The organism is Pseudomonas sp. NPDC077408 (assembly GCF_050269105.1).
GTDB lineage: Bacteria > Pseudomonadota > Gammaproteobacteria > Pseudomonadales > Pseudomonadaceae > Stutzerimonas.
In genome coordinates this window covers 1-56,769 of sequence record NZ_JBNNHS010000002.1, presented here as the reverse complement: position 1 = coordinate 56,769, position 56,769 = coordinate 1, and the positions used below count along the sequence as shown (strand labels likewise).

Below are 56,769 nucleotides of genomic sequence, written 5' to 3'. Positions count from 1 at the left end.
GCATATCTCTATCAGCTATCCCTTCCGGTTTACCGTTTATCTCCGTTTCGGTTGCTAAATTCCCGTCACATAAGGGTTTTTCCCGTCAGGCGTACCTTGACGGTGGGGCTGCTGCATTTCTATAGTGCGCACAAGTGGTAGAAAGTGGAACGAAGTGGGTATTTATGGGCATGGAAAGCTAAATCAGGGGAAGCGCAACCGTGTTTCGCGGAGCAAACGCCATCAGTCTCGATGCCAAAGGCCGGCTAGCCATGCCCAGCCGGTATCGTGACGAGCTCGTTTCGCGTTGCGAGGGGCAGTTGATCATCACCATTGATGCCGTCGACCGTTGTCTCGGAATTTACCCATTGCCGGAGTGGGAGCAGATCGAAGCCAAGTTGCGCGAGCTGCCCTCTCTTAGAGAAGAAAGTCGCCGGCTGCAGCGCTTGCTCATCGGTAATGCGGTCGATCTTGAGATGGATGGTAATGGTCGCGTCCTGGTGCCACCGCGTTTGCGCGAATACGCCGGTCTGGACAAGCGGGCCATGCTGGTCGGTCAGCTGAACAAGTTCAGCTTGTGGAACGAGGACGACTGGAACGCGCAAGCAGATGCGGACCTGGCGGCCATCAAACAACCCGGTGCTTTGCCGGAAGAATTGCGTGATCTAATCCTGTGAGCCAGACCAGCAGCTATAACCATGTGACCGTTTTGCTCGACGAGGCCGTCGCGGCACTCGCCGTGCGCCCGGATGGCCGCTATCTGGACGGGACCTTTGGGCGCGGCGGGCATAGCCGTCTGCTGTTGCGGCAGCTTGGGCCTGATGGCTGTTTGCTAGGATTCGATAAAGACCCGCTAGCAATCGCTACGGGGCAAGCACTGGCGGCCGAGGATGGCCGCTTTGTCGTTGTGCAGAGAAGTTTTGCCGAGCTTGGCGCAGAGCTCGCGCAGCGCGGCTGGACTGGCACATTGAGCGGTGTGTTGCTAGATCTTGGCGTGTCTTCGCCGCAGCTGGACGACCCCGAGCGCGGTTTCAGCTTTCTGCATGATGGCCCATTGGACATGCGCATGGACCCGAGTCGGGGGGTCAGCGCCGCTCAGTGGATCGCAACGGCCAACGAAGACGATATCGCCCGAGTGTTCAGGGAGTACGGTGAGGAGCGCTTTGCCAAGCGCATGGCCCGCGCCGTGGTACAGCGTCGGGCTGTGCAGCCTTTCGAGCGTACGGCGGATCTCGCCCAAGTGTTGACGGTGGCCAATCCCGCTTGGGAGAAAGGCAAGAACCCAGCGACACGCGCCTTTCAGGGACTGCGCATTTTTATCAATAACGAGCTTGGCGACCTGGAAGCTGGGCTTGAAGCCGCTCTTGAAGCGCTGGACGTCGGCGGCCGGCTGGTCGTTATCAGCTTTCACTCGCTGGAAGACCGCATCGTCAAACAGTTCATGCGCCGGCATGCGAAAGGCGAGGCCGATACCTTGCCGCGCGACCTCCCGATCATCCCTGAAAAATTCGTGCCGCGCCTGAAGCTGCTGGGCAAACCGCAATACGCGTCCGCCGAAGAGGTCAAGGCGAACCCCCGTTCGCGCAGTGCAGTGATGCGTGTGGCGGAGAAGTTGCGGTGAATCAGCTGCGCCGCGCCATGCCCCACGGCAGCCTGCTGATGCTGGTGTTGTTTATTGCCGTGCTGATGTCGGCGATTGCTGTCGCCTATAGCGCGCACTGGAACCGCCAGTTGCTCAACGAGCTGTACGGCGAACTCAGTGTGCGTGACAAGGCGCAGGCTGAATGGGGCCGCCTGATACTTGAGCAGAGCACTTGGACTGCTCACAGCCGCATCGAGACCTTGGCTTCCGAGCAGTTGAAGATGCACATTCCTGAAGCGGACGCTGTCAGGTTGGTGGCGCCATGAAACTCCAGGGCGCGCTCTATCCATGGCGTTTTCGCATCGTGCTCGCTCTGCTGACATTGATGGTAGGGGCCATTGCATGGCGGATTGTCGACTTGCAAGTGCTGGATCAGGGGTTTCTAAAAGGGCAGGGAGATGCGCGCAGCGTGCGGCATATTCCAATCCCAGCACACCGTGGCCTCATGACTGATCGTCATGGAGAGCCCCTGGCGGTGAGTACTCCGGTCACCACGCTTTGGGCGAACCCGCGCGAAATGCAAAGTGCACAGGCCCGCTGGCCCGAACTGGCTGAGGCGCTGGGGCAGGACCCTGCTGGGCTGCATCAGCGCCTCAAGGATCAGGCCGAGCGAGAATTCATGTACTTGGTGCGCGGCCTGACACCTGAGCAGGGGCAGCGAGTTCTGGATATGGAGATACCGGGCGTTTACGCGCAAGAAGAGTTTCGCCGTTTCTACCCCGCTGGCGAAGTGGCCGCTCATGTGGTTGGTTTTACTGATATCGACGACCACGGTCGTGAAGGCATGGAACTGGCCTATAACGAGTGGTTGGCCGGTGTTCCAGGCAAGCGACAGGTGCTCAAGGACCGTCGTGGCCGTTTGATCAAAGATGTTCAGGTCGTAAAGAATGCCAAGGCCGGCAAGGCGCTTGCGCTGTCCCTTGATCTGCGCCTGCAGTATCTGGCGCATCGCGAGCTGCGTAACGCTTTGCTGGAGTTCGGCGCAAAAGCCGGCAGCTTGGTCGTGCTCGACGTGAAAACGGGCGAAGTGTTGGCCATGGTCAATCAGCCGACCTATAACCCGAACAATCGCCGGAATCTGCAGCCAGCGGCGATGCGTAACCGAGCAATGACGGACCTGTTTGAACCGGGTTCGACGATGAAACCCATCTCCATGAGCGCGGCCCTTGAAACGGGCCGGTGGAAGCCCAGCGACCTGGTTGAGGTTTGGCCAGGTTCGCTGCGCATCGGTCGCTACACGATCCGCGACGTGTCCAGAACCGAAGGCCGTGAGCTTAGCCTGACGGGCATCCTCATTAATTCTTCCAACGTCGGTATGAGCAAGGTTGCTTTTGATATCGGCGGCGCTGCGATTCATGAGGTCATGCGCAAGATCGGTTTTGGACAAGACACCGGTTTGGGCTTCCCTGGCGAGCGAGTCGGCAATCTTCCAACACATCGTGAATGGCGCCAGGCCGAAACTGCCACGCTTTCATATGGTTATGGCCTGTCGGTAACCGCTGTGCAATTGGCTCACGCCTATGGCGCGCTAGCCAACGATGGCCGCTTGGTGCCGATGTCATTGACCAGGGTCGATCACAAGCCGGAAGGCGTAGAGGTGGTGTCGCCGGAGGTCGCGAAAACGCTCCAAGGCATGCTGCAGGAGGTCATCGAGGCCCCGCGTGGCGTGTTCCGCGCCCAAGTGCCGGGTTATCACGTAGCTGGCAAGAGCGGTACCGCGCGCAAAGCTTCGACCGACAGTCGGGGTTATCAGGAAAATGCCTACCGTTCGATGTTTGCGGGTTTCGGGCCCATGAGTGATCCGCGTATTGCCATCGCAGTGGTCATCGATGAGCCCAGCAAGAGCGGCTATTACGGGGGACTGGTTTCGGCCCCGGTGTTCAGTCGTGTGATGTCCGGCGCGCTGCGCCTGATGAATGTTGCTCCTGACAACTTACCGCCCGAAGACGTCAAAACCGCCGACGCTGACAAGAGCAAGGGAGGGCGTATCTGATGCCGATGCCGCTGAATCAGTTACTGCCTCAAGCTGCCAGCGATACCCTCATTCGAGAGCTGACGCTGGACAGCCGCAAGGTCCGTCCGGGCGATTTGTTTCTGGCTGTGCCCGGATACCAGCAAGACGGCCGCGTGCACATTGCAGATGCGATTGCCCACGGCGCAGCTGCTATCGCTTACGAAGCCGAAGGTGCTGCGAAAATGACTGCGGCAAGCGCCGAGTTGGTGCCGGTTCGCAACCTGGCGGGGCAGCTATCGGCAATCGCAGGGCGATTCTATGGCGAGCCAAGCCGCAGCCTGCACCTGGTCGGCGTTACCGGGACCAATGGCAAGACCAGCGTGACCTACCTGATTGCCCAAGCTCTGGACCGCTTGGGTGAGCGTTGCGGGATCATCGGCACCCTCGGTACCGGCTTTCACGGAGAGTTGGTCCTCGGTCAGCACACCACGCCTGATGCGATCGGCGTACAGGCCAACCTGGCGAGCCTGAGGAAACAGGGCGCGCGCGCCGTTGCGATGGAGGTGTCCTCGCATGGCCTGGCGCAGGGACGTGTTGCCGCCCTGGCGTTCGATGTGGCTGTGTTTACCAATCTTTCACGAGATCATCTTGATTATCACGGCTCCATGGAGGCCTACGGTGAGGTCAAGGCGCGGTTGTTCACCATGCCCGGGCTCAGCTGTCGGGTGATTAATCTGGACGACACCCTGGGCCGTTCGCTCGCGGCACAGCACGCTGATTCACGACTGATCACGTACAGTCTTGAAGATGCGTCGGCTTATCTGTACTGCCCCGAAGCGCGGCTAGACGATAGCGGAATCCACGCACGCTTGGTGACGCCCCAGGGTGAACGTTCGCTGCGTAGCCCTCTGCTCGGTCGGTTTAACGTCAGCAATGTGCTCGCTGCAGTAGGCGCTTTGCTGGGAATGGATTATTCGCTAGACGAAATTCTCGTGGCGCTGCGGGAAGTAGACGGCCCTGCCGGTCGAATGCAGCGGCTAGGTGGCGGTGATCGCCCGTTGGTCGTGGTCGATTATGCCCATACGCCCGATGCGCTGGAAAAGGTGCTTGGCGCCCTACGCCCGCATACCCGCGGTAAGTTGTTGTGTCTGTTCGGCTGCGGTGGCGACCGCGACCGTGGCAAGCGCACGCTGATGGCTCAGGTAGCCGAGCGTTTGGCAGACCACGTCACGGTCACCGATGACAACCCGCGTAATGAAGATCCGTTACAGATCCTCGATGAGATTCGTGCAGGTTTCAGCGCACCCGAACAAGCCCTATTTGTGCCGGGGCGCGCCTCAGCCATTGCCCACTGTATTGAAAGCAGCGGTATTGACGACGTGGTGCTGCTGGCCGGCAAGGGGCATGAGGACTACCAGGAAATAAAAGGCGAGCGCCTGCCATTCTCCGATCTCGAACAGGCCTCGACGGCCCTGGCTGCCTGGAGGGGCTCTCATGCTTGAAGCCAAGCGTCTTAGTGCTCTGGTCGAGCCGTTGTCAGCCAAGTTGATCAATGCCGATGCAGCGTTTAGCTCTGTCAGCACCGACAGCCGCGCGATCGAGCCTGGACAGCTTTTCATTGCGCTCACCGGGCCTCGCTTCGACGGCCATACCTACCTTGCAGAAGTTGCGGCCAAGGGCGCCGTCGCCGCGCTGGTTGAGCGCCATGTACCAGAGGTTTCGTTGCCTCAGCTTGTTGTTGCCGATAGCCGTATCGCTCTAGGCCAGCTGGGCGCATTGAACCGCAACGCGTTCAACGGCCCGGTCGCGGCCATTACCGGCTCCAGTGGCAAGACCAGCGTCAAGGAACTGCTTGCCAGCATCCTACGCGCTGCCTATGGCGACGATGCGGTTCTCGCCACCCGCGGCAATCTAAATAACGATCTGGGCGCACCGCTCACGCTCCTGGAATTGGGCGCACAGCACAAGGCTGCGGTGATTGAGCTAGGCGCTTCACGTGTCGGCGAAATTGCCTATACCGTCAGCCTGACTCGGCCAGATGTCAGCTTGATTACCAACGCGGGCACGGCTCATGTTGGCGAGTTTGGTGGTCCGGAGAAAATCGTCGAGGCCAAGGGCGAGATTCTCGATGGCCTCGGCCCAAATGGCGTTGCCGTGCTCAATCGAGACGACCGCGCCTTTTCAGTTTGGGAACGCCGAATAGCAGGCAAGCACGTCGTGAGCTTTGCGTTAACGAGTCCGCTGGCCGACATCCACCCCGCTTCGATTGCCTACGACCTTCGCGGCTGCCCCAATTTCGTACTGACTGGACCGGCTGGGTCGGTGCGCGTCCAGCTGAATTTGCTCGGACGCCACAGCGTAGCCAATGCCTTGGCCGCAGCCGCGGCCGCCAGTGCGATGGGCGTTTCGCAGGAACACATCGTCGCCGGGCTCGAGAGTCTGCAGCCAGTGAAAGGGCGAGGCGTGGCGCAGATGCTGACTAATGGCGTTCGCCTCATAGACGACACCTACAACGCCAATCCGGCATCCGTCTGCGCAGCTATTGACGTGCTGGCGGGGTTTACCGGACGCACAGTACTGGTACTGGGTGACATGGGTGAGCTGGGCTCGTGGGCCGAGCAGGGCCACCGAGAAGTCGGCTGTTATGCCGTAGGCAAAGTGGACACCTTATTTGCGGTCGGGCCGCTAATGAAGTACGCCGTCGATGCCTTCGGCCATGGCGCACGCCATTTCTCCGATCAGCAGAGCCTGATCGAGTCTTTGCGACTGGAGCAAGGCAATGCGACCACCATTTTGATCAAGGGATCACGGAGCGCTGCGATGGACAAAGTCGTCGCAGCGCTTTCCGCTTCCGGCATGGAGAAACATTAATGCTGCTGCTACTCGCTGAGTACCTGCAACAGTTCCACACGGGCTTCGCGGTCTTTCAATACCTATCCCTGCGTGGAATTCTTGGCGTACTGACCGCGCTGGTCCTGTCGCTGTGGTTGGGACCCTGGCTGATCCGTACGCTTCAGCTGCGCCAAATCGGCCAGGCGGTACGCACTGATGGGCCACAAACGCATCTGTCGAAATCCGGCACGCCAACCATGGGCGGGGCACTGATCCTCAGCGCGATCGCCATTAGCACATTGCTCTGGGCCGATCTGTCTAATCGCTATGTTTGGGTAGTGCTGGCTGTGACCTTGTTGTTTGGCGCGATAGGTTGGGTTGACGACTACCGCAAGGTGATCGAGAAGAATTCTCGCGGTCTCCCGAGTCGCTGGAAATACTTCTGGCAGTCGGTTTTCGGTGTCGGCGCTGCGATCTTCCTTTATATGACCGCACAGACCCCGGTCGAAACCACCTTGATACTGCCGCTGCTGAAAAACATCGAGATCCCGCTGGGGATCGGCTTCATCGTGCTGACCTATTTCGTCATCGTCGGCTCAAGCAATGCGGTAAACCTCACCGATGGGCTGGACGGCCTGGCGATCATGCCGACGGTGATGGTTGGTGGTGGTCTGGGCATCTTCTGCTACCTGTCGGGCAACGTGAATTTCGCCGATTACCTACTGATTCCATACATCCCGGGAGCCGGTGAGCTGATTGTGTTCTGTGGTGCGCTGATCGGCGCCGGGCTCGGCTTTCTCTGGTTCAACACCTATCCAGCGCAGGTGTTCATGGGCGATGTGGGCGCCCTCGCGCTTGGCGCGGCCTTGGGCACCATTGCCGTGATCGTCCGGCAGGAGGTGGTGCTGTTCATCATGGGCGGGGTCTTCGTGATGGAAACCCTGTCGGTGATGATCCAGGTCGCCTCGTTCAAGCTGACCGGTAAGCGCGTGTTCCGCATGGCGCCGATTCATCACCATTTCGAGCTCAAGGGCTGGCCAGAGCCCCGAGTGATCGTGCGCTTCTGGATCATCACGGTGATCCTGGTGCTGGTCGGTCTCGCCACGCTGAAATTGAGGTAATAAAGAGTGCTCATCGCTTCCGATCAGTTCCGCATCGTTGTAGGCCTCGGCAAGAGCGGCATGTCCTTGGTTCGCCATCTGGCCAGCCGTGGTGTGCCGTTTGCCGTCGCTGATACGCGTGCGAACCCACCGGAGCTTGCCACTCTGCAAGCGCAGTATCCCAATGTCGAGGTTCGTTGTGGCGAGCTCGATCCGCAGTTCCTCAGCCGCGCCAGCGAGCTGTTGGTCAGTCCGGGCCTGCCGATCAGCACGCCGGCGTTGCAGGCCGCCGCGGCCAACGGGGTGAAGCTGTCCGGTGACATCGAACTGTTCGCGCGCGAAGCCAAGGCGCCAATCGTGGCTATCACCGGATCGAACGCGAAAAGCACGGTGACCAGCCTGGTTGGCGAAATGGCTATTGCGGCCGGTCGCAAGGTGGCTGTGGGAGGGAACCTGGGTACGCCAGCTCTGGATCTGCTCAATGACGATGTCGAGCTCTACGTGTTGGAACTGTCGAGCTTCCAGTTGGAAACCACCGACCAGCTAAATGCCGAGGTCGCAACCTGCCTGAATATCAGCGAAGACCACATGGATCGCTATGACGGGCTGCCGGCCTACCACCAGGCCAAGCATCGTATATTCCGTGGTGCACGTCAGGTTGTGATCAACCGTGATGATCGCCTCAGTCGGCCGTTGATTGCAGATGATCTACCCACCTGGTCCTTCGGACTCGGCAAGCCTGATTTCAAGGGCTTCGGGTTGTTCGAAGAAAATGGCGAAAAGTATCTCGCCTTCCAGTTCGATGCCCTGATGCCGGCCAACCAATTGAAGATGCGTGGGGCTCATAACCAGTCCAATGCGCTGGCGGCCTTGGCTCTCGGCCACGCTGTCGGCCTCCCGTTCGAGCCGATGCTCACGACCCTGCGAAACTTCGGCGGGCTGGCCCATCGCTGCCAATGGGTCGGAAAACGCAAAGGCGTTACTTACTACGACGACTCGAAGGCGACTAACGTCGGAGCTGCTCTGGCCGCAATCGATGGGCTGGGTAGCGACATCACGGGTGAGTTGGTGCTCATCGCCGGTGGCGATGGCAAGGGTGCCGATTTTTCGGCCTTGCACAGTCCGGTCTCGCATCAATGCCGTGCGGTCGTTTTGCTGGGGCGCGATGCGCAGCTGCTCGCGGCTGCGCTTGAAGGGGCTGCACCCATCCACCGCGTCCAGACACTCCATGACGCTGTAGAGCTGGCCGCCAAGCTGGCCCAGCCCGGCGATGCGGTCCTACTGTCGCCAGCCTGTGCCAGCCTCGACATGTTCGAGAATTTCGAAGATCGCGGACGTCAGTTCGCCGCCGCGGTGGGGGCGCTCAGCTGATGCTCGCATTCATGCGTAGTGCGCCTTCGCCCCTGTTCAGCCGTCGCGGACTGGACCTCGACTTCCCTATGCTCGCAGGCTGCCTGGCTTTGTTGGGCCTTGGCTTGGTCATGATCACTTCCGCGTCCTCCGAAGTCGCGGCGGTGAATGCCGGCAATCCCATGTATTACATGATCCGCCATCTGGTGTACGTCCTGCTCGGACTTGGCGCCGCAGCCCTGGTTCTGTTGGTGCCCCTCTCAGCTTGGCAGCGGTTGGACTGGATGCTGCTGATCGGTGCATTTGTGCTGTTGATTCTGGTGTTGATTCCAGGCATCGGTCGCGAGGTGAACGGTTCCATGCGCTGGATCGGTTTCGGCGCATTCAACGTACAGCCGTCGGAATTGGCCAAGCTGTTCGTCGTGGTTTACCTGGCCGGTTATCTGGTGCGCCGCCAACAAGAGGTGCGCGAAAGCCTATGGGGCTTTCTCAAGCCGTTTCTGGTTTTGCTTCCCATGGCCATGCTGCTTCTGCTTGAGCCGGATTTTGGTGCAACCGTGGTGATGATGGGCGCGGCGGTTGCCATGCTGTTCCTCGGGGGCGTCGGCCTGGTTCGATTCAGCCTGCTGGTTATGCTCGCAGTCGGCGCGGTGTTCGTTCTGGTACAGACGCAGGAGTACCGACTGCAGCGGTTGATTACCTTCACCGACCCCTGGGCCGATCAGTACGGTGCGGGCTACCAGCTGACGCAGGCCTTGATCGCATTTGGGCGTGGTGAATGGCTGGGTGTTGGTCTTGGCAACAGCGTGCAGAAGCAGTTCTATCTGCCTGAGGCGCATACCGATTTCGTCTTTTCCGTGCTTGCCGAAGAGCTGGGCATGGTGGGCGCGCTGCTGACCATCCTGCTGTTCGCTTTCGTTGGTGTTCGCGCCTTGTACATCGGGCTTGCGGCCGAGCGGGCGCGGCAGTTCTTCGCTGCTTATATCGCCTGGGGCGTTGCGTTCCTCTGGCTCGGTCAGTTCCTGATCAACGTTGGCGTGAATATCGGGCTGTTGCCGACCAAAGGTCTGACCTTGCCGTTCCTGAGTTATGGCGGCAGCTCGCTGGTGGTGACCTGCGCCAGCATGGCCTTGCTGCTGCGCATTGAGTGGGAAAGCCGCACGGTGCTGGGCAGCGAAGATGCCGAGTTCAGCGAAGAGGATTTTGCCGAGGCGCCTGCACCCCAGAGCAAGGGGGCCGCGTATGGGCGGTAATGTTTTGATCATGGCGGGCGGAACCGGGGGGCATGTATTCCCGGCGTTGGCCTGCGCTCACGAGTTCCAGAGCCGTGGCTATAGCGTGCACTGGCTTGGCACGCCGCGAGGCATCGAAAACGAAGTGGTTCCTGCTGCTGGACTGCCGCTACACCTGATTCAGGTAAGCGGATTGCGTGGCAAGGGACTGGGATCTCTGCTCAAGGCGCCGTTCCAACTGCTGCGCTCGCTTGGTCAGGCGCGGCGCGTGATCCGTGAACTCCGACCGGTTTGTGTGCTTGGGCTTGGTGGCTACGTGACCGGCCCGGGTGGGTTGGCCGCTAGGTTGGCAGGGGTCCCCTTGGTGATCCACGAGCAGAACGCTGTCGCCGGAACTGCCAATCGCAGTCTGGTGCCGTTTGCGCAGCGCGTCTGCGAGGCGTTTCCGAATACATTCAGCGCAAGCTCGAAGCGCCGCACTACTGGTAATCCCGTGCGCAATGAGCTGTTTCTCGAGACGCCGAGACAGACGTTGCTTGGCCGCCGCCCACGGCTGCTGGTCCTAGGCGGCAGCCTGGGTGCTGAACCGCTGAACAAGCTTTTGCCGGAGGCGCTCGCCCAGTTGCCTAGCAAGCTGCGTCCTGAGGTCTTCCATCAGGCGGGCAAGCAGCACGCTGAGATTACTCAGGAGCGCTATGTCGCGGCAGGCGTCGACGCTGAGGTCGCCCCGTTCATAAAAGATATGGCGCGGGCTTATGCCTGGGCCGACCTGGTGATCTGCCGCTCCGGCGCGCTGACGGTGTGCGAGCTGGCAGCTGCCGGGCTGCCTTCGTTTCTGGTGCCACTGCCCCACGCGATCGACGACCACCAGACCCGTAACGCCGAATATCTGGCGAAGGAAGGCGCCGCCGTTCTTCTTCCCCAAGCAAAAACCGATGCTGCCGCACTGGCCGCGCAGTTGACCGAGGTAATGATGCAGCCGGAAAAACTCAAGGCCATGGGAGCCACGGCACGTCGCCTGGCTCGGCCGGACGCCACCCGAACCGTCGTCGATATCTGTCTGGAGGTGGCGCATGGCTAAGTCCCCAGCTGCGGTCAAAGCCGAAGTACGGCGCATGCGCCGCATCCGCCGGATTCACTTCGTCGGAGTGGGTGGCGTTGGCATGTGCGGCATCGCCGAAGTGCTGCTGAACCTCGGTTACGACGTTTCCGGTTCGGATCTCAAAACCTCGGCGAGCACCGAGCGCCTGCAGAATTTCGGCGCGCACATTTTCATCGGCCACCAGGCTGGGAACGTCGCTGGGGCTGATGTACTGGTGGTTTCCAGCGCGGTCAACGCTTCCAATCCGGAAGTGGCCTTTGCGCTCGAGCAGCGAATACCAGTCGTGCCGCGTGCCGAGATGCTCGCCGAGCTGATGCGCTATCGCCATGGCATTGCCGTAGCAGGTACCCATGGCAAGACCACTACAACCAGCTTGCTGGCTTCTGTGTTTGCTGCGGGTGGGCTGGATCCAACCTTTGTGATCGGCGGCCGCCTGACCGCGGCTGGCACCAATGCCCAGCTGGGTTCCAGCCGGTATCTGATTGCCGAGGCCGACGAAAGCGACGCCAGTTTCCTGCATTTGCAGCCGATGGTCGCTGTCGTCACCAACATCGATGCCGACCACATGAGCACCTATGGCGGTGACTTCGGCAAGCTAAAGAAGACGTTCGTCGAATTCTTGCACAACCTTCCGTTCTACGGGCTGGCGGTGCTGTGTGTCGACGACCCGGTAGTGCGCGAAATCATTCCACAGGTGGGACGCCCTATCACTACGTACGGCATGCATGAAGATGCTGATGTCAGGGCGATAAATGTTCGTCAGGAAGGGATGCGCACCTATTTCACGGTGCTGCGGGACGGCTTCGACGCGCTCGATGTGTCGGTCAACATGCCCGGCAACCATAATGTGCTCAACGCCCTGGCAACTATCGCGATTGCCACTGACGAGGGCATCGACGACGAGGCGATCGTCCAGGGCTTGTCTCAGTTTGGTGGTGTCGGCCGGCGTTTCCAGGTTTATGGTGAGTTACCAGTCGAAGACGGCAGTGTGATGCTCGTCGACGATTACGGCCATCACCCGCGTGAAGTGGCCGCCGTGATCCAGGCCGTCCGGGGCGGATGGCCCGAGCGTCGCTTGGTCATGGTCTATCAGCCGCACCGCTTCAGCCGGACGCGTGATCTCTACGACGACTTCGTGCAGGTGCTAAACGACGCGAACGTGTTGCTCGTGATGGAGGTGTATCCAGCCGGCGAGGAACCTATTCCTGGCGCCGACAGCCGCCATCTTTGCCACAGCATCCGCCAGCGCGGCCAACTCGACCCGATCTACATCGAGCGCGGTGTCGACTTGGCTCCGTTGGTCAAACCACTGCTGCGTCCGGGCGACATTTTGCTTTGTCAGGGCGCCGGCGACATAGGCGGGTTGGCCCCGCAACTCATCAACAGTCCCCTGTTTGCTGGCGCTGCAAGCGCCACGAGGAAGAGCGAATGACGGCCCTGCAATCGACCCGTGACCCCCGAACGTTCGGCCGGGTCGCCGTGCTCTACGGTGGCAAGAGTGCCGAGCGCGAGGTGTCGCTGAAGTCTGGAGCGGCAGTGCTCGCTGCTCTGCAATCGGCCGGTGTCGACGCGTTCGGCATCGACGTTGACGATAATTTGTTGGTTCGGCTGAGCAGCGAACGCATTGATCGCGCCTTTATCGTGCTGCATGGGCGTGGCGGTGAAGACGGCAGCATGCAAGGCTTGCTCGAGTGCGCCGGAATTCCTTATACCGGGAGCGGCATCCTTGCATCGGCCCTGGCCATGGACAAGCTGCGCACTAAGCAGGTGTGGCAGAGCCTAGGTCTGCCGACCCCGCGGCATGCCGTGCTGGCCAGCGAGGCCGATTGTCGGGCCGCGGCCGAGAGTCTGGGTTTTCCGCTGATCGTCAAACCGGCGCATGAGGGCTCGAGCATCGGCATGGCGAAGGTCGGCGGTGTCGCTGAACTTATCGCTGCCTGGCGCGGCGCGAGTGCATACGACTCGCAGGTGCTGGTCGAGCAATGGATCCAGGGGCCGGAGTTCACTATCGCCACTCTGCGCGGCACGGTGCTCCCACCGATTGGTCTGGGTACGCCGCACACCTTCTACGACTACGACGCGAAGTATGTCGCCAATGACACCCAGTACCGGATCCCTTGCGGCCTGGATGCGGCCAAAGAACAGGAGCTGAAGGACTTGTCCGCTCGCGCCTGCGAAGCAGTGGGTATCCAGGGCTGGGCGCGTGTCGATGTGATGCAGGATGACACGGGGGCTTTCTGGCTACTGGAAGTCAATACCGTACCGGGCATGACCGATCACAGCCTGGTGCCGATGGCTGCGCGGGCCGCAGGGTTGGATTTCCAGCAGCTGGTACTTGCAATTCTGGACGCCAGCCTGGCGACGGAGAACTGATCGATGATCACCACGCTGCGTCACTCTCAACCCGTCACCGGCCGCACCTCGCGCAAGCCGGTACAGCGGGGTGCGAGCCGCCTGGTGCAGCGCGAGCCGCTTTCGGCGCGCTTGCCGCGGCCGAGCCTGGGTTCGCTCAAGCGTGCACTGTGGCCGGTATTGCTTGTGGGGCTGGCTGTGGGGCTTTACCAGTTGGGTGACTATCTCGCGCCCTATGCCGATCGGCCGATTGCCAAGGTAAGCGTTCGGGGCGAACTGACCTACGTCGATCAGCAAGCGGTGCAGGCGCGCATGGCGCCGTTTGTCGAAGCCAGTTTCTTTAAGGTTGATCTCGACGCTTTGCGTCGCGACCTTGAACAGATGCCGTGGATAGCCCATGTCGAAGCGCGCCGAATCTGGCCAGACGAGGTCATGGTGCGTCTTGACGAGCAGTTGCCCATTGCTCGCTGGGGCGACGAATCGCTGTTGAACAATAACGGTCAGGCCTTCGCCCCGGACAACTTGGCTCGGTATGAACACTTGCCGCAGTTGTATGGTCCGAAGCGGGCCCAGCAGCGGGTGATGCAGCAGTACCAGGTGCTCAGCCAGATGCTGCGGCCACTCGGTTTCTCCATTGCTCGTCTGGAGCTGCGAGCACGAGGCAGCTGGTTTGTGACGACCGGGCAGGGCGTCGAGCTGCTACTGGGAAGGGATCAGATAATCGAAAAAATGCGGCGCTTCACTGCCATCTACCAGCAAGAGCTGGCGCAGGAGAGCGACAAAATTGCGCGGATCGACCTTCGCTACGCCAATGGCCTCGCCGTTGCGTGGCGGGAGCCGAGCCCGACCACGACGGACGAATCCGTCGTAGCGAAGAATTGAGGAATGAAACACATGTCTAGCGTGCAAAGCGGCAAGATGATCGTCGGTCTCGACATCGGCACTTCCAAGGTGGTGGCGCTGGTCGGCGAAGTGACGCCGGATGGCGAACTCGAGATCGTCGGGATCGGGACCCATCCGTCGCGTGGATTGAAAAAAGGCGTGGTGGTCAATATCGAGTCCACCGTTCAGTCGATCCAGCGCGCAGTTGAAGAAGCTCAGCTGATGGCGGGCTGCCGCATCCATTCTGCGTTCGTCGGCCTGGCTGGCAACCATATCCGCAGCCTCAACTCGCATGGCATCGTTGCCATCCGTGATCGTGAAGTCAGCGCCGCAGACCTCGAACGTGTGCTCGACGCTGCACAGGCTGTGGCGATCCCGGCCGATCAAAGGGTTCTGCACACGCTGCCACAGGATTACGTGATCGATAACCAGGAAGGCGTGCGCGAACCACTGGGCATGTCCGGGGTTCGCCTGGAAGCCAAGGTTCATGTGGTCACCTGTGCGGTCAATGCAGCGCAGAACATCGAAAAGTGCGTACGCCGTTGTGGTCTAGAGGTTGACGACATCATCTTGGAACAGCTCGCCTCGGCCCATGCCGTGCTGACCGATGACGAGAAAGAGCTGGGCGTCTGCCTGGTGGATATCGGTGGCGGGACCACCGACATTTGCATATTCACCGAAGGCGCTATCCGGCACACCGCTGTCATTCCGATCGCAGGTGACCAAGTCACCAACGACATCGCCATGGCGCTGCGCACTCCGACTCAGTATGCGGAGGAGATCAAGATCCGCTACGCCTGCGCACTGGCGAAGTTGGCTGGGCCCGGCGAGACCATCAAGGTACCGAGCGTCGGCGAGCGGCCGCCGCGGGAACTCTCACGTCAGGCTCTGGCCGAAGTCGTGGAGCCGCGCTATGACGAACTCTTCACTTTGATTCAGGCCGAGCTGCGTCGAAGCGGCTACGAGGATCTGGTTCCGGCAGGGATCGTTCTCACAGGCGGTACAGCCAAGATGGAAGGTGCCGTCGAACTCGCAGAAGAAATCTTCCACATGCCGGTGCGCCTAGGCGTACCCCATAGCGTCAAAGGACTCGCGGACGTGGTCCGCAATCCCATCTATTCAACGGGTGTGGGCCTGTTGCTTTACGGAATGCGCAAGCAGACCGACGGCGCATCCATGTCCGGTCTCGGCAATTCCGCCGAAGAACCCAAAACATCTGTCGTGGACCGGCTCAAGAGCTGGATCCAGGGCAATTTCTGAGCAGTGCGGCTGTACCTAAAACTAGAAAGCTGGAAGGAGAGAGGGAAATGTTCGAACTCGTAGATCATACCCCGCAAAGTGCAGTGATTAAGGTCATTGGCGTAGGCGGAGGCGGCGGCAACGCCGTCAATCACATGGTGCGCAACAACGTTGAAGGTGTGGAATTCATCTGCGCCAACACCGATGCTCAGGCGCTGAAGAAAATCGAAGCCCGGACCGTACTGCAGTTGGGTTCGGCCATTACCAAGGGGCTGGGCGCCGGTACCAATCCTGATATCGGTCGTCAGGCCGCGATGGATGACCGCGAGCGCATTGCCGAGGTGCTGCAGGGCGCCGACATGGTATTCATCACCACCGGCATGGGCGGCGGTACCGGCACCGGCGCCGCGCCGGTCATCGCTTCGGTGGCCAAGGAAATGGGCATTCTCACCGTTGCAGTCGTGACCCGTCCGTTCCCGTTCGAAGGGCGTCGACGCATGCAGGTCGCCGACGAAGGCATTCGTCAGCTGTCCGAATGCGTCGACTCGCTGATCACCATCCCCAACGAAAAGCTGCTGACCATCCTCGGCAAGGATGCGAGCCTGCTGTCCGCCTTCGCCAAGGCTGACGATGTACTGACCGGTGCCGTGCGCGGCATTTCCGACATCATGCAGCGCCCCGGCCTGATGAACGTGGACTTCGCTGACGTTAAAACAGTCATGGGCGAGATGGGTATGGCCATGATGGGGACTGGTTGTGCCACCGGCCCGAACCGCGCTCGCGAGGCCACCGAGGCCGCGATCCGCAACCCACTGCTAGAAGACGTCAACCTGCAGGGCGCGCGGGGCATTCTGGTTAACATTACCGCTGGTCTGGATCTTTCGCTGGGCGAGTACGCTGCGGTGGGTGAGATCATCGAGGCGTTCGCCTCCGACGAAGCGACCGTCAAGGTCGGTGCCGTGATCGACCCCGATATGCTTGACGAACTGCACGTGACGGTTGTGGCCACTGGTCTCGGACCGCGCAATGAGAAGCCGGTCAAGGTTGTAGATAATACCCTGCAGACTGCAGCCGTCGCGCCCCAGGCCGCTCCAGTCGCGCGTCAGGATCAGGCCGCGGTGAATTATCGTGACCTGGACCGACCAACCGTGATGCGTAATCAGGCCCACGCAGCGGCTACCGCGGCGAAGATGAATCCTCAGGAGGACTTGGATTACCTGGACATCCCGGCGTTCTTGCGTCGTCAGGCTGATTGATTGGATGTATCAGGACTATCGGGGTGATTGGTATTCAGCAAAGTTGGGTTCTGCTATGATCGCCACCTTTGTTGGAAACCATTCGCAACAGCGCACTAGCGAAAACGAGCCATGATCAGACAACGCACCTTGAAGAACATCATTCGCGCCACTGGCGTCGGCCTGCACTCGGGGGAGAAGGTTTACCTGACCCTGAAGCCGGCTCCCGTGGATACCGGAATCGTGTTCTGCCGCACCGATCTCAACCCGCCTGTGCAGATTGCCGCACGGGCCGAGAACGTAGGCGAGACGACCATGTCGACTACGCTGGTCAGCGGTGACGTCAAAGTCGATACGGTGGAGCATTTGCTTTCAGCGATGGCTGGGCTGGGCATCGACAATGCCTATGTTGAGCTTTCCGCTTCGGAAGTGCCGATCATGGACGGTAGCGCTGGGCCCTTCGTATTCCTGATTCAATCGGCCGGACTGCAGGAGCAGGACGCGCCCAAGAAGTTCATCCGCATCATCCGCGAGGTTTCGGTGGAAGATGGCGACAAGCACGCCACATTCCTGCCATTCGAAGGCTTCAAGGTGAGTTTCGAGATCGATTTCGACCATCCGGTTTTCCGAGGCCGAACTCAGACCGCCAGCGTGGATTTCTCCAGTACTTCCTTTGTCAAGGAGGTCAGTCGCGCGCGCACGTTCGGTTTCATGCGCGACATTGAGTTCCTTCGCTCGCACAATCTCGCCCTAGGCGGAAGCGTCGAAAACGCCATCGTGGTCGATGAAGACCATGTGCTTAATGAAGACGGCCTGCGGTATGAGGACGAATTCGTGAAACACAAGATTCTCGATGCAATTGGTGATCTTTACTTACTGGGCACCAGCCTGATCGGCGAATTCCGCGGCTTTAAATCCGGACATGCCTTGAACAACCGTTTGCTGCGCACTCTGATGGAACAAAAGGATGCGTGGGAAATGGTGACGTTCGAAGAGTCCCAGACCGCACCGATCTCCTACATGCGTCCGGCAGCAGCCGGCTGAGCTGTACTCTCTTTCCTTTTTTTGAGGCCACCTTTTGGGTGGCCTTTTTTTGGGGGGGCAGCGAAAGGTGCGTACGGTTCGGTCAGTTCAAACCATCTAGCAGACCGGCCATGTCATCGGCGTGCTCTTCTTCCTGAGCAAGGATGTCCTCGAAGATGCGCCGCGTAGTTGGGTCTTTATCTCCGATGTATTGGACGATCTCGCGGTAGCTGTCGATCGCGATGCGCTCCGCCACTAGGTTCTCGAACACCATGTCACGCAGGCCGTTTCCCTCAGCATATTGCGCATGGGCGCGCTCGGTGAGACCGTCCGGGTTGAAGTCCGGGGCACCACCGAGCTGAACGATGCGTTCGGCCAGACGGTCGGCGTGCTCTTGTTCTTCATTGGCGTGCTCGAGAAACTCGTCAGCGGCGGCGCTCGATTTCAAGCCTGTGGCCATATAGTAATGGCGCTTATAGCGCAGGTAGCAGACCAGTTCGGTCGCCAGCGCCTCGTTGAGCAGGTTGATCACCGTATCGCGATCGGCCGAGTAGCTTTCGGTCACCGCGCCGTTTTCGACATGCTGGCGTGCGCGTTCGCGCAAAGTCTGTTTATCGCTCAATTGCACGTAACTCATCACGGTCTCCTGGGTCTGTGGCGCGCGATATGCGCAGCCGGGTAGCCGTCGCGCCTGTCGGCGTCTCGCTGGGCCCTAAGCTGTGATAGGCAGGGATGCGGAAAGTTTAGCCGCGTCCGTCACTGGGGCGTTCCGGCTTGACCGGCTCTTCAACAGGAATTGGCTCGCCGGGTTCTTTGCGTTCAGGCTCGGGAATCGGGCTTGGTGTTCCGTCGTCCCGAGGGTCGGGTTTCTGCATTCTATCTGCCATCAACTGAGCGCCTTTATCAGCTCGTCCTTGCGCATCTTCGAACGACCGTGCACATCACGCTCCTGCGCTTTATGCATCAGTTCGTCGCGGGTGAGATCAGTAAGGGATGTGCTACCTGAGCGGTCGCTACGTGCCGAGCCCTTGTTGGGTGAATCGCCGGAGCGAGCCTCTGCAGCTCGATGTGCAGAATCCTTGCGGTCGGCTCGCTTGGCTGTCTCGCTTTTCTCTTGCCCCGAACCGCCCTTGCGTTCGCCCCCACCGGATTGTTTGTTGACAGTGGCCCAAGCTCGCGCTTCTGCTTCTTTAGCTGGTACGCCGCGCTCTTCATAGCTGTCTTCGATATGTTCGGCTTTACGTTGTTGTTTATCGGTGTATTTCGATTTTTCGCCTCTAGGCATAACGGCGTCCTCCTGTTGGGATGGCGATGTGGACCTACTGGCAGTGGCGTCTGGCGATTTGCCGCAGTATCTATCCTGTTTGGTCCGCGGTGCCGGCCTCAAGTTTCACTCGTGTTAGCATTGCCGGCTGGCACAACCGGCCCGCCGACGGCACGGATGACATGCTTCTCACGCCCCGAGGCGCCGCATTAGGTCAGCGCGAGCACAATAATTCTTGCTACGCCTCGATCGAGCGGAACAAAACGCATTTATGCTGGCCTGAACCAAGCGCGGGCCGCGCTATCTCGGTAGCTGCAGACTGATGCGTGTATCGAGTTTGTTACGAATCCATGCCTGCCGTTCACGCAGGCCTTGAACGAGGCGCTAACCAGATGCGAATTCTAGTATGCGGAGCCGGTGGCCAGGTCGGTCACGAATTGATAAACCGTGCCAGCGGGTACGGTCTCGAAGCGCTCGGCATGACTCGCGACAATCTTGACATCACGGATGCGGGGCAGGTGGCTGATCTGGTTAGCCGGCTCAAGCCGGGGCTTATCATCAATGCGGCGGCTTACACGCATGTCGACAATGCCGAGACGCACAGTGAGAGGGCCTATAGCGTAAACCGCGACGGTGCAGAACGGCTGGCGCAAGCGGCTCGTCAAGCCTCCATTCCTCTGCTGCACATATCCACGGATTATGTGTTTTCCGGAAACGCTCGAGCGCCTTATGGAGAGGAAGATGAAGTCGCGCCAACAGGTGTTTATGGTGCTAGCAAGCTAGCGGGCGAAGCGGCCATTCAAGCCGTGCTGGACGAGCATCTTATTTTGCGAACCAGCTGGGTCTATGGGGTGCATGGCCACAATTTCGTGAAAACCATGCTACGCCTTGGCTGCCAGCGCGACGCCCTATCGGTAGTTGCCGATCAGTATGGCTGCCCCACTCAGGCGGGTAGCATTGCCGACGCGTTGCTGGAACTGGCGCAGCGTTATGCCCAGAACGGCGTTTTGGCGTGGGGTCTCTACCATTACAGTGGGCGTTCCCCGTGTACCTGGTTCGATTTCGCCCTGGAAGTTTTCCGTCAGGCGGAAGCCAAGGGCATGCTTGCTGCCCGTCCCAAGGTATCGCCTATTAGCACCGCTCAATACCCCACTCCTGCGCGCCGGCCGGCTTGGTCGGTACTCGATTGCTCGAAGTTCGAGACGACCTTTGGCATCGAGACCCACGACTGGCATGACGACCTGTCCATTGTGCTCGATGCGCTGGCCGAGGCGGCAGCTGTTGCAGCCGCAGGTGCCGCGCAGCACACCCAAGCCTGAGCACCCAAGCGCGGCGATGTCTACGCTAGGGTGCATCGGCCTAGGCCTGATGTGGTGATCTGACGCGAGACTCGGGTATTCTGCGCGGTCTTTTGCGGGGCGACATGAAGTCGCAACGATTGCTGGAGAAGCCGCGTGGTGGTGTTTCAGGCAATATTGCCAATCTTTGGCTTGATCATGCTCGGCTACCTGTTGGGGTGGCGTGGCTGGCTGGCGGGGGAGGCGGCAGCTGGGCTCGCCAATATAACCTTCAAATTGTTCATGCCGGCAGTCTTGTTCACCGGCATTGCCCGTGCGCAGCTTAGCGACGGGATGTCAGTGACACTGTTATTGGCCTATTTCGGGCCGGTACTTACCGTTTTCATGCTGGTATCGCTGATTGCCCACCGTCTGCTCGGGCGAGCGTCGCCCCTCGGCTTGACCGCGGCCTACTCGAATAACGTATTGGTTGGGATCCCCCTGGTGACCACGTTGCTCGGGCCGGCGAGCCTCGTGTACGTTTTTGCCATTCTGGTGTTTCACAGCCTGGTCCTGTTCTCGCTACAGAGCTTTTACAACGCGTTCGGCTCGGGGCAAAAGGTCAATGCCGCGGCGTTGCTGAAGAATTTGGCCAACCCACTCATTGTTGGCCTGTTGCTCGGTGCGTTGTTGAATATATCCAGCTTGGACCTGCCGCTGCCGATCTGGCGTGTCGCTGATTGGCTCGCCCAGGCTGCATTGCCTTGTGCGCTGATGGTGCTGGGCATCAGCCTGTCACGTTATCGGTTGCGGCCTAGCGCCACGGCTCTCGGACTGGCGCTGGTGAAGCTAGCTCTGTTTCCGCTGCTGGTCTGGTATGTCGGCCGATGGTTGCCGGGCCTTAGTCATGACGCCTTGAGCGTGTTGGTATTGCTGGCTGCGTGCCCGAGCGGTGTCAACGTGCTGGCCTTCGTGGTCAATCAGGAAGACACCCGCGCAGTTAGCTCGACGGTGTTTCTCTCGACCCTCTTGGCGGTGATCAGTCTGCCGCTGTGGATGCTGCTACTGTCGACCTGACCGCCTTGGTCAGGTTTGCTTATCGGTACGCGCATGGTTGGCGACGATGTCTTCCAGGCGCAGCCCGGTCAGGCCGTGGATGGTCTTCCAGAGGTAGTAGAAGATCGCCATCATCATCACCATGCTCGGGATTGCAATCATCGGATAGCTGAGCAAGGTCATACGGCCGAGTTCTGCGTTGAATGCCTCGCTACCGGCGGGGCTATTGACGATCCATTTGGCTAGTACGTAGTTCATGAACGACGAAAAGAAGAAGGTGGCACTGAGAAAATAGGTCGCGCGCAGCAGTCGCGTCTCGAAGTGAGCGGTTTGTCCGTTGCGCTCAAGTTGCTCATGGACCTTATCTACGTTCAGCACCTTGGGGTTGTAGAGCAAGGTGCGAATCAACGGAAAGCGTGTGCGGGTGGAGGCCAGTACGGCGACACCAATGATGCCGGGGATTGCCGCTTCCTTTATCGCCAGCCATTTCGGATCGAGCTGCAGCAAGCCGATGCCGCCGGTAAGCAGCACGCTGACCAGGCCCAGTAGGGCTATCCAATTGAATTTGCGGTATTTCACCAGCTCGAACAACCCCCAGCCGAGCGGGAAGGCCAGCGCCAGCAACAGTGCGCCATCCGCGCCGAGGCGGTCTTCGCCGCTGAGTTTCATCAGGATCAGCGATGGGATGACGATGCTGATTGCCAGGTCCATTAAAGGGCGCGGCTTATGCGCGGCCGGTTGCTCGGAGCTGGGTCGGTTGGTGCGGGTATTGGTCATTTGATTCGCTTTCGGCTCGTAAGAGGGCGAATGATCGCGCGGCAAGGCGCGCATAGCCATAGGGCAATGGTGTTGTTTCGTGACGCGCTCAGCGCCTCGCAGGGCCGGTGCGTCGCCGCAGCGACCACTGTCCCGCTTCAAACAGCGCGACTACCAGAATTGCCAGGGCAAGCGGCAGAAGCAGGTAAAAACCCCTGAATACGATTAGCGCGGCTAGCACATCGGCCGTAGGCAGCTCTGGCATGGCGGCCAGGAAGGTCACTTCGAGCACCCCGAGTCCACCGGGTGCGTGTGACAACAACGCCAGCGAAAATGAGGCAAGGAATACGCCGAGCACCACCAGATAGCCGGGATTGCCTGCCTCGGGCAGGGCAAAATAGATGATTGCCGCGGCACACGCGAGCTCCAGCGGCGCGGCAATCAGCTGTCTCCCAACAATAGGCAGGCGCGGGTAGGTGATTCGCCATTTGCCCAGCTGCATTGGCGGGAAATGTCGCCAGGCGCCGATCACGTAAAGCCCGATAAGGCATAGCAGCGAAGCGCCTATTGCAATCGATAGCCATCGCTCGGCATCGACGAGCCTGTTGAGCAATTCAGGTCTGCAGATCAACACGACGCCGCTGGCCAACAGCGTACCAAGGATAAAGGTCAACGAGCAGAACACGATCAGTACGCCGATTTCGTGAGGCGTCAGTCCTTTGCTGCGGTACGCACGGTAACGCACGACTGCACCTGAAAACACGGACGCGCCAACATTATGAGCGAGGGCGTAGGTGGTGAACGAGCAGAGCGTGATGAACCACCATGAGATGTGCTTACCCAGGTGGGCTATGGCGATTCGGTCGTACCAGGCCAGTGCAAAGTAGGCCCCCAGCGTTGCCAGTCCGGCCAGCGTCCAATTACGGGCGCTGATCGCGGCGAGGCTGTCGGTCAGTTCGGCCAGTGAAAGATTGCGAATTTCCTGATAGAGCAGATAACCGGACAGCACTACCGCCGTGATGCCCACAAGGGTCCAGGCGACATCGCTCCTCTTCATCATTGCGTGGGCTCCTTGGCGACGGCTCATGCCTCGAAGCGAAGGTTCGGACAATGGGTAATGCTACGTCGCTGAATAATTCGGCCGGTCTTTTATCGGCAGCGGACCGGGCGTTTTGTTCACTGTTGGACGAAAGGTACCTAACAGGGGCACCCCTGTACGGCGGTGGAGTCCATCGTGGAGCAACTACAAAGGAGTGCTCATGCCAGATATTCCCCGCGTTTCCCAGGCAGAAAGCTCGCTTTCGTTACTTGGCGAAGGCTATTCATTTATCCCCAGTCGCTGCCACAGGCTTGGAACAGATATTTTCCAGGTTCGGCTGCTTATGCAGAACACTATCTGCATGAGTGGCAAAGAAGCGGCGACGCTGTTCTATGACGAGCGGCTTTTCCAGCGTCAGCACGCAGCGCCGCGCATGTTGCAGAAGACGCTGTTCGGTGAGGGTGGTGTGCAGGGCTTGGATGAGAAAGCCCACCGGCATCGAAAGGCATTGTTCATGTCGCTGCTATCCGACGAGGCCGTGGTAGAGCTGGTCCGTTTGAGCGAGGCCTATTGGCAAGCGGCCATCGAGACGTGGCAACACCGTGATCGCCTGGTTCTGATGACTGAGGTACAGACGATCCTTACCCGTACCGTATGCGAGTGGGCTGGCGTGCCGCTCGCTGAAGACGAAGTGACTCAACGTCGTGACCAGTTGGCCGCCATGATTGACGGCGCGGGCGGCATTGGGGCCCGTCATTGGCATGCCCGACGATCCCGCAAAGAAGCCGAGACCTGGATGGTCGAGCTGATCAGGCAATGGCGAGCTGGCGCGATGAAGGTCGATAAGGACCGGCCCTTGGCGGTTATCGCTCGGCATCGTGATACGGATGGTGCGTTGCTGAACGAGCGAGTGGCTGCGGTCGAAATGCTTAATCTGTTGCGCCCCACCGTCGCGGTAGCACGTTTTGTAATCCTTGCCGCTGTGGAACTGCTGGCGCACCCCCAGTGGCGGCAGCGCCTGCAGCAAGAGGATTCGGCGTTAGAGCCTTTCGCTCAGGAAGTTCGCCGGTTGCATGCCTTCTTCCCGTTTACAGCCGCTCGGGTGCGAAAGGATTTTGAATGGAGGGGCTATTTCTTTCCGAAGGGCACGCGGGTGCTGCTGGATCTCTACGGTACCAATCGCGATGCCAGACTCTGGGAGGAGCCCGAAGCGTTTCGGCCCGAACGTTTTTCGACCTGGGATGGAGGTGCCTTTAACTTCATTACTCAAGGCGGCGGCGACGCTGCGACGGGCCATCGTTGTCCGGGGGAACCACTGGCGATTGCTTTGCTGGTGAACGCCCTGCGGATGCTGACCCGACGCATGAGCTATGCGGTGCCGGCCCAAGACCTGGAGATCAAAGCGTCTCGGATGCCTGCCCAACCTGAAAGCCTGCTGATCATCAGTGATGTCAGGTATGTACCGCCAACCCGCTAGGCATGACCAAAGCCTAGCGATCCGCTGTGGCTGCTCGGGACCGGGCCCAGTGCTCGATCAGCTCGCGTAGCTGGGACATTTCGACAGGTTTGGCCATGTGCCCATCCATCCCGGCTTCGCGGGCGCGCTCTCGGTGCTCGCTGAGAATATGCGCAGTCAGCGCCACCACCGGCGTCCGCGGCCTGGCCTCGGAGGTTTCCCAGGCCCGTAGTTGTGCGGTTGCCTCGAAGCCGTCCATCACCGGCATCTCACAGTCCATGAGCACCAGGTCGTAGGGGTGCGTTTTGATCAGTGCAAGCGCCTCTGCTCCATTGCTGGCGGTATCCGGTTTGAGGTTGAGCTTGCTCAGCATGCCTCGGATGACTTTGGTGGATATGCTGTTGTCTTCTGCGACCAAGATGCGGAAATCGTCAGGCACCGTAAGCGGTGCGTTGGCTTGGGTCGCCGAGGACTGCGTAATCGCGTTGGTGCGGCGCGCCAGCTCGTCCGCTAAGGTGGTTTTCAGCGTGTAGCCGGCGACGGGTTTGGCCAGGATGCGTTTGATGCCAGCGTTGCGTGCGATGATCTTACTCGGCGCGCTGCTCATGCCGGTCAGCATAATCAACAGGATGTCGTGGTTAAGGCTGAAGTCTTCCTTGATTCTGCTCGCCAGCTGCATGCCCGTCATACCGGGCATGTCCTGATCAAGCAAAACCACGTCGAAATACTCGCGTAGGTGCGCCTTGGTGCGCAGTAACGCCAAGGCCTCTTTGCCTGAGGCAACCGCACTGACCTCCATGCCCCAGCTGCTGCACTGCTGGCCGAGCACCTTTCGGCAAGTATCGTTGTCGTCCACCACCAGCAGCCGGGCGCCTTTAAGCTGATTATCCAGATCGCTAGCGGGCTCGGCGATCTCGGCCGCTAGTGGCAAGCTCATCCACAGCGTGTTGCCGGCAACGCCGCCGGTCTGAATGCCGAACTCGCCATCCATCAGGTGTATCAGCTGCCGGGCGATGATCAAGCCGAGGCGGCCGCCATGGCGCGTCGCGGCGAGAAAGTCGCGGCTATCCAACGCAGCGTTGAGCAGGGCATCCCGCTCCTGTGTTTCCAGCGGTCGTCCACTGTCCTGTACGGTGATGCGCAGGCGGGGCTGGCCCTCGCGGTCATCCACCGCTGCGGTCAGTAGCACCTCGCCTTCTTCGGTTTGCTTGAAGGCGTTCTCGAGCAGATTCAACAATGCCTGGCGCAAGCGAGTCGGGTCGCCAGCAACCACATGCGGCATCTGAGGCTGGACAAAGCTGATCAGCTCGACTCGCTGCTGTTCGGCCTTGGCGCGGAAAATGCTGAGGCAATCTTCGATAAGAGCGTTGAGATCAAACTGCACGTCGTCCAGCTCGATCTGTCCAGACTCCAGCTTGGAAATGTCCAGAATCTCGTTGATCAAATTGAGCAACTCGTTACCGGAGCTGTGAATGGTTTGAACGTAGTCACGTTGTTTGGCTGATAGCGAGGTGCTGAGTAGCAGTTCACTCATGCCAAGCACACCGTTCATTGGAGTACGAATCTCGTGGCTGATCTTTGCCAAGAAGTCCGCTTTGGTCCGCAATTCGGCGCTATTAACGGCTTCGGCAGTATGTTGATTGCGGCTGTCCGACTGAATTTGTCGCTGCCGCTCAAGCAGTGCGAAGCTGAGGATCAACCCAGAGCAGGTGGCCACGCTGAACATGATCCCGGTCAGCCAATCCGGGTCGAATTGATTAAAGCCCAGTAGAACGGGCAGGACGAGGACGAAGCCGCCATCGAACAACAGCATGCCAGCAACCAGCAATCGAGCGGGTTCGTAGCGCTGCCGCCAATGATGAATTGCCACGACGGTAACGGTGACGGCGGTACCTAGCACCAGCGCATATATCAACCAGCTGAACCAGAGGTGGCCGGTGAACAGTATGGTTGCTCCGAGCGCGCTGACGAGGCCTGTTTCCAGCGCAAGCACCCCGGTTATCCAGGGTACCTTGCGGTTATGGAAGAAGCCGTATGTGAAGGCTAGCAAGGAAATACAGGTCAGCAGTGCGGCCATATCGGCGATCAGCGGCTGGCTATAGATCAGCTTGGGCGACCAGACTGCAAGCAGACCCAGATTCGCGATCGCAGAGGTCAGGAGGGCGCCGTGTAGCAAGGCAAGCCAAACATGGCTGTAACTCAAGGTGTAGGCAAAGCGCAGCAGGTTGTAGATAGTCAGCAGGGCCAGGGCACCAAACAATGCACCAAATAGGTAAGCCGGGCGCGCCAGCCCGACAAGCCCTATCTCATCCACCGTCCTGAACCAGGCCATGATCGGGTGGGACGATTGCAGGCGGATGTAGGCCTCGCGAGGCGTGTTGTCATTGGGAAGCGAAAACAGATATGCACGGGTGGGCAGGGGGCGCGACTCGAGAGGCCTGAGCTCGCCTGTTTGAATATGGCGTTCCAGTTGGCCATCGCGCAACAAGTAAAAATCGAGGTATTGCACGCGTGGCGCGAAGATCCACAACCAGTTCGGGTCGACGAACGCCGGAAGGGTCACCTGCAACCAGACGGCGTTTTCGCTCGCGGGTGCGGCATAGGCATGTTTGTCGATTCGCTGGAACAGGCTGCGCTGAGCCAGAACCTCGTCAAGGGTGAGGAGCCCGGATTGGTCAATGAGCAAACGCCAGTTGGGCTCTGTCGCCGGCACGGCATCTGGAGATACGGGGAGGGGAGCCGGCTCGCTAACGGCGGCGAATGCAGGCCATGAGACCAGCGCAGCCAACAACAGACTGAAGGTAAAAGCAATGGCGACCCAGAGTCGACGCACGATTGAAGTCCCTTCATGTGTGTGACGGTGGATTATAACCACCGTACTGGCGCTCAGTGATGCACGCAACGAGCGATAAGGGTTGCCGTCGCGCACATTACCGCAATTTTCGCGCTTAGCTTCCGCCCTGCTCACGTGCAATTGCACGATAGCCGATGTCATGGCGGTAAAAATGGCCGTCCCACTCGATGCGAGCGGCCAGTGCATAAGCATTTTGCTGAGCTGCGGAGACCGTATCGCCAAGGGCTGTAGCGCAGAGCACGCGACCGCCAGCGGTGGTCACCGCTCCGTCCGCCAATACGGTTCCGGCATGGAACACCTTGCCCTCCAGTTGAGCCGCAGCGTCCAGACCGCGGATCGCGGCGCCTTTGCTGTAGTCACCCGGATAGCCTCCCGCAGCCAGTACTACGCCCAGGCTCGGCCGCGCATCCCACTGCGCTTCGATCTTGTTCAGCGCCTTGGCCAAAGCTGCTTCGACCAGCAGCACCAGGCTCGACTGCAGGCGCAGCATGATCGGCTGGGTTTCCGGATCGCCAAAGCGGCAATTGAATTCGATGACCTTGGGCGCGCCGTTGCGGTCGATCATCAAGCCGGCGTAGAGGAAGCCGGTATAGACGTTGCCCTCGGCAGCCATGCCCTTAACGGTCGGCCAGATCACTTCGTCCATCACACGTTGATGGACTTCGGCGGTCACCACCGGCGCCGGAGAATATGCGCCCATTCCACCCGTGTTTGGGCCGGTGTCGCCATCGCCGACACGCTTATGGTCCTGGCTGGTGGCCATTGGCAACACATTGGTGCCATCGACCATGACGATGAAGCTGGCTTCCTCGCCGTCGAGGAATTCTTCGATCACTACCCGTGCGCCGGCATCACCGAACGCGTTGCCGGAGAGCATGTCGCGCACGGCTTCTTCCGCTTCGGCCAGGGTCATGGCGACGATCACGCCTTTGCCGGCCGCCAGACCGTCGGCCTTGATCACAATCGGTGCGCCTTTTTCTTGCAGATAGGCAAGTGCCGGTTGGACTTCGGTGAAATTCTGGTAATCGGCGGTAGGAATGTTGTGACGGGCGAGGAAGTCTTTGGTGAACGCCTTGGAGCCTTCCAGTTGTGCTGCGGCAGCGGTCGGGCCGAAGCAGTCGAGCCCGCGCGAGCGGAACAGGTCGACGACACCTTTGACCAGTGGCGCTTCGGGACCGACGATGGTGAGCTGCACGTTCCTCTCGGCGAAGTCTGCCAGTTGCTCAATGGCGAGTACGTCGATCGCGACGTTTTCACACTTCGCTTCAGTTGCCGTGCCGGCATTGCCAGGTGCGACGAAAACTTTCTCTACGCGGGGGTCCTGCGCGACCTTCCAGGCCAGGGCATGCTCGCGGCCGCCGCTGCCGATGATTAAAACGTTCATACTCGAATCTCTCGTCTGAGAGCTGGAAGCCGAAGCAGGAAGCGGGAAGCAGTAGGCTTCAGTCTTCCAGCTTCATACTTCGAGCTTTTAGTGCCTGAAATGGCGCATGCCGGTGAACACCATGGCGATGCCGGCTTCGTCTGCAGCCGCAATCACCTCAGCGTCGCGCATCGAACCACCTGGCTGGATTACCGCGGTAATACCGGCTTTGGCGGCGTTATCGATGCCATCCCGGAACGGGAAAAACGCATCGCTGGCCATCACCGCACCGGGCACCGGCAGGCCGGCATGCTCGGCCTTGATCGCTGCGATCCGCGCGGAGTTGACCCGGCTCATTTGACCGGCACCGACCCCGACTGTCTGCCGATTCTTGGCGTAGACGATGGCATTGGACTTGACGAACTTGGCTACTTTCCAGGCGAAAATCAGGTCGTGGATTTCCTGTTCGGTCGGGGCGCGCTGGGTGACGACCTTCAGGTCGGCTTCGCTGATCATGCCAATGTCGCGGCTCTGTACCAAAAGACCACCGTTGACGCGCTTGAAGTCCCAGCCCGGTGCCCGATCAGCCGGCCACTGGCCGCATTCGAGCAGGCGTACGTTGGCTTTGCTTGCGACCACTTGGCGGGCTTCGGTCGATATGCTTGGTGCAATGATTACTTCGACGAACTGCCGTTCGACGATGGCTTTTGCCGTTTCGCCATCCAGCTCCCGGTTGAAGGCGATGATGCCGCCGAATGCCGATTCGCTGTCGGTCGCATAAGCCAGTTCATAGGCCTGACGGATGCCGCCCTCAGCATCCGGAACGACGGCGACACCGCACGGGTTTGCGTGTTTGACGATTACGCAAGCTGGCTTGACGAAGCTCTTCACGCATTCGAGGGCCGCGTCGGTATCGGCGACGTTGTTGAACGACAGCTCCTTGCCCTGCAACTGGCGGGCGGTGGCAACGCAGGCTTCGTCAGCGGTCTCGACGTAGAAGGCCGCAATCTGATGCGGGTTCTCACCGTAGCGCATGTCCTGCGCCTTGACGAACTGGGTGGTGAACGTCCGAGGAAGCAGGCTGCGTCCCTCGGTCGACAGCGTCTCAGTGCTCTGGTCGACGGTCCCCAGGTAATTCGCGATCATGCCGTCATAAGAGGCCGTGTGTTCGAAGGCCTTGAGCGCCAGGTCGAAACGCTGCGCATAGGTCAGGCCGCCGTTTTTCAGGTTGTCGATGACGTGAACGTAATCGTCGGCGTTGACGACGATGGCGACATCCTTATGGTTCTTTGCGGCGCTGCGGACCATGGTCGGGCCACCGATGTCGATGTTCTCGATGGCGTCCGGCAGCGTACAGCCAGGCTTGGCGACGGTAGCGGCGAAGGGATACAGGTTGACTGCAACCAGGTCGATCGGGTTGATGCCATGCTCGGCCATGACTGCGCCATCCATATCACGGCGGCCAAGGATGCCGCCGTGAATCTTCGGATGCAGCGTCTTGACCCGACCATCCATCATCTCCGGAAAGCCGGTGTAGTCGGCTACTTCGACGGCGGCGATGTCATTGTCACGCAGCAGTTTAAAGGTGCCGCCGGTGGACAGGATCTCGACGCCCAGAGTGACGAGTGCGCGGGCAAAATCAACGACGCCGGTCTTGTCGGACACGCTGATCAGGGCGCGGCGGACGGGAAGGCGGGTGCTTTGGTCGGTCATGGACATTTCCTAAGAGCTACAGGCTGCAAGCGGATAGCTCTTAGGAAGACGGCTTGCACCGTTCCATCGGAGCTCACCGCTAATCAGAGAAGGTCGTACTGCTTGAGTTTCTTACGCAAGGTGCCACGGTTCAGGCCCAACAGCTCCGAGGCCTTGGTCTGGTTGCCCTTGACGTAATTCATCACGGTTTCCAGCAGTGGGGCTTCCACCTCGGAAAGCACCAGGTTGTAAACGTCCGTAACGTCCGCGCCTTCTAGGTGCGCGAAATAGTTATGCAACGCCTTCTCCACACTGCCTCGCAAGGTCTGACCTGCTTCGCTCGGCGTATTAAGGTGTTGCTTGAGGTTCACGTTGTCGCTCACGGATGTTGTTCCAGTTAACAAGGTTTCGTTCAACAGCGTCATGCAGCCACCCCTTTTCCTTCCCCCGAATCAGGGCGTGTACGGCGTTCGGCGAAAAATCCCCGAACGCTGGCGCATTGCGCATCCCTGTCTTCCAAACCGTTGAACCGGCCGCGGTATTCCTGCGCGCCGGGTAGTGTTGCCAGGTACCAACTGACGTGCTTACGGGCGATACGTACTCCCATCACATCGCCGTAGAACGCATGCAGTGCCTTGAGATGCTGCAGCAGAATACCCTCGATCTCCCCCAGCGTCGGAGGTGCCATCAGCTCGCCTGTCGCGAGGTAATGGTTTATCTCACGAAAGATCCACGGTTTACCCTGCGCGGCTCGGCCAATGAGCAGTCCGTCCGCACCCGTGGTGTCGAGCACCTGGCGGGCTTTTTCTGGTGTATCGATGTCGCCATTGGCAAACACCGGTATCGACACGGCCTGCTTGATCGCCGCGACGGTCTCGTATTCCGCTTCACCTGTGTAGAGGTCGGCACGCGTTCGGCCATGAACGGCCAGCGCGGCGATCCCAGATTGCTCGGCAATTCTCGCCACCGCGAGCCCGTTCTTGTTCTGCCTGTCCCACCCGGTACGGATTTTCAGGGTTACTGGCACATCAACCGCAGCGACCACAGCCTCGAGTATTTCCGAGACCAGCTTTTCATCCTTCATCAACGCCGAGCCGGCGGCCTTGTTGCACACTTTCTTGGCTGGGCAACCCATGTTGATGTCAATAATCTGCGCGCCCAGTTCGACGTTGCGAGCGGCCGCTTCGGCCAGCATTTGTGGATCGCCGCCGGCGATCTGCACTGAGCGCGGTTCTGGATCCCCGTCGTGCAGCAAGCGCAGGCGCGATTTGCGGCTGTTCCACAGGCGCACATCGCTGGTCACCATTTCCGACACCACCATGCCAGCGCCTAGACGTCGGCATAACTGGCGGAACGGCTGATCGGTCACGCCGGCCATGGGCGCGAGGATCAATCGATTCGGAAGGATATAGGGGCCGATGCGTACCGCTGACATGAAGATTCCCTGCTTGGAGCCTGCTTGTTAGGTCGATCGGGACAGCAAAAAAGGGTGTGCATAATACCCGCTACGGATGACGGGTTAAAGGCTGTTCTGAACAAAATCTGAACAGCTCCGAGCTTATAACCAGCGGTAGCATGCCGCCCCGAAAAAGGGGGCGGCAAAGGCCACTTATCGTCTCAGGCTGTGCGGTCGTTAATCGGGGGAGCGAAACGCGAGGCTGTAATTTACTGCCGTAATACCCGGGTCGAGAATATCCAGAGCAATGTGGATAGGAATCTGCGAAGGCATTTCCCGCTGTCCGGCGAGCTCTCCTGAGAGGTATTCGCCGGGCTTGAACGTACGCCGCGCAAGTGTCTGGCCCTGAATGTCGGCGAAGCGCACTTCCAATAATGGGAAAGGCTGGGCAAAGGGTGCGCGATTGTAGATGATCGCATCGACAACCAGCGCCCCAGCGAAGTCCGGGTGGCTGCGTACCACTAGATTGCTGCTCTTGATCTGGCTGATGTCGACTCTGGGCGGCAACTCGCAGCCAAGAGCAGGGCAGATTTTCTCCAGCCAAGGGCGGTACTCATCTTGTCGCGCGAGCTCGTCGAAGTTATAGGCGGCATACTGCGCTGCTAAGCCAAGCAGGGCGATCAGGTTCAATAAGCCCCAACCCAACCAGCGGCCCCAGGGGCGCCGGCGCGCCTGCCAATCGAGTTGCAATGGTTCATCGTCCAGTTCGAACAGCCGCTCCCCACGGCCGTATTCTCGCTCGGTGCTGACTGGTTTTCGGCCCGCCAGGGCAAACTGCGCACTGTTTTCGTCGGAATCGAACGGCCGATCGAGCAGGGGCTCGGTGCGTCCCGCTGAATTGAGCTGGCCGATCAATGGATCAGTAGTGCTTGCCAGTGGGCTCGGCGGCGCGGGGTGTTCGGCGCTCACTGGGGTGAAGTGGATATCCGAAATATCGGTGCCGGGCTCGGCGGTATGTTCTGGCTCCGCCTTGAGCGGCTCGTTGCGTATTTGGGGCGCTGATTCCGCGCTCAACAGCTGCTCGGCCCACGCTTCGTCGTCATCAATTGAATGGTCCGTGTGTTCGCTGTGCTGCTGTTCACCAGGTTGCGGTTCAAGTTCCAGGAACTCGCGGGACAGTTCCAACTCCTGTCGCTCAAGCTTTGCCAACTCTTCATCAAGATCAAGGCTATCCAGATCCAGATCGTCGTGGATCCAAAACGTGTCGTCTTGATCTACAGGTTTGTCTGGCAGCGCTCGCGCTTTTGGCGCGTCGCTGGCGGCGGAGAGGCGAGTGGCGTCTGCGCCCGCGTCGCTGTTGCCAGTCGTGTCTGCTTCTTGCAGGTAGCGGGCGGCATTGAAGAGCTCCATGCACGCACCGCACCGCACCACACCCTGGGCAGCGGCGAGCTGGGTGCGGCTGACGCGGAAGCTGGTCTGGCAATGGGGGCACTGGGTGACGAAGCTGGTCATGCGTTGGTCCGGCTTAAATGGCCGTAGTCTAGCGCATGCACGCCAGTGAGCCGCAGTGGAGAACGGCCGAGTTGAGTGCTCGGCCAGAGACTTTAATCACAGCCGACGGGTGCCGGTAATGCGCACCCAACCATCTTTGTCCGCCGTCGCGTCAAGCGCGAATTGATCTGCATAGGCGGCACGGACCTCTTCAGCCTGCTCGGCCAATATTCCCGACAGGGCCAGACGGCCGCCGGGCTTGACCCTTTCGATGATGCTCGGTGCCAGTGTCACCAGCGGGCCGGCGAGGATGTTGGCGACCACCACGTCAGCCTGGCCATCGGGAAGCTGCTCGGGCAGATAGAGCGGGAAGCGTGCAGGGTCGATGCCGTTGCGCCCGGCATTGTCACGCGATGCCTCGAGCGCCTGTACGTCGATGTCGGTTCCCACCGCTTGCTTTGCGCCTAAAAGCAGGGCAGCAATGGCCAAAATGCCGGAACCACAGCCGAAATCCAGCACGTCCAAACCATCTAGCGGCTGCGCGTCCAGCCACTCCAGACAGAGCGCCGTGGTCGGGTGAGTGCCGGTGCCAAAGGCCAGGCCGGGATCGAGCAATAGGTTCACCGCGTCCGGTTCTGGAGCAGCATGCCAGCTCGGCACGATCCATAGGCGACTGCCGAAACGCATCGGGTGGAAGCTGTCCATCCAGCTGCGTTCCCAATCCTGGTCTTCGATCCGCTCGAGCTGATACTCGGGCAGCTCGCCGCCCGTTAGGAGCTGCAAGTGGGCCAGGAGGTTGCTTTCGTCGGTATCGCCTTCGAATAGCGCCAGCAAATGTGTGTGTGACCACAGCGGGGTGGTGTTGAGATCGGGCTCGAATATTGGTTGATCTTCGGCGTCCATAAAGGTTACGGACACTGCGCCAACGCCCAATAGTGCGTCTTCGAGGGCTTCTGCCTGTTCCGGTGAGATGGCGAGACGAAGTTGTAGCCAGGGCATTGTGGCCTCTCGGAGCGAACGGCCGGGATAGGCGGCCGGGGAAAAGTCGAAATATTACTGGAGCCTGCGTGCAGCTTCCATCCGGCTGAAGCCAGAAACGACAAGGGCTGCCAATCGGCAGCCCTTGTCAATGTCAGCACTCGATCAGTGCTTGTCCATTCCCAGCTTCTTTTCCAGGTAATGGATGTTCACGCCGCCTTTGCAGAAGCCGTCATCTCGGACCAGATCCCGGTGCAGCGGGATGTTGGTTTTGATGCCATCGACAACGATTTCGTCCAGAGCGTTGCGCATGCGAGCCAGGGCCTCTTCACGTGTCGCGCCGTAGGTGATCAGCTTGCCGATCAGCGAATCGTAGTTCGGCGGCACCGAATAACCGCTGTACAGGTGCGAATCGACCCGGACGCCATTGCCGCCAGGCGCGTGGAAGTGCTTCACCTTGCCGGGGCTGGGCAGGAAGTTGGAGGGATCTTCGGCGTTGATCCGGCATTCCAGCGAATGCCCGCGAATGACCACGTCTTCCTGCTTGATCGACAATTTGTTGCCGGCAGCGATGCTGAGCATCTCCTTGACGATGTCGATACCAGTGACCATTTCGGTTACCGGATGCTCTACCTGTACGCGCGTGTTCATTTCGATGAAGTAGAAGCGACCGTCTTCGTAAAGAAACTCGAACGTACCGGCGCCCCGGTAGCCGATCTCGACGCAGGCATCGGTGCAGCGCTTGAGTACTTCGGCACGTGCTTTTTCGTCGATATAGGGGGCAGGTGCTTCCTCCAGAACCTTCTGATGGCGGCGCTGCAGTGAGCAGTCGCGGTCGCCCAGATGCACAGCGTTGCCCTGTCCGTCGGACAGCACCTGAACTTCGACGTGGCGCGGATTGCCCAGGAATTTCTCGAGATAGACCATCGGATTGCCGAACGCTGCGCCCGCTTCGGTACGAGTCAGCTTGGCCGATTTGATCAGGTCTTCTTCTTTGTGGACCACGCGCATGCCGCGGCCGCCGCCGCCGCCTGCTGCCTTGATGATCACCGGATAGCCGACTTCGCGTGCGATGCGCAGCGCTTCGTTTTCATCTTCCGGTAGCGGTCCCTCGGAACCCGGCACCACAGGCACGCCTGCTTTGATCATGGCTTCCTTGGCAGAGACCTTGTCGCCCATCAGGCGAATGGTTTCCGCTTTAGGACCGACGAAGGCGAAACCGGATTTCTCCACCTGCTCGGCAAAGTCGGCGTTCTCAGCCAGAAAGCCATAGCCGGGATGGATCGCCGTGGCGCCGGTCACTTCTGCGGCGGCAATAATCGAGGGGATGTGCAGGTAGGAGTTGGTGGCGAGGGCCGGACCGATGCAGACGGACTCGTCGGCCAGGGCCAGGTGCATCAGCTCTCTGTCTGCGGTCGAGTGAACTGCAACGGTCTTGATCCCCAGCTCTTTGCAGGCTCGCAGAATCCGCAGGGCAATTTCACCGCGGTTGGCGATTAGTACTTTTTCCAACATCGCTGGTTCTCCGCGGTTCAAACGATGGTGAACAGCGGCTGGTCGTATTCGACCGGCTGACCATTCTCCACCAGGATGGATTCGATGGTGCCGCTGGTTTCGGCCTCGATGTGGTTCATCATCTTCATCGCTTCGACGATGCAGAGGATGTCGCCTTTCTTAACGCTCTGGCCAACTTCGACGAAGTTTGCCGATTCCGGCGACGATGCGCGGTAGAAGGTGCCTACCATCGGCGAACGGACCACGGTGCCGTTTAGCTTCGGCTGCACCGGTGCGGCGTCGGCGGCTGGCGCTGCAGCAGGAGCGGCTGCCGGTGCTGGCATCGGTGCCTGGGCGTAGTAGGGCTGCTGCATTGCAACCTGCTTGCTGTGACGGCTGATGCGAACAGACTCTTCGCCTTCGTGAATTTCCAGTTCGTCGATACCGGACTCTTCCAGCAGTTCGATCAGTTTCTTGACTTTACGAATATCCATGAAGCGGTGACTCCCAAGTAGGTTCAAAGGGCATTGCTGCTCGCTTCTTCGAGGCCGGGCGCGTGTCGCGCGCGGTCCTGTCAGGAAGCAGCGAGTTGTTCCAGGGCGGCCTCCAATGCCAGGCGGTAGCCGCTGGCGCCAAGGCCGCAGATCACCCCTACCGCGACATCCGAGAAGTAGGAGTGATGGCGGAAAGGTTCACGCTTGTGCACGTTGGACAGGTGCACTTCGATGAATGGGATGCTCACCGCCAGCAGCGCGTCACGTAAGGCGACGCTGGTATGTGTGAAAGCGGCGGGATTGATCAGGATGAAGTCCACGCCTTCACCGCGTGCGGCATGGATGCGCTCGATCAGTTCGTACTCGGCATTGGATTGTAGGTGCAGCAGGTGATGGCCGGCGTCGCGGGCTCGCTGCTCCAGATCCTGATTGATCTGAGCCAGTGTTATGGCGCCATAAACGCCAGGTTCGCGAGTGCCAAGCATATTCAGATTCGGGCCGTGGAGGACCAGAAACGTCGCCATGAGTATTCCTTGTTGTTCTATCCAGCCAGCCGCTTGGAGCGCGTCGGTCGGTGAGGGGAAAAACTATGCCCGAAGCTAGGGCTGACTGTCCAGTCATGTCTTGATCGGCGTAAATGCCGACATTATGACTGGAGATTGCCGCAGGGAATCGTCTAGAGAGAGGCTTCGGCGCGGTCCAGTCGTTCAGCAAACTGGCTGGCATCGATTTCACCGACGACCCTGACGTCGGTCAGTTCATTGCCGGCGCGATCGAAGAATAGAACCGCAGGCGGTCCGAACAGGTTATAGCGGTCCAGCAAGGCCCGTTGTTCCGGGTTACTGTCCGTAATGTCGAAGCGAACCAGGCGGTAGTCTTCCAGGCGGGGTGCAATTTGAGGGGCGGCGAACACTTCGCGCTCTATCACCTTACAGCTGATGCACCAGTCGGCGTACCAGTCGAGCATTAACGGCTGGCCGGCTGCTTGGGCCGCTTTAAGCTGGGCGTCGAGTTCATCTGGGGTGGTTATCGTGCGCCAGGCTTCAGTTTCGCTGGCCAAACTGTTGCCGACGGCTGACGTCGAGCGGGGCAATGGGCGAAGCGGATCGGAGCCACCTTGCAGCGCACCGACCCAAGCCGCCAGGGCATAGACCAGCAGGACCAAGCCCAGTAATTGTGCCAGTTTTTGTCTGGGAGTCTTGAGACCGAACTCCAAGGTGCCAAGGAACAATGCCGTGCCGGCGGCCAGCAAACCCCACAGTGCCAGCGCCAGCGGACCTGGCAAAACCCGCTCGAGCATCCATACCGCGACTGCCAGCAGCAGCACACCGAACACGTTGCGCACCGTGACCATCCATGGTCCGCTCTTGGGGAGCAGGGCGCCGCCGCCAATGGCGAATAGAATCAGCGGTGTGCCCATTCCCAGACCAAGGGCAAACAGTTTGAGTCCGCCACCCAGCGCATCGCCACTGGCGCTGATATACAGCAGAGCGCCAGCAAGCGGTGCCGAGACGCATGGCGAAACCAGCAGGCTGGAGACAGTGCCGAGCAGTGCGGCACCGACGAAGGAGCCGCCCTTGGCGTTACCCGCAATACGCTCGAGGCGGTAGCCCATGGCCTGCGGGACGCGCAGCTCGAACAGTCCGAACATGGCCAGGGCAAAGGCGACGAAAAATAGCGCGAATGGCACTAGGATCCAGGGAGATTGCAGGCGTGCCTGCAGATTGAGCTCGGCTCCGAACATACCCATAAGCGCACCGAGCACGGCGAAGCCGGCCGCCATTGGCAAGACGTAGGCGAGCGATAGACCAAAGCTGCGCATCCCGCCGATCTGTCCGCGCAAAACGACCCCGGACAGAATCGGCAGCATTGGCAAGACGCACGGTGTGAAGGTCAGCCCCAAACCCGCGAGAAAGAATAACGCCACCGAGCGCCAGGAGAGACCGGCACTGGTGGCATCGGTCTGACTGTCTGGAGGCGATGCTTTGGGCGGCCCTGTCGGCGCGCCACCAATATCGAGAGATTCGGTTTCCGGCGGATAGCACAAGCCTTTGTCTGCGCAACCTTGGTAAGTCACCTGCAACGTAAAGGGTTGGTTCTGCGGGTTGCGAATCGGTAGCTCGACGTCGAGCACGCCGTAATAGACTTCGACTTCGCCGAAATAGTCATCGGTCTTCTGCTCGCCGGCTGGAAGATTCGCCTCGGCGACCACAACCCCAGGCGTATCGGTCCTGAATTTGAACTGGTGCCGGTAGAGGTAATAGCCTTCCGCCGCGACGAAACGCAGTTTCACCAGCTCCGGCGAGGCGTCGATCAGGTTCAGGCGAAACGCCTCGCGTACCGGCAAGAAGTCCGCGCTGTTGTTCAGGCCTCCAAGCGTCACGCTAGGACGGCTGTCAAACAGGCCTGCGGCGGCAGGGAGGGCGAAGAACAGGAGCAGCAGACTCAGCAAACGGCGCATGGTCATCTCACAGGAAGCAGTGACCGCATGATACCCAACGCGGCCAATCGTCGCTCGTACGCAACGTCGCACTAGCGCACGTTCTGTAACCAGATGGTGCCGTCCTGCTCGATGCATGGCAGCGCCCGCAATGCCTGTCCTGCACAGGGGCCGGCCACGCACTCGCCACTATCGATGAGAAACAGGGCGCCGTGGGTGGCGCACTGGATCAGGCTGCCGCTGCTGTCGAGGAACTGGTCCGGCAACCATTCCAGAGGGATTCCGCGATGTGGGCAACGATTCTGATAAACGTAGAGTGTGCCCTCCTTGCGTATTGCCAGCAGGCGCTGCCCTTCTCGTTCGAAACCCTTGCTCTGGCCCTCCGTCACCTCAGAGGCATCACACAGTCGAATCATCCGGACCTCCTTATTTCGAGAGAATTATCACTCAATCAGCAGTCGCTGGGTTGGCTAACGGCTGATAGCGCTGGCGGAGCCGGTGGCTGGCTTTTATTCTTCTGCTCAAATTTCAACTGGCGAAACTTTTGATGAGCCCAGTGCTATCCGCACGCCCACTGTTTATTTCGCTGGGACTCGTGTGGCTGATCGCGTTCTGGTTGTCGCTGTCGCTTGGGCCGGTCACTCTACCGCTGGGCGATACCTTAAAAGCCTTGCTGCAACTGTTTGGCTTATCGATTACGGGCGAGGGCGCTGACCAAGCCGCTCTGATCCTCGGACAGATACGCTTGCCACGCGCCTTGCTCGGGTTAAGTGTGGGGGCGGTACTGGCATTGTCCGGCGTCGCCATGCAGGGGTTATTTCGCAATCCACTGGCTGACCCTGGGCTGGTCGGTGTTTCCAGTGGTGCCGCACTAGGCGCCGCCGCCACCATCGTTGGTGGTGAGCTCGTCGGCGGAATCTCCCCGCTGCTGGAGCCTTATCTGCTGTCAATCAGTGCGTTTCTCGGTGGCCTGGGTGTCACCTGGCTGGTTTATCGGCTTGGTCGTCGGGACGGGCGCACGCATGTCGCGACGATGCTGCTCGCTGGCATTGCACTGACCGCTCTTGCTGGAGCGGTGATCGGGCTCTTCACCTACGTTGCGGATGACAAAGCGTTGCGTACGTTGACCTTCTGGAATCTCGGCAGCCTCAACGGGGCGAGCTATGCACGGCTCTGGCCGCTATTGCTGGTGACTGCGGCGATGACGTTCTGGTTGCCTCGCCGTGCGCGGGCACTGAATGCGCTGCTGCTGGGCGAATCGGAGGCACGTCACCTCGGCTTTGATGTGGAACGACTCAAGCGCGAACTGGTTTTCTGCACAGCGCTCAGTGTCGGCGCTGCGGTAGCGGCGGCCGGCATGATCGGCTTCGTTGGGCTGGTGGTTCCACATCTGGTGCGGCTGATGATCGGTCCCGACCACCGGTTACTGTTACCGGCTTCGGCGTTGGCTGGGGGGAGTCTGTTGCTGCTTGCCGATCTCCTTGCTCGGCTTCTGCTGGCGCCTGCCGAGTTGCCGATCGGTATCGTCACTGCATTGCTGGGCGCGCCTTTCTTTCTTTACCTGTTATTGCGGCAGCCGCAGTGATGCTCAGTATTCGCGGAGGCTCAGTTCGGCGAGGCGCTTCCGACGTCCTCGCTGACGTTAACGTGGCTTTGGACGCAGGCGAGGTTTTAGGGGTGTTGGGGCCAAACGGAGCAGGGAAGAGCACCCTGCTTGCCGCGCTGAGTGGCGAGCTGCCTGTCGGTGCTGGCGAGGTGCTGTTGCATCAGAAACCGCTGCACAGCTGGAGTGGTCCGGAGCGCGCGCGCTGTCTGGCGGTTTTGCCGCAGAATTCAACCTTGAATTTCGGTTTTCGCGTCGACGAAGTGGTCGGCTTAGGTCGGCTGCCACATGAAAGCGGTCTCGAAGCCGACCGGGCTATCGTCTCGGCTGCACTGGGTGCTGCAGATGCGCAGCATCTGGCCCAGCGCAGTTACCTGTCGCTGTCCGGAGGCGAACAGCAGCGCGTGCACCTTGCGCGGGTACTCGCGCAGCTATGGCCCGGGCGTACTGGGCAAGTATTGTTGCTCGACGAGCCTACGGCCATGCTCGATCCGTTGCATCAGCACAGCATCCTTTACGCGATCTGCCAGTTCGCCAAACTGGGCGGCGCGGTACTGGTCATCCTGCATGATCTCAACCTTGCGGCACGCTACTGCGATCGTCTGGTGCTGCTGGCTAACGGACGTGTACATCTGAGCGGTACGCCCGAACAGGTGTTGCGGTCTGAGCCACTGAAGTCGGTGTTCGGCCTCGATGTGCTGATCCAGCGCCACCCGGAAAGAGACCACCCGCTCGTTATTGCTCGCTGAGGATTGATGTATGCGATTGCTATTGCCCCTGGTCGTGATCTTGCTCACCGCCGCTTGTCAGTCACTACCACCCTTGCCAGCCTGGCAAAGTCCAGAGGGTCTCGAGCATCCCGACCTGGGGCGGATCGTCGATCTGCAAAGCGGCGAACAGATATCGCCGAGGCGGTTGCTCGACGAGCTAGCCAAGGTCGATGAGGTATTGGTAGGGGAGCGCCATGACAACCCAGACCACCATGCCCTCCAGCTTTGGCTTCTTCAGGCCTTGGCACAGCGCCGGGCGCAGGGGAGTCTGCTGCTGGAAATGCTCAACCCGGATCAGCAGGACAAGGTCGCTAAGGTGCAAGCATTGGTTGACCGTGGGCAGTGGCCAGCTGACCTGCCTGCTGCGCTGGACTGGCAAAAAGGTTGGGAATGGCGGTTGTACGCCCCGCTGGTCAAGCATGCGTTGGCGCAGCCCTATCCTTTGCTGTCAGCCAATCTCGATCGAGAGGAAATCATGCGTGTCTACCGCCGTATACCAACGCTCACCGGTGCGGCCGCTGACAAGAACGTGCAGGGGATCTTGCTCGCGCAGATTCGGACGTCCCACTGCGACCTGCTGCCAGAGAAGCAGCTGCCCGCCATGCTCGCAGTCCAGCAGCAACGCGACCTGCGAATGGCCGAGCAGCTGAATTCCGCGCCGAAGCCGGCAATGCTAGTGGCAGGTGCTTTTCATGTCCGGCGTGATCTCGGCGTGCCTTTGTATCTTTCGAGTCGAGATCGCAATCCCGCGACGCGAGTATTGATGTTTGTCGAAGTGGGAGACAGGGCTCCCTCCGATCAGGCCGATTTCGTCTGGTTTACCCCGGCTCAGCCGCAGCAGGATCATTGCGCCGAACTTCGTAAGGCAACCGAGTAGCTGGGAACAGAGGTTCAGCGGAGCTAGTGTTTCGCGGGCAAAAAAAGACCCGGCAAGAGCCGGGTCAAAACCGTGATTAGCCTGATGAGGAGATAACCTGAAAGGCCGACTGCCCGTCCTTTCAGTTTACCGGCTGATCTTGCGACCAGTGGTGCTAATAATAACAATTCTCATTCGTTAGTCAACAGCCGAACTCAAATAAAGTTTTCGTCCAAGATAATGGGATCTACGCGCTGGCGGTGAGGGGCATGCGCAGCTGCGTCACCTCTTTGTTCAGCAAATCGATGCGCCTGGCCATGCTTTCGATGAGGCTGTGCGCAATCTTGGGATTGCTGTGCATCAGGCTGAGAAATTGGTCCTTGGGGATAAGCATAACGGTGCAGGCGACAGTGGCGACGACGGTCGCGCTGCGCTTCTCTTGGGTGAATACGGCCATGGCCCCAAAGATCTCATCGCGCTGTACGTCGCCGACTTTCTGTCCATCGACAAGCGCGTCGGCATGGCCTTCGATGATGATGAACACGTTGTCCGCATCGTCGCCCTGTCGAATCAATTCCTCTCCCGCGGCGAAATGCTGAAACCCGGTGGTGGGGTGGATCTCGGGTTGCTTCAGTCGCGCCAACGCATCTGACAACAGCGCTGTCTGCCCAATCAGGTATTGGGTGAAGAGCTCTTGCCGCCGCTGATCCGCATGAATATGGCGAAACACCGCACTGCGTGCATAGGGAACCAGACGAATCGATTCATCGCTGCGATAACGGCACAGCGGCAGTTCGATTCCTTGGCGTAGTCCGAGCAGGTCGCCTTCCTGCATGTAGAACAATGGTCTTTCGTCGACCAGTGCATGCAACAGGCCGCTCTCGATGACGAATAGGTGCTGCTCGGGTAGGTCTTCCGCCAGATCGTCGGAACCCTTGATCTCGATAGGTGGTGCAGAAGGGGTGAGCCCTTCAAGCAGTTGCGCGGGGATCCCCTGCAAACGGTTGATCAGTTGATCGGCATAGGCCGGTTGTTCCCCGAGTAGATACATGTCGGCAATCCTTGGACAAGCGGGCTCACAGAGGTGGAGCGATGCGCGTGCTCACCATAAGGCCGCGCCTGACGAGAGTAAATCGCGCCGAGCGGGCATTGTGAGCTAGCTCTTGTCTCGGTAATCACACCGGGCCAGGTGCTGGTTCAGCTCGGTTTTCAGGGGGGCCGGCAGTTCCTTCCAATTAATGTCTCGCAACGCCCCTTCGATGGCATAAAGCAACACTCTCGAGGCGCTGAATCCCCGTGACTTAACCGCCTGGTAGGCACTGACCGCGCCGAGTCGACGCAGGTCATCGGCCGTATGGATGCCCGAGGCGTGCAGCCATTGCGCGGATGTCTTGCCAAGATTTCTCAAGGTCAACAGTTCGTCGTGCATGATTGCTCCTATCGGCCTGGGTAGCCGGCGAGGAAATGAAGCGGCCAGCGAACCCGGCGCTGGTGTTCCGGATTCCCCCATAGACGCTTGAACTCAGATTCGAGTGAAGTCACCGGATCTTGGCCATGGATCTGCTGCCACTGCTTCACTGCCGACCAAGTGCGCAGGTAGCCAAGCAGCTGCGGCAGGTTCCAGTGGGCTTCGAGGGCAAATTCTGGAGGTTGGAAGGTTGTGAATGGTGCTTGGATATCTCGATAGCCCGCATCGACGCTGGCGCGTCCTGGTGGCCAGTAGCCGCTCAGGGTTTCGCCATGCAGCTGCTCGATCATGGCATCCAGCGGCGGTTCGATACGAAGCAAGCTGTAGCACCACGCGCAGAACAGCCCATCTGCTGACAGCACTCGCTTCGCTTCGTCAAAGAAGGCCGGGGTAGCGAACCAGTGCAATGCCTGTGCGACCACAATCAAGTCGGCCACACTATCGCGCAGCGGCAACTGCTCAGCTTGCGCCGCGAATCGCTCCGCAGATCGCCAGTCGGTACTGCCGGTCAGTTGGCCAGGGCTGGCATCGCACGCCACAACTCGGTCGAAGTGGTCCACCAATCCCCGTGTAGCCTGGCCAGTGCCAGACGCAACGTCGAGTGCGCAGCTGGGCACCGAGCACTGTTCGGCGAGCCAATTGAACATGCTGCTCGGATACGTGGGGCGGAACTGTGCGTAGTCGTCAGAACGAATTGAAAAGAGCTGGACGCTATCACCCATGGCAACGGTCCAGCGATACCAATGGCAGAACACAGTGAGACATGGCCGACTTCCGCTGACAGACATGTTCAGTATAGAAGCACCGCTGGGTTCTGCCTTCAGCGGTGCTTGGATGGCGCTTTTCCGTACAGGAAGCGTTGTCCTCCCGGGTGTCAGAGGCCCGGCAGGCGCTGCCGAATTGCGCTCACCAACGCGTCAAGGCTCCCCGCTTCGGGTGTGTTGATCTGCCGGTTAAGCAACTGCTCACTCTCGCTCAGCGGCTCGCGAGATGACTGTTGAGCGTTGATCACAGCCATCGTGGCATCGGACGGATCGCCGCCCTTGGCCTGGCGCTGGGTGAGCCACTGTTCGATGACGGCGTCGGGCGCCTCGCAGCTCAGGATCATAAAGGGCACGCCGGTAGCCTCTGCAACTTGCCAGGCCGCTTGACGATACTGATGTTTCAGGTAGGTCGCATCAATGACCACCGAGAAGCCGGCGCTAAGCGCGGTCTCGGCTAGCGAGTGCAACCGCTGATAGGTGGCATCGCCAGCCTCGGCATTGTAGATGCCGGCATTTACCTCGGACGCCAGGGCCTCTGGTTGCTGACCGTAGAGCCGTTTGCGTTCGACATCCGAACGTATACGGATAGCGCCCAGAGCCTCTACCAGGCGCAGCGCAACCTGGCTCTTGCCAACCGCCGATACGCCGTGAGTGATGGCAAGGAAGCGGGAGGGGATAGCGCTGTAGCTTTCGGCCAGATTGGCGTAACTACGATACTGGCGCAGGACGATCCGGCGCTGCACGGCGTCCTCTTCCTGGTGCAGCCGGAATAGGCTGACCTTCGCCCTAACAAGCGCTCGGTAAGCTTTATAGAGGTTGAGCAGTTGCAGCGCGGCGTAGTCGCCAGTGCGTTCTAGCCAGCCGTTGATAAAGCGCCGTGCCTGACACTTCAAACCTCGGTCTTCTAGGTCCATCGCCAGGAAGGCTGCGTCGGATGCGATGTCGATCAGGCGAAATGGCTCGTTGAATTCGATGCAGTCGAACAGCACCACTTTGCCTTTTATGATGGCGGCATTGCCCAAATGCAGATCGCCGTGGCATTCACGAATGAAGCCTTGCTGGCTGCGTTGCTCGAGCAATGGCTGCAAACGGGCGATGCTGGTTTCGGTCCAGTCCAGCAGGGCATCGAGTTGCTGCAGGTCTGCTTGCTCGGTGAGCAAAGGCCGAATCTGCTCGAAGTTCTGCCGCATCGGCGCGACGATCCCTTCGGCGCTGTTCAGCGGATGGTCCGCAGCCACCTGCGGAATGCTCAAGTGGAACCCGGCGATTTGCTCGGCGAGGGCATCAATGTGATTGTCCGTCAGCTCACCCCGTGCCTGTACCTCCGCCATCAGCTGCGTTTGTGGGAACTCGCGCATTTGCAACAGGTATTCGATGGGTTCCCCATTTCCACCGATTTCCGGTTCTTCGACACTGCCAGTGACAGGCAGAACCTGGAGATACAGATCCGGCGCCATACGCTGGTTCAGGCGCAGCTCTTCCTCGCAATAATGCTTGCGTGCCGTGAGGTCGGTGAAGTCGAGGAAGCCGAAATCAACCGGCTTCTTCATCTTGTAGGCGTGCGCGCCAGTAAGGATGACCCAGGAAATATGGGTCTCGATGACTTTAAAGCCGTCGACCGGGTGGGGGTACAGGGCCGGATTCTGCAGTGCAGCAATCAGAGCTTGGCTCACGGTCACTCCTTGTAGGTTTGTTGGACGGGTGTGTGAGCACTTTCGGGAGACAGTTCACACAGTCAAAAACGCTCCATTATGTCCATCCTCGGTAAGCGTGCAAACCGCCAAGAGGCCGTCTTCGGCGCAAATCAAAGTGCGTATAATGCGCCGCCATGACTAAATCACGCTCGTCTCGCTCCCGTTCCAAACGCCGTTCCGGTGCTTCGCGCCCCTGGCTAGGCTGGATTATCAAACTCTCCATCGTCGCGCTGGTACTGCTGGCTGGCGTCGCGGTATATCTCGATGCGGTGGTGCAGGAGAAATTTTCCGGCAAGCGCTGGACGATCCCTGCGACGGTTTATGCCAGGCCGCTGGAATTGTTTGTTGGGCAAAAACTCGACAAGGATGACTTTCTCAACGAGGTCGATGCGTTGGGCTATCGCCGAGAGAAATCGGTGAGTGGACCGGGAACTGTGTCGGTCGCCAGCAATGCGGTCGAAATGCATACACGGGGTTTCCGCTTCTATGAGGGTGCGGAAGAGTCTCGGCGGATCCGTGTGCGGTTTTCTGGAGACTTCGTCGCGGGGCTTGCGCACATGGACGGTGGCGAGCTGCCGGTAGTACGTCTCGAGCCACTGGTCGTGGGCGGGTTATACCCCGCGCACAACGAAGACCGCATTCTGATCAAGCTTGATCAGGTACCGCCCTATCTGGTTGAAACACTGGTTGCTGTTGAAGATAGGGAGTTCTTCGATCATTTAGGCGTGTCGCCTAAATCCATTGCGCGTGCCGTCTGGGTGAACCTTACTGCTGGGGAGGTTCGCCAGGGCGGCAGCACACTGACGCAGCAGCTGGTGAAGAACTTCTATCTCACCAACGAGCGCAGCCTGAGTCGTAAGGCTACCGAAGCCATGATGGCAGTGCTGCTTGAGCTCCACTACGACAAGCCAGAGATCCTCGAAGCCTATCTGAACGAGGTTTTTCTTGGTCAGGATGGTCGTCGCGCCATTCACGGCTTCGGTTTGGCAAGCCAGTATTTTTTTGGAAGGCCACTGGCAGAGCTCAAGCTCCAGCATGTGGCCCTGTTGGTCGGCATGGTCAAGGGGCCGACTTACTACAATCCTCGCCGCCATCCTGAACGTGCCTTGGAGCGGCGTAATCTGATCATCGATCTGTTGGCTGAGCAGCAGGTAATCAGCCCGGAGGAAGCTGCCCAGGCGCGGCAAGCGCCGCTTGGCGTGACGCAGCGTGGCAGCCTGGCTGACAGCTCCTATCCGGCATTTCTCGACCTTGTGAAGCGGCAGTTGCGAGAGGACTATCGCGACGAGGACCTTACTGAGGAAGGACTGAGGGTTTTCACCAGCTTCGATCCGATCATTCAATCCAAGGCTGAAAAGGCCATGACCGACACGCTTAAGCGTCTGGGCAAGGCAGCCGAGGGCGTTGAAGGCGCGATGCTGGTCACCAACCCGGAAACCGGCGAGCTGCAGGCCATGCTGGGTAGCCGCCATCCAGGCTTTGCCGGCTTCAATCGGGCGCTGGACGCATCGCGTCCGATTGGCTCGCTGATCAAGCCGGCGATCTATCTCGCTGCGCTGGAGAAGCCCAGCCAATACACCCTGACCAGCCTGCTGGAGGACGAGCCGTTCTCAGTCAAGGGAACCGACGGCAAGGTGTGGAAACCACAGAATTACGGGCGTACCGCTCATGGCACGGTCTATCTCTATCAGGCCTTGGCCAACTCCTACAACCTGTCGACCGCGCGGCTTGGCCTGGATCTCGGCGTGCCACACGTGCTCAAAACGCTGGCGCGCTTGGGCGCTTCGCCCGACTGGCCGGCCTATCCCTCGATGCTGCTGGGGGCGGGCGGATTGCGCCCGATCGAAGTTGCAGGGGTTTACCAGACGATAGCCAACGGCGGCTTCAACACCCCGTTGCGGGCCATTCGCAGTGTCGTCGCGGCCGATGGCGAACCCCTAAGTCGCTATCCGTTCAAGATTGAGCAGCGGTTCGATCCTGGTGCTATCTACCTGACGCAATACGCCATGCAGCGAACGATGCTCGAAGGGACTGGGCGTTCTGTCTACAATCAGGTCCCGAAATCGCTGGCACTGGCAGGCAAGACTGGTACTACCAATGATTCGCGTGATAGCTGGTTTGCGGGCTTCAGTCAGGATTTGCTCGCGGTAGTCTGGTTGGGGCGCGACGACAACGGCAAGACCTCGTTGACCGGCGCCACAGGTGCGTTGCAGGTATGGGCTGATTTCATGCGTCGTGCCGATCCACTCCCCCTGCAAATGCCCGTGCCGGATAACGTCTCCATGGCCTGGGTCGATGCACAAACCGGTGAGGGGACATTGGAAAACTGCCCGGGCGCCGTACAGATGCCCTATATCCGCGGCAGCGAGCCGGCGCCGGGGCCGGGTTGCGGTATGCAGGCCCCGGCTGAGTCGGTCATGGATTGGGTTCGTGGCTGGTTGCCATAGCTGGCGGCTGGCCGGTTGGTTTATCAAGAGGTTTGAACTGTGAACAAGCAATGGATGATCGTATTGGTGGCGGCGGTGCTACTGCCGGGTTGCGCCTCGGTCAAGCGCGGCGCAATACCCGTCGTTGATTCGGGGGCGCCGGTATCGGAGGAGGCTTCTGCGCGTCAGCCCAACCGCCGGGCTAATGCACCTGCGGTCACCGCGCAATCTGTGCCTGCGGACTCGGGCGTGATGGTCATGGTGCCGCAGCACAGCTCCGAACCGTTGCAAACCTTCGGTGCACCCGATGGCGCCTTCTCTGGAGACTCTGCGCAACCGCCTGTAGGCGGGACAGGTCAGTGGACGCCGCCCGCTCAGTCCGCGCCGATGCCCGCCCCGGCCCAGCGACAGCCAATGCCCAGCGGAATCCCGTCAAGCAGCGGCACCTTGTCAGCAGACGAACAGCTTGATGGGCCGGTGCTGGCACTGCTCACCACTGCGCAGCAACTACAGGGCGGAGGTGACCTCAACGGAGCTGCGTCCAGTCTCGAGCGTGCTCAGCGAATCGCCCCGCGCGAACCTCAGGTGCTCTATCGTCTGGCTCAGGTTCGTCTGGCGCAAGGGGATGCCGTTCAGGCTGAACAGCTGTCTCGGCGCGGGCTGAGTTATGCGAGCGACCGGCCAGCTCTGCAGGCCAGTCTCTGGGAACTGATTGCCCAGGCACGTGAGCGTCAGGGAAATGCTGCTGGCGCTGCTCAGGCGCGCGAGCGGGCCAAGGTCTCGATGTGATGGACGATCGGGTGCCGGCGTTGGCTGACCAGTTGCTACTGATCGAGCGCGAGCTTCGGGTGCTTGGGGTTTGGGCGTCGTCGCCGCCTGCGCCTGAGGCGCTCGCCAGTCAGGAGCCGTTCTGCGTCGATACACTGGCGTTCGATCAGTGGTTGCAGTGGATTTTTCTGCCCCGCATGAAACACATTCTGGAGCAAGGCCAGCCGCTCCCGACTGTGTCGGGGATTCTGGCGATGGCCGAAATGGTTTATCAAGATCAGCCGCAGCGCGTGGTCGGGTTGTTTGACGCGCTTGAAACTTTCGATCGGTTGATCAGTGGCGGCGAGGGCTAACCAACGCCCGCAGGTAGGCAGACGTTGATTGCTGTGTTCAGTTGCAGTTGTCGGCGATTTTCTGTTTTGTTTCGCCAATACGCGCCTGGCGCTCCTCTTCGTTCAGGCGTCGATTACCACCTTCTTCTTCTACACGCACGCGCGGGTTGTTCTGCAGTTGCGCCAGGTTGGTGCGCAGGGTAGTGCAATATTGCTGCCGCTCGGCTTCCTGCTCTGCTACCTGTTGCTTCACCTTGCGGTCAATGTCGCGCTGTTCGGACTCGCCTGATTGTTGCGAAGCGGCGCTTTCGGTCATGGCCGGCTTTGGCGGGGCGATGGCCGTATTCAGCGTTTCGGCCGGCCGGCCTTGGGGTGGCTGTGCTCCGAAATGTGTAACGCCTTCAGCATCGACCCACTTATAAACCTGGCCGGCCATGATATTGCTGCTCAGTGCAAGCAGCAGGCCGCCTGCGAGAATGGTCAAACGCATGCTTTTCCCTTTAGTGGATGCAAAACCAAGCCGGTACTATACGCAAAAGACAGAGGGCTTCATTCTGCGCTGGATCACAGCTGAATACAGCCGAAGGGCAACAGCAGACTTGACTTGGCCAAGCCTAATCCGAACAATTCCATGCTTGCTGTTCTGAGGGGCCGCCGCAAGCGAGCCCTTCGCTCAATCATGAGGTGCATACCCGCGCCGACCTGCAACACCCGCAACGCGTTACCTCGCGCTGGGAGGGGCGCCCCGCAACACTTTGGGGCTTCCCTAATACTCGCTTTGACAGTAGCTGACGTAGTCGGCGACCACCGTCGCTCACGCACTGCTTGGCAGTAAACCTAATTCTGGCCGGTCCGACGCGGAGCGGCTATCTGGCGTTCTAGAGGTGAACAACGTGGAACTTTTATCCGGCGCTGAAATGGTCGTCCGCTTCTTGCGCGACGAAGGCGTTAAGTACATCTACGGTTATCCCGGCGGCGCCTTGCTGCACATCTATGATGCGCTGTTCAAGGAAAAGGAAGTCACGCATATCCTTGTTCGTCATGAGCAGGCTGCCACTCACATGGCCGATGGCTATGCGCGTGCCACTGGTAAGGCCGGTGTAGTACTGGTTACCTCTGGTCCAGGCGCGACCAATGCCATCACCGGCATTGCAACTGCCTATATGGACTCGATCCCGATGGTGGTTATATCAGGGCAGGTTGCCAGCAATATGGTTGGCACCGATGCCTTCCAGGAAACCGACATGATCGGTATTTCCCGCCCCATCGTTAAGCACAGTTTCATGATCAAGCATCCTTCGGAAATTCCCGATGTGATGAAGAAAGCGTTCTACCTGGCTCAGTCCGGCCGTCCCGGTCCTGTCGTTGTCGACATCCCTAAGGACATGACCAACCCGGCCGAAAAGTTCGAATACGTCTATCCGAAAAAAGCCAAGCTGCGTTCATACAGCCCGGCCGTTCGTGGGCATTCCGGGCAGATTCGCAAGGCGGCCGAGCTCCTGCTGACGGCCAAGCGACCGATCATCTATGCCGGTGGCGGCGTGATCATGGGTGGCGCATCTTCGCAGCTCACTGAGCTGGCCAAGATGCTCAATCTTCCGGTCACGAACACGCTCATGGGGTTGGGCTGCTATCCAGGCAGCGATCGTCAGTTCGTCGGTATGCTGGGTATGCACGGTAGCTACACGGCAAATCTGGCGATGCACCATTCCGATGTCATCCTGGCCGTGGGTGCGCGCTTCGACGATCGCGTGATCAATGGCGCGACCAAGTTCTGCCCGAACGCCAAAATTATTCACATCGACATTGATCCGGCTTCCATCTCCAAGACCATCAAAGCGGACATCCCGATCGTCGGCCCGGTCGATAGCGTGCTCACCGAGATGGTCGCTATCGTCAAGGAGATCGGTCAGACACCAAACGCCGAGACCGTCGCCAGTTGGTGGAAGCAGATCGAGGAATGGCGGGGCAGCCGTGGCCTGTTTCCCTACGATAAGGGCGACGGCACCATCATCAAGCCTCAGGCGGTTATCGAAACTCTGTGTGAAGTAACCAAGGGCGACGCTTACGTGGCTTCGGACGTGGGTCAGCACCAGATGTTTGCCTGCCAGTACTACAAGTTCGACAAGCCGAACCGCTGGCTGAACTCCGGTGGCCTTGGGACCATGGGCTTCGGATTTCCAGCTGCGATGGGCGCAAAACTGAACTTCCCTGAAGCCGACGTCGCCTGTGTAACGGGTGAAGGCAGCATTCAGATGAACATTCAGGAGCTGTCGACCTGCCTGCAGTACGACCTCCCGGTGAAGATCATCAATCTCAACAACGGTGCGTTGGGCATGGTTCGCCAATGGCAGGACATGCAGTACAACAGCCGCTACTCGCACTCCTACATGGAGTCGCTGCCTGACTTCGTTAAGCTGGTCGAAGCGTATGGGCATGTTGGGATGCGCATCACTGAGCTGAAGGATCTAAAGCCAAAAATGGAAGAGGCCTTTGCCCTGAAAGACCGTTTGGTCTTCTTGGACATTGCGGTCGACACCAGCGAGCACGTCTATCCGATGCAGATCAAAGACGGCGCCATGCGCGATATGTGGCTCAGCAAGACGGAGCGGACCTGATCATGAGACACATCATTTCTCTGCTGATGGAAAACGAACCAGGTGCATTGTCTCGCGTGGTCGGACTGTTCTCGCAGCGCAACTACAACATCGAAAGCCTGACCGTAGCACCAACCGAAGACCCAACGCTGTCCCGGCTAACGCTGACGACGGCGGGCCACGAGGAAGTGATCGAGCAGATCACCAAGAACCTCAACAAGTTGGTCGAGGTCGTCAAACTGGTCGACCTATCCGAGAGTGCTCACATCGAGCGCGAGCTCATGTTGATCAAAGTGAAGGCAACCGGAGCGCAGCGTGCCGAAGTCAAGCGTACGACCGACATCTTCCGTGGGCAGATCGTCGACGTGACCTCCAACGTCTATACCATCCAGCTGGCCGGTACGACCGACAAGCTGGACAGTTTCATCCAGGCCATCGGTACGACATCGATTCTGGAAGTGGTGCGCAGCGGTGTTACGGGTATATCTCGCGGCGACAAAGTGCTGAGCATCTAATACGACTTATCGAATGGCCCAACCGGCCAGCAACAGGGGTGATTCCATGAAAGTTTTTTACGATAAAGATTGCGACCTTTCCATTATCCAGGGCAAGAAAGTCGCCGTTATCGGCTACGGCTCCCAGGGCCATGCTCATGCATGCAACCTTAAAGATTCCGGTGTAGATGTAACCGTTGGCCTGCGTGCCGGCTCCCCGTCGGTAGCCAAAGCCGAAGCCCACGGCCTGAAAGTGGATAACGTAGCCGCCGCTGTTGCCGCTGCGGATGTCGTTATGATTCTGACGCCCGACGAATTCCAGGGCCGCCTGTACCGCGACGAGATCGAGCCGAACCTGAAGAAGGGCGCTACGCTGGCTTTCGCGCACGGCTTCTCCATTCACTACAATCAGGTTGTACCGCGTGCCGACCTCGACGTGATCATGATTGCACCAAAGGCGCCGGGCCATACCGTTCGCTCCGAGTTCGTCAAGGGCGGTGGTATTCCTGATCTGATCGCGATCTACCAGGACGCTTCCGGTAACGCCACGAACGTCGCTCTTTCGTACGCATCGGGCGTCGGTGGCGGCCGTACCGGCATCATCGAAACCACCTTCAAGGACGAGACCGAAACCGATCTGTTCGGTGAGCAGGCAGTTCTGTGTGGTGGTTGCGTCGAGTTGGTCAAGGCCGGTTTCGAAACACTGGTCGAAGCCGGTTATGCGCCGGAAATGGCTTATTTCGAGTGTTTGCATGAGCTGAAGCTGATCGTCGACCTCATGTTCGAAGGCGGTATCGCCAACATGAACTACTCCATCTCCAACAACGCGGAGTACGGCGAGTATGTGACCGGCCCGGAAGTCATCAACGCCGAATCCCGCGCCGCGATGCGCAATGCGCTGAAGCGTATTCAGGACGGCGAGTACGCCAAGATGTTTATCACCGAAGGCGCTGCAAACTACCCGTCGATGACAGCCTATCGCCGTAACAACGCTGCGCATGGCATCGAAGTGGTCGGTGAGAAGCTGCGCTCCATGATGCCGTGGATCGCAGCGAACAAGATCGTCGACAAGAGCAAGAACTGATACCTGGTTTTGCTTGAAAGAACGCGGCCTAGGCCGCGTTTTTTCGTTATGGCGCGTGTCTCTGGTATAAACCGATGCTTGGCTGAGGGGTGAACCCGCTGTGCCAGGGCCTGTCGAAATTATTCAAACCTGCTGTAAGGTGAATTTGCATGAGTGAGCATCCCGAAGAGCCGAACAAACCCACCGAACCGGAAAGTCTTCTGCCAATTGACGAGCACATCGAAGAGAGCCAGGACGCCGATGGTCGTAAGGTTCGCCATCGTGGTATCTATCTGCTCCCCAACTTGTTCACGACGGCCAATCTGTTTGCCGGTTTTTTCTGCATCATCACGGCAATCAACGGCAACTTCTATGTGGCTGCTGCCACCGTCTTTGTCGCGATGGTGCTGGATAGCCTGGACGGCCGAGTCGCGCGTCTTACCAACACCCAGAGCGCATTCGGTGCGGAGTATGATTCGCTATCTGATATGGTCGCTTTCGGTCTAGCTCCGGCCGTACTCGCCTACCAATGGGCACTCTCCAGTCTCGGGAATGTCGGGTTGACTGTCGCCTTCATTTACGTGGCCTGCGCAGCCTTGCGGCTTGCGCGCTTCAACACCCAAATAGGCAAGGTTGATAAAAAGTGGTTCATTGGCTTGGCGAGCCCTGCGGCTGCAGGGGTTGTGGCTGGCTCTGTCTGGGCGGTCTGGGCGCTTGATGAGCCAGGGGTCCGCGGTCTCGATCTGCCATTGGCGGTGATCATGTTGTTTGCACTGCTGGTTGCTGCTGCGGGGCTGCTGATGGTCAGTAACATCAAATACTACAGCTTCAAGGATCTCGATCTGAAAGGGCGGGTGCCCTTTGTGGCGATACTGATCGTAGTCCTGGTGTTTGCCGTGGTTTTCAGTGATCCGCCGCGTATTCTGCTTCTGATCTTCCTCGCCTACGCCGTTTCTGGACCGGTACAGTTTCTGATGCGTCGCCGCAAACGCGCCGAAAGTTGATTTTTGAAATGATCCGCTGTCTAGTGGTTGTTCATACAGCCTCAGACAGCGGAGCACATCATGCTTATCAGAACGCCGCGTCGCAGTGATTGTCTCGAATCAGAGGTAACCCCGGAAGCGCTCTATCTGAACCGTCGTCGGTTCATGCAAGGAGCAGCGTTCTCCGCTGCGGCCGCTGGGCTGCCTGCTATCGCTCAAGCCGACCCTCGCTACGCAGGCGTGGAGCCGGCTAATGCTCCCGTGTGGTTTGACGAAAAGCTACGTCAAGCCAATTGGGGTGCGGTCACGGTTAAAAACGAAGCCATCACCCCTTATCCTGACGCTACGCATTACAACAATTTCTACGAGTTCGGGCCGGATAAAGGCGATCCGGCGCGGCATGCGTCACAGCTTGTTACTGAGCCTTGGGTTGTGACTGTCGATGGAGAAGTGGCGAAGCCAGGGAAGTATTCGATCGAAGACCTTGTTTCAGACGCCGCGCTTGAAGAGCGAATCTACCGCCTGCGTTGCGTCGAAGCCTGGTCGATGGTTATACCTTGGCTCGGCGTTTCTCTGGCTGACTTGATCAGTCGGTTGGAGCCCACTTCCGACGCTAAATATGTCCGCTTTGAAACTTTGGCGCGCCCCGAACAGATGCCTGGCATGCGTACGGGCTTTTCTCTCATTGATTGGCCCTATGTCGAAGGTTTGAGAATGGACGAGGCCATGCATCCGCTAAGCTTGATCGCTATTGGGATGTATGGACGCGTGTTGCCAAATCAGAATGGCGCGCCATTGCGTCTTGTAGTGCCCTGGAAGTATGGATTCAAAAGCATCAAGTCTATCGTTCGGATCAGTTTCGTTCGTGAGCAACCTGCGACTACGTGGGAATCAATGGCTCCTCAAGAATATGGTTTCTACGCTAACGTCAATCCCAACGTTTCCCACCCTCGCTGGTCTCAAGCTCGTGAGCGACGTTTGCCAGGGAGCCTGTTTAGCCCGAATGTACGCGAGACTCAGATGTTCAATGGGTACGAGGAAGACGTCGCGCACTTATATGCAGGGATGGATTTGAGAAAGAACTATTAATGCGCTATCCCTGGTTGAGGTTGCTGCTTTTTTGCTCCGTTGCCAGCGTGCCGTGCTATTGGCTCTATCTCGCCGCGACCGCTGCGTTGGGTCCGGATCCCGGCAAAGTGTTGGTTGATAATCTCGGGCAGGGCGCGTTGGTCCTTCTTCTAGCCTCACTGGCGATGACGCCTTTACGAACCCTAACAGGATGGTCTGGCTGGATCGCGTTTCGACGGCAGATCGGTCTGTGGGCATTCGGTTACGCCGTGCTTCATTTAGCTGCATATCTATATTTCCTGTTGGGTTTGGAATTCAGCGAGTTTGCTGCTGAGCTGGTTGAGCGTCCTTATGTCGCTTTGGGTGCTATCGCGCTGGTCGGCCTGTTAACGCTCGCAATGACCTCGACGCGCTGGAGCATGCGCAAACTCGGTAAGCGCTGGAAGAAGCTGCATCGCATCGTCTATCCGACGCTGCTAGTCGTATTGCTTCATATGCTTTGGGTCGTGAGGTCCGATGCAGGCCAGTGGAGCCTCTACGCAACAGTCGCAGCGGTTCTGCTTGCTGCACGTGTGCCGTCTGTTGAACGACGCCTGGTCAGAACCAGCGCGGTATGGCGTGGCAAGCAGGCGGCAAATAAAGGCCGAAACAACGGTTGACGCGAGTTGCTGAGTGCCTATAATGCGCACCTTCTCCGGCGCAGGCCTTTAGCGAAACCTCTTGTAAATCAAGAAGTTAGCGAAAATAAAGGGTTGCACGGATGGCGGATTCGAGTAGAATGCGCCGGGCTGGCAGGGTGGTGGTTGAGTCCTGTTGGTGGCTCTGGTCAGGTTGATCGGAAGCGGTTGAAAGAGGTGGTTGACAGCGGTTTTAGACGCTGTATGATTCGCCTCCCGCTAACGAGAGACGCT

General features: G+C 59.4%; 52 protein-coding genes. 31 read left to right on the top strand and 21 right to left on the bottom strand.

Annotated elements, in window-relative coordinates; all coding sequences use genetic code 11:
• Window positions 1-200: 200 nt before the first annotated feature.
• From mraZ to lpxC, 16 genes are all read left to right on the top strand, one after another.
• Window positions 201-656, top strand: coding sequence for a division/cell wall cluster transcriptional repressor MraZ (gene mraZ, locus ACQKEK_RS05320; protein WP_046164246.1), 456 nt, complete (start codon window positions 201-203; stop codon window positions 654-656).
• Complete coding sequence (gene rsmH / locus ACQKEK_RS05315) at window positions 653-1,600, top strand: 16S rRNA (cytosine(1402)-N(4))-methyltransferase RsmH (RefSeq protein WP_128120017.1); 948 nt, start codon at window positions 653-655, stop codon at window positions 1,598-1,600. Before mraZ ends, rsmH begins: the two co-directional genes overlap by 4 nt.
• Before the next feature lie 17 nt (window positions 1,601-1,617).
• A complete protein-coding gene (ftsL, locus tag ACQKEK_RS05310) occupies window positions 1,618-1,887 on the top strand; it encodes a cell division protein FtsL (protein ID WP_499142206.1) in 270 nt (89 codons plus the stop codon).
• The gene (locus ACQKEK_RS05305) at window positions 1,884-3,614 is read left to right on the top strand and encodes a peptidoglycan D,D-transpeptidase FtsI family protein (protein WP_499141428.1); all 1,731 of its coding nucleotides are present in this window, start codon (window positions 1,884-1,886) and stop codon (window positions 3,612-3,614) included. Before ftsL ends, ACQKEK_RS05305 begins: the two co-directional genes overlap by 4 nt.
• Entirely contained in the window at window positions 3,614-5,077 is a 1,464-nt protein-coding gene (locus ACQKEK_RS05300; protein WP_499141426.1) for a UDP-N-acetylmuramoyl-L-alanyl-D-glutamate--2,6-diaminopimelate ligase, read from the top strand. The genes ACQKEK_RS05305 and ACQKEK_RS05300 overlap by 1 nt, the downstream gene beginning before the upstream one ends.
• Window positions 5,070-6,446 (top strand): UDP-N-acetylmuramoyl-tripeptide--D-alanyl-D-alanine ligase, encoded by a 1,377-nt coding sequence (locus ACQKEK_RS05295; protein ID WP_499141425.1) that lies wholly within the window; start codon window positions 5,070-5,072, stop codon window positions 6,444-6,446. The genes ACQKEK_RS05300 and ACQKEK_RS05295 overlap by 8 nt, the downstream gene beginning before the upstream one ends.
• A complete protein-coding gene (gene mraY, locus ACQKEK_RS05290) occupies window positions 6,446-7,528 on the top strand; it encodes a phospho-N-acetylmuramoyl-pentapeptide-transferase (RefSeq protein ID WP_045424838.1) in 1,083 nt (360 codons plus the stop codon). Before ACQKEK_RS05295 ends, mraY begins: the two co-directional genes overlap by 1 nt.
• Before the next feature lie 6 nt (window positions 7,529-7,534).
• The gene (gene murD, locus ACQKEK_RS05285; RefSeq protein ID WP_499141423.1) at window positions 7,535-8,878 is read left to right on the top strand and encodes a UDP-N-acetylmuramoyl-L-alanine--D-glutamate ligase; all 1,344 of its coding nucleotides are present in this window, start codon (window positions 7,535-7,537) and stop codon (window positions 8,876-8,878) included.
• On the top strand, window positions 8,878-10,110 hold the full coding sequence (gene ftsW / locus ACQKEK_RS05280) for a putative lipid II flippase FtsW (protein WP_499141422.1): 1,233 nt from the start codon (window positions 8,878-8,880) through the stop codon (window positions 10,108-10,110). The genes murD and ftsW overlap by 1 nt, the downstream gene beginning before the upstream one ends.
• Window positions 10,100-11,170, top strand: coding sequence for an undecaprenyldiphospho-muramoylpentapeptide beta-N-acetylglucosaminyltransferase (gene murG / locus ACQKEK_RS05275; protein WP_499141421.1), 1,071 nt, complete (start codon window positions 10,100-10,102; stop codon window positions 11,168-11,170). Before ftsW ends, murG begins: the two co-directional genes overlap by 11 nt.
• Window positions 11,163-12,623 (top strand): UDP-N-acetylmuramate--L-alanine ligase, encoded by a 1,461-nt coding sequence (murC, locus tag ACQKEK_RS05270; protein WP_045424848.1) that lies wholly within the window; start codon window positions 11,163-11,165, stop codon window positions 12,621-12,623. The genes murG and murC overlap by 8 nt, the downstream gene beginning before the upstream one ends.
• Window positions 12,620-13,564, top strand: coding sequence for a D-alanine--D-alanine ligase (locus ACQKEK_RS05265; RefSeq protein ID WP_499141420.1), 945 nt, complete (start codon window positions 12,620-12,622; stop codon window positions 13,562-13,564). Before murC ends, ACQKEK_RS05265 begins: the two co-directional genes overlap by 4 nt.
• 3 nt (window positions 13,565-13,567) lie before the next feature.
• Window positions 13,568-14,425 carry a cell division protein FtsQ/DivIB gene (locus ACQKEK_RS05260; RefSeq protein ID WP_499141419.1) on the top strand — a complete coding sequence of 286 codons (858 nt, stop codon included), beginning with the start codon at window positions 13,568-13,570 and terminating at the stop codon, window positions 14,423-14,425.
• Between the two features lie 12 nt (window positions 14,426-14,437).
• Window positions 14,438-15,685 (top strand): cell division protein FtsA, encoded by a 1,248-nt coding sequence (gene ftsA / locus ACQKEK_RS05255; RefSeq protein WP_499141418.1) that lies wholly within the window; start codon window positions 14,438-14,440, stop codon window positions 15,683-15,685.
• A gap of 47 nt (window positions 15,686-15,732) precedes the next feature.
• Window positions 15,733-16,920, top strand: a complete 1,188-nt coding sequence (gene ftsZ / locus ACQKEK_RS05250) for a cell division protein FtsZ (RefSeq protein WP_128120008.1) — start codon at window positions 15,733-15,735, stop codon at window positions 16,918-16,920.
• 111 nt (window positions 16,921-17,031) lie between these two features.
• Entirely contained in the window at window positions 17,032-17,943 is a 912-nt protein-coding gene (lpxC, locus tag ACQKEK_RS05245) for a UDP-3-O-acyl-N-acetylglucosamine deacetylase (RefSeq protein WP_128120007.1), read from the top strand.
• 82 nt (window positions 17,944-18,025) lie between these two features.
• On the opposite strand, the gene ACQKEK_RS05240 is transcribed toward lpxC, so the two are convergent.
• Together ACQKEK_RS05240 and ACQKEK_RS05235 are read right to left on the bottom strand one after the other, a co-directional pair.
• Window positions 18,026-18,559, bottom strand: coding sequence for a ferritin-like domain-containing protein (locus tag ACQKEK_RS05240; RefSeq protein ID WP_499141416.1), 534 nt, complete (start codon window positions 18,557-18,559; stop codon window positions 18,026-18,028).
• A gap of 249 nt (window positions 18,560-18,808) precedes the next feature.
• Window positions 18,809-19,207, bottom strand: coding sequence for a Rho termination factor N-terminal domain-containing protein (locus ACQKEK_RS05235; RefSeq protein ID WP_128120005.1), 399 nt, complete (start codon window positions 19,205-19,207; stop codon window positions 18,809-18,811).
• Between the two features lie 371 nt (window positions 19,208-19,578).
• Here ACQKEK_RS05235 and rfbD point away from each other — a divergent pair, with 371 nt between their 5' ends.
• Together rfbD and ACQKEK_RS05225 are read left to right on the top strand one after the other, a co-directional pair.
• Window positions 19,579-20,505 carry a dTDP-4-dehydrorhamnose reductase gene (gene rfbD, locus ACQKEK_RS05230; protein WP_499141414.1) on the top strand — a complete coding sequence of 309 codons (927 nt, stop codon included), beginning with the start codon at window positions 19,579-19,581 and terminating at the stop codon, window positions 20,503-20,505.
• A gap of 135 nt (window positions 20,506-20,640) precedes the next feature.
• Complete coding sequence (locus ACQKEK_RS05225; protein ID WP_499141412.1) at window positions 20,641-21,540, top strand: AEC family transporter; 900 nt, start codon at window positions 20,641-20,643, stop codon at window positions 21,538-21,540.
• Window positions 21,541-21,549: 9 nt separating this feature from the next.
• Here the strand turns inward: ACQKEK_RS05225 and ACQKEK_RS05220 are convergent, their stop codons facing one another.
• Window positions 21,550-22,296 (bottom strand): VC0807 family protein, encoded by a 747-nt coding sequence (locus ACQKEK_RS05220; protein ID WP_128120002.1) that lies wholly within the window; start codon window positions 22,294-22,296, stop codon window positions 21,550-21,552.
• An 88-nt stretch (window positions 22,297-22,384) separates the two neighbouring features.
• On the bottom strand, window positions 22,385-23,335 hold the full coding sequence (locus ACQKEK_RS05215; protein WP_499141410.1) for a lysylphosphatidylglycerol synthase transmembrane domain-containing protein: 951 nt from the start codon (window positions 23,333-23,335) through the stop codon (window positions 22,385-22,387).
• 322 nt (window positions 23,336-23,657) lie between these two features.
• Here ACQKEK_RS05215 and ACQKEK_RS05210 point away from each other — a divergent pair, with 322 nt between their 5' ends.
• Complete coding sequence (locus ACQKEK_RS05210; protein WP_499141408.1) at window positions 23,658-24,791, top strand: cytochrome P450; 1,134 nt, start codon at window positions 23,658-23,660, stop codon at window positions 24,789-24,791.
• A 13-nt stretch (window positions 24,792-24,804) separates the two neighbouring features.
• On the opposite strand, the gene ACQKEK_RS05205 is transcribed toward ACQKEK_RS05210, so the two are convergent.
• The 12 genes from ACQKEK_RS05205 to ACQKEK_RS05150 all read right to left on the bottom strand — a co-directional run bounded on the left by ACQKEK_RS05205 (window position 24,805) and on the right by ACQKEK_RS05150 (window position 39,388).
• Window positions 24,805-27,603 carry a hybrid sensor histidine kinase/response regulator gene (locus ACQKEK_RS05205; protein WP_499141406.1) on the bottom strand — a complete coding sequence of 933 codons (2,799 nt, stop codon included), beginning with the start codon at window positions 27,601-27,603 and terminating at the stop codon, window positions 24,805-24,807.
• 115 nt (window positions 27,604-27,718) lie between these two features.
• Window positions 27,719-29,008 (bottom strand): phosphoribosylamine--glycine ligase, encoded by a 1,290-nt coding sequence (purD, locus tag ACQKEK_RS05200; protein ID WP_499141404.1) that lies wholly within the window; start codon window positions 29,006-29,008, stop codon window positions 27,719-27,721.
• A gap of 87 nt (window positions 29,009-29,095) precedes the next feature.
• Entirely contained in the window at window positions 29,096-30,700 is a 1,605-nt protein-coding gene (gene purH, locus ACQKEK_RS05195) for a bifunctional phosphoribosylaminoimidazolecarboxamide formyltransferase/IMP cyclohydrolase (protein ID WP_499141402.1), read from the bottom strand.
• A gap of 83 nt (window positions 30,701-30,783) precedes the next feature.
• Window positions 30,784-31,104: a DNA-binding transcriptional regulator Fis gene (fis, locus tag ACQKEK_RS05190; protein WP_021208373.1), complete on the bottom strand. Its 321-nt coding sequence runs from the start codon at window positions 31,102-31,104 to the stop codon at window positions 30,784-30,786.
• On the bottom strand, window positions 31,101-32,114 hold the full coding sequence (gene dusB, locus ACQKEK_RS05185; RefSeq protein WP_499141400.1) for a tRNA dihydrouridine synthase DusB: 1,014 nt from the start codon (window positions 32,112-32,114) through the stop codon (window positions 31,101-31,103). The genes fis and dusB overlap by 4 nt, the downstream gene beginning before the upstream one ends.
• Window positions 32,115-32,312: 198 nt before the next feature.
• Window positions 32,313-33,587 carry a DUF3426 domain-containing protein gene (locus tag ACQKEK_RS05180; protein WP_499141398.1) on the bottom strand — a complete coding sequence of 425 codons (1,275 nt, stop codon included), beginning with the start codon at window positions 33,585-33,587 and terminating at the stop codon, window positions 32,313-32,315.
• 96 nt (window positions 33,588-33,683) lie between these two features.
• Entirely contained in the window at window positions 33,684-34,565 is an 882-nt protein-coding gene (gene prmA, locus ACQKEK_RS05175; RefSeq protein ID WP_499141396.1) for a 50S ribosomal protein L11 methyltransferase, read from the bottom strand.
• A gap of 144 nt (window positions 34,566-34,709) precedes the next feature.
• Window positions 34,710-36,059, bottom strand: coding sequence for an acetyl-CoA carboxylase biotin carboxylase subunit (gene accC / locus ACQKEK_RS05170; RefSeq protein ID WP_499141395.1), 1,350 nt, complete (start codon window positions 36,057-36,059; stop codon window positions 34,710-34,712).
• Window positions 36,060-36,076: 17 nt separating this feature from the next.
• Window positions 36,077-36,532, bottom strand: coding sequence for an acetyl-CoA carboxylase biotin carboxyl carrier protein (gene accB, locus ACQKEK_RS05165; protein ID WP_046164271.1), 456 nt, complete (start codon window positions 36,530-36,532; stop codon window positions 36,077-36,079).
• A gap of 80 nt (window positions 36,533-36,612) precedes the next feature.
• Window positions 36,613-37,056, bottom strand: a complete 444-nt coding sequence (aroQ, locus tag ACQKEK_RS05160) for a type II 3-dehydroquinate dehydratase (RefSeq protein ID WP_045424891.1) — start codon at window positions 37,054-37,056, stop codon at window positions 36,613-36,615.
• 152 nt (window positions 37,057-37,208) lie between these two features.
• On the bottom strand, window positions 37,209-38,993 hold the full coding sequence (locus ACQKEK_RS05155) for a protein-disulfide reductase DsbD (protein ID WP_499141393.1): 1,785 nt from the start codon (window positions 38,991-38,993) through the stop codon (window positions 37,209-37,211).
• 71 nt (window positions 38,994-39,064) lie between these two features.
• Window positions 39,065-39,388: a Rieske (2Fe-2S) protein gene (locus tag ACQKEK_RS05150; RefSeq protein ID WP_046164273.1), complete on the bottom strand. Its 324-nt coding sequence runs from the start codon at window positions 39,386-39,388 to the stop codon at window positions 39,065-39,067.
• A 185-nt stretch (window positions 39,389-39,573) separates the two neighbouring features.
• Here ACQKEK_RS05150 and ACQKEK_RS05145 point away from each other — a divergent pair, with 185 nt between their 5' ends.
• Genes ACQKEK_RS05145 through ACQKEK_RS05135 form a run of 3 tightly spaced genes read left to right on the top strand, consistent with a single transcriptional unit; the run spans window position 39,574 to window position 42,222 of the window.
• On the top strand, window positions 39,574-40,557 hold the full coding sequence (locus tag ACQKEK_RS05145) for a FecCD family ABC transporter permease (RefSeq protein ID WP_499142205.1): 984 nt from the start codon (window positions 39,574-39,576) through the stop codon (window positions 40,555-40,557).
• On the top strand, window positions 40,557-41,324 hold the full coding sequence (locus ACQKEK_RS05140) for a heme ABC transporter ATP-binding protein (protein WP_128119988.1): 768 nt from the start codon (window positions 40,557-40,559) through the stop codon (window positions 41,322-41,324). The genes ACQKEK_RS05145 and ACQKEK_RS05140 overlap by 1 nt, the downstream gene beginning before the upstream one ends.
• Before the next feature lie 10 nt (window positions 41,325-41,334).
• Window positions 41,335-42,222 carry a ChaN family lipoprotein gene (locus ACQKEK_RS05135; protein ID WP_128119987.1) on the top strand — a complete coding sequence of 296 codons (888 nt, stop codon included), beginning with the start codon at window positions 41,335-41,337 and terminating at the stop codon, window positions 42,220-42,222.
• A 226-nt stretch (window positions 42,223-42,448) separates the two neighbouring features.
• On the opposite strand, the gene ACQKEK_RS05130 is transcribed toward ACQKEK_RS05135, so the two are convergent.
• The 4 genes from ACQKEK_RS05130 to ACQKEK_RS05115 all read right to left on the bottom strand — a co-directional run bounded on the left by ACQKEK_RS05130 (window position 42,449) and on the right by ACQKEK_RS05115 (window position 46,106).
• Window positions 42,449-43,252 (bottom strand): cyclic nucleotide-binding domain-containing protein, encoded by an 804-nt coding sequence (locus ACQKEK_RS05130; RefSeq protein ID WP_128119986.1) that lies wholly within the window; start codon window positions 43,250-43,252, stop codon window positions 42,449-42,451.
• 105 nt (window positions 43,253-43,357) lie between these two features.
• Window positions 43,358-43,630 carry a TfoX/Sxy family protein gene (locus ACQKEK_RS05125; protein WP_128119985.1) on the bottom strand — a complete coding sequence of 91 codons (273 nt, stop codon included), beginning with the start codon at window positions 43,628-43,630 and terminating at the stop codon, window positions 43,358-43,360.
• A gap of 8 nt (window positions 43,631-43,638) precedes the next feature.
• Complete coding sequence (locus ACQKEK_RS05120) at window positions 43,639-44,391, bottom strand: class I SAM-dependent methyltransferase (RefSeq protein WP_128119984.1); 753 nt, start codon at window positions 44,389-44,391, stop codon at window positions 43,639-43,641.
• Between the two features lie 152 nt (window positions 44,392-44,543).
• Window positions 44,544-46,106, bottom strand: coding sequence for a bifunctional aminoglycoside phosphotransferase/ATP-binding protein (locus tag ACQKEK_RS05115; RefSeq protein ID WP_128119983.1), 1,563 nt, complete (start codon window positions 46,104-46,106; stop codon window positions 44,544-44,546).
• 155 nt (window positions 46,107-46,261) lie between these two features.
• On the opposite strand from ACQKEK_RS05115, the gene mrcB reads away from it, so the two are divergent.
• From mrcB to ACQKEK_RS05100, 3 genes are read left to right on the top strand one after another with little or no spacing between them, the layout of a single operon-like run.
• A complete protein-coding gene (gene mrcB / locus ACQKEK_RS05110; RefSeq protein WP_128119982.1) occupies window positions 46,262-48,574 on the top strand; it encodes a penicillin-binding protein 1B in 2,313 nt (770 codons plus the stop codon).
• A gap of 54 nt (window positions 48,575-48,628) precedes the next feature.
• Entirely contained in the window at window positions 48,629-49,342 is a 714-nt protein-coding gene (locus ACQKEK_RS05105; RefSeq protein WP_128120168.1) for a tetratricopeptide repeat protein, read from the top strand.
• On the top strand, window positions 49,342-49,674 hold the full coding sequence (locus ACQKEK_RS05100; protein WP_499141390.1) for a YqcC family protein: 333 nt from the start codon (window positions 49,342-49,344) through the stop codon (window positions 49,672-49,674). The genes ACQKEK_RS05105 and ACQKEK_RS05100 overlap by 1 nt, the downstream gene beginning before the upstream one ends.
• Before the next feature lie 37 nt (window positions 49,675-49,711).
• On the opposite strand, the gene ACQKEK_RS05095 is transcribed toward ACQKEK_RS05100, so the two are convergent.
• Window positions 49,712-50,143 (bottom strand): DUF4124 domain-containing protein, encoded by a 432-nt coding sequence (locus ACQKEK_RS05095; RefSeq protein ID WP_128119980.1) that lies wholly within the window; start codon window positions 50,141-50,143, stop codon window positions 49,712-49,714.
• A 403-nt stretch (window positions 50,144-50,546) separates the two neighbouring features.
• Between ACQKEK_RS05095 and ACQKEK_RS05090 the strand changes: the two genes are divergently transcribed.
• The 6 genes from ACQKEK_RS05090 (at window position 50,547) to msrQ (ending at window position 56,517) form a co-directional block, all read left to right on the top strand.
• The gene (locus ACQKEK_RS05090; RefSeq protein WP_128119979.1) at window positions 50,547-52,271 is read left to right on the top strand and encodes an acetolactate synthase 3 large subunit; all 1,725 of its coding nucleotides are present in this window, start codon (window positions 50,547-50,549) and stop codon (window positions 52,269-52,271) included.
• 2 nt (window positions 52,272-52,273) lie between these two features.
• Window positions 52,274-52,765: an acetolactate synthase small subunit gene (ilvN, locus tag ACQKEK_RS05085; protein WP_045424913.1), complete on the top strand. Its 492-nt coding sequence runs from the start codon at window positions 52,274-52,276 to the stop codon at window positions 52,763-52,765.
• Window positions 52,766-52,811: 46 nt separating this feature from the next.
• Complete coding sequence (ilvC, locus tag ACQKEK_RS05080; RefSeq protein WP_045424915.1) at window positions 52,812-53,828, top strand: ketol-acid reductoisomerase; 1,017 nt, start codon at window positions 52,812-52,814, stop codon at window positions 53,826-53,828.
• Window positions 53,829-53,977: 149 nt separating this feature from the next.
• A complete protein-coding gene (pssA, locus tag ACQKEK_RS05075; protein ID WP_499167556.1) occupies window positions 53,978-54,811 on the top strand; it encodes a CDP-diacylglycerol--serine O-phosphatidyltransferase in 834 nt (277 codons plus the stop codon).
• Window positions 54,812-54,871: 60 nt separating this feature from the next.
• Complete coding sequence (gene msrP / locus ACQKEK_RS05070; RefSeq protein WP_499141385.1) at window positions 54,872-55,879, top strand: protein-methionine-sulfoxide reductase catalytic subunit MsrP; 1,008 nt, start codon at window positions 54,872-54,874, stop codon at window positions 55,877-55,879.
• A complete protein-coding gene (gene msrQ / locus ACQKEK_RS05065; protein ID WP_499141383.1) occupies window positions 55,879-56,517 on the top strand; it encodes a protein-methionine-sulfoxide reductase heme-binding subunit MsrQ in 639 nt (212 codons plus the stop codon). The genes msrP and msrQ overlap by 1 nt, the downstream gene beginning before the upstream one ends.
• Window positions 56,518-56,769 lie beyond the last annotated feature (252 nt).

Excerpts from the sequence above, each read along its gene's own strand:
- dusB (WP_499141400.1), bottom strand. The coding sequence starts at position 32,114 with ATGTCAGCGGTACGCATCGGCCCCTATATCCTTCCGAATCGATTGATC.
- mraY (WP_045424838.1), top strand. The coding sequence starts at position 6,446 with ATGCTGCTGCTACTCGCTGAGTACCTGCAACAGTTCCACACGGGCTTC.
- ACQKEK_RS05150 (WP_046164273.1), bottom strand. The coding sequence starts at position 39,388 with ATGATTCGACTGTGTGATGCCTCTGAGGTGACGGAGGGCCAGAGCAAG.
- prmA (WP_499141396.1), bottom strand. The coding sequence starts at position 34,565 with ATGCCCTGGCTACAACTTCGTCTCGCCATCTCACCGGAACAGGCAGAA.
- ACQKEK_RS05240 (WP_499141416.1), bottom strand. The coding sequence starts at position 18,559 with ATGAGTTACGTGCAATTGAGCGATAAACAGACTTTGCGCGAACGCGCA.
- ilvN (WP_045424913.1), top strand. The coding sequence starts at position 52,274 with ATGAGACACATCATTTCTCTGCTGATGGAAAACGAACCAGGTGCATTG.
- ACQKEK_RS05135 (WP_128119987.1), top strand. The coding sequence starts at position 41,335 with ATGCGATTGCTATTGCCCCTGGTCGTGATCTTGCTCACCGCCGCTTGT.
- pssA (WP_499167556.1), top strand. The coding sequence starts at position 53,978 with ATGAGTGAGCATCCCGAAGAGCCGAACAAACCCACCGAACCGGAAAGT.
- ACQKEK_RS05125 (WP_128119985.1), bottom strand. The coding sequence starts at position 43,630 with ATGCACGACGAACTGTTGACCTTGAGAAATCTTGGCAAGACATCCGCG.
- ACQKEK_RS05265 (WP_499141420.1), top strand. The coding sequence starts at position 12,620 with ATGACGGCCCTGCAATCGACCCGTGACCCCCGAACGTTCGGCCGGGTC.
- aroQ (WP_045424891.1), bottom strand. The coding sequence starts at position 37,056 with ATGGCGACGTTTCTGGTCCTCCACGGCCCGAATCTGAATATGCTTGGC.
- ftsL (WP_499142206.1), top strand. The coding sequence starts at position 1,618 with ATGCCCCACGGCAGCCTGCTGATGCTGGTGTTGTTTATTGCCGTGCTG.
- ACQKEK_RS05105 (WP_128120168.1), top strand. The coding sequence starts at position 48,629 with ATGATCGTATTGGTGGCGGCGGTGCTACTGCCGGGTTGCGCCTCGGTC.
- ACQKEK_RS05305 (WP_499141428.1), top strand. The coding sequence starts at position 1,884 with ATGAAACTCCAGGGCGCGCTCTATCCATGGCGTTTTCGCATCGTGCTC.
- accB (WP_046164271.1), bottom strand. The coding sequence starts at position 36,532 with ATGGATATTCGTAAAGTCAAGAAACTGATCGAACTGCTGGAAGAGTCC.
- purH (WP_499141402.1), bottom strand. The coding sequence starts at position 30,700 with ATGACCGACCAAAGCACCCGCCTTCCCGTCCGCCGCGCCCTGATCAGC.
- ACQKEK_RS05100 (WP_499141390.1), top strand. The coding sequence starts at position 49,342 with ATGGACGATCGGGTGCCGGCGTTGGCTGACCAGTTGCTACTGATCGAG.
- msrP (WP_499141385.1), top strand. The coding sequence starts at position 54,872 with ATGCTTATCAGAACGCCGCGTCGCAGTGATTGTCTCGAATCAGAGGTA.
- ACQKEK_RS05120 (WP_128119984.1), bottom strand. The coding sequence starts at position 44,391 with ATGGGTGATAGCGTCCAGCTCTTTTCAATTCGTTCTGACGACTACGCA.
- msrQ (WP_499141383.1), top strand. The coding sequence starts at position 55,879 with ATGCGCTATCCCTGGTTGAGGTTGCTGCTTTTTTGCTCCGTTGCCAGC.
- ACQKEK_RS05210 (WP_499141408.1), top strand. The coding sequence starts at position 23,658 with ATGCAGAACACTATCTGCATGAGTGGCAAAGAAGCGGCGACGCTGTTC.
- ACQKEK_RS05295 (WP_499141425.1), top strand. The coding sequence starts at position 5,070 with ATGCTTGAAGCCAAGCGTCTTAGTGCTCTGGTCGAGCCGTTGTCAGCC.
- lpxC (WP_128120007.1), top strand. The coding sequence starts at position 17,032 with ATGATCAGACAACGCACCTTGAAGAACATCATTCGCGCCACTGGCGTC.
- ftsW (WP_499141422.1), top strand. The coding sequence starts at position 8,878 with ATGCTCGCATTCATGCGTAGTGCGCCTTCGCCCCTGTTCAGCCGTCGC.
- ACQKEK_RS05235 (WP_128120005.1), bottom strand. The coding sequence starts at position 19,207 with ATGCCTAGAGGCGAAAAATCGAAATACACCGATAAACAACAACGTAAA.
- ACQKEK_RS05220 (WP_128120002.1), bottom strand. The coding sequence starts at position 22,296 with ATGACCAATACCCGCACCAACCGACCCAGCTCCGAGCAACCGGCCGCG.
- ACQKEK_RS05095 (WP_128119980.1), bottom strand. The coding sequence starts at position 50,143 with ATGCGTTTGACCATTCTCGCAGGCGGCCTGCTGCTTGCACTGAGCAGC.
- ACQKEK_RS05300 (WP_499141426.1), top strand. The coding sequence starts at position 3,614 with ATGCCGATGCCGCTGAATCAGTTACTGCCTCAAGCTGCCAGCGATACC.
- fis (WP_021208373.1), bottom strand. The coding sequence starts at position 31,104 with ATGACGCTGTTGAACGAAACCTTGTTAACTGGAACAACATCCGTGAGC.
- ilvC (WP_045424915.1), top strand. The coding sequence starts at position 52,812 with ATGAAAGTTTTTTACGATAAAGATTGCGACCTTTCCATTATCCAGGGC.
- ACQKEK_RS05260 (WP_499141419.1), top strand. The coding sequence starts at position 13,568 with ATGATCACCACGCTGCGTCACTCTCAACCCGTCACCGGCCGCACCTCG.
- accC (WP_499141395.1), bottom strand. The coding sequence starts at position 36,059 with ATGTTGGAAAAAGTACTAATCGCCAACCGCGGTGAAATTGCCCTGCGG.
- murG (WP_499141421.1), top strand. The coding sequence starts at position 10,100 with ATGGGCGGTAATGTTTTGATCATGGCGGGCGGAACCGGGGGGCATGTA.
- rfbD (WP_499141414.1), top strand. The coding sequence starts at position 19,579 with ATGCGAATTCTAGTATGCGGAGCCGGTGGCCAGGTCGGTCACGAATTG.
- ACQKEK_RS05155 (WP_499141393.1), bottom strand. The coding sequence starts at position 38,993 with ATGCGCCGTTTGCTGAGTCTGCTGCTCCTGTTCTTCGCCCTCCCTGCC.
- ACQKEK_RS05180 (WP_499141398.1), bottom strand. The coding sequence starts at position 33,587 with ATGACCAGCTTCGTCACCCAGTGCCCCCATTGCCAGACCAGCTTCCGC.
- ftsZ (WP_128120008.1), top strand. The coding sequence starts at position 15,733 with ATGTTCGAACTCGTAGATCATACCCCGCAAAGTGCAGTGATTAAGGTC.
- ftsA (WP_499141418.1), top strand. The coding sequence starts at position 14,438 with ATGTCTAGCGTGCAAAGCGGCAAGATGATCGTCGGTCTCGACATCGGC.
- mrcB (WP_128119982.1), top strand. The coding sequence starts at position 46,262 with ATGACTAAATCACGCTCGTCTCGCTCCCGTTCCAAACGCCGTTCCGGT.
- murC (WP_045424848.1), top strand. The coding sequence starts at position 11,163 with ATGGCTAAGTCCCCAGCTGCGGTCAAAGCCGAAGTACGGCGCATGCGC.
- ACQKEK_RS05130 (WP_128119986.1), bottom strand. The coding sequence starts at position 43,252 with ATGTATCTACTCGGGGAACAACCGGCCTATGCCGATCAACTGATCAAC.
- ACQKEK_RS05215 (WP_499141410.1), bottom strand. The coding sequence starts at position 23,335 with ATGATGAAGAGGAGCGATGTCGCCTGGACCCTTGTGGGCATCACGGCG.
- purD (WP_499141404.1), bottom strand. The coding sequence starts at position 29,008 with ATGAACGTTTTAATCATCGGCAGCGGCGGCCGCGAGCATGCCCTGGCC.
- ACQKEK_RS05140 (WP_128119988.1), top strand. The coding sequence starts at position 40,557 with ATGCTCAGTATTCGCGGAGGCTCAGTTCGGCGAGGCGCTTCCGACGTC.